Origin of the sequence: Brevundimonas vesicularis, from assembly GCF_014204545.1 — a bacterium.
GTDB lineage: Bacteria > Pseudomonadota > Alphaproteobacteria > Caulobacterales > Caulobacteraceae > Brevundimonas > Brevundimonas vesicularis_B.
The window spans coordinates 1-54,625 of the sequence record NZ_JACHLJ010000003.1; the positions used below are offsets into that span (position 1 = coordinate 1).

General features: G+C 66.9%; 56 protein-coding genes and 1 tRNA gene (1 of these 57 cut by a window edge). 30 read left to right on the top strand and 27 right to left on the bottom strand.

Features of this window, described 5'->3' with window-relative positions; translation table 11 throughout:
* Positions 1-372: DUF6538 domain-containing protein (locus tag HNP47_RS16590; RefSeq protein WP_409360160.1), on the bottom strand; the 372-nt coding region annotated here is incomplete at its 3' end.
* Positions 334-409 (bottom strand) — tRNA-Ala (locus tag HNP47_RS11815). The genes HNP47_RS16590 and HNP47_RS11815, both read right to left, overlap by 39 nt.
* A 163-nt stretch (positions 410-572) precedes the next feature.
* On the opposite strand from HNP47_RS11815, the gene HNP47_RS11820 reads away from it, so the two are divergent.
* From HNP47_RS11820 to HNP47_RS11845, 6 genes are all read left to right on the top strand, one after another.
* Positions 573-878: a YggT family protein gene (locus HNP47_RS11820; protein ID WP_017504977.1), complete on the top strand. Its 306-nt coding sequence runs from the start codon at positions 573-575 to the stop codon at positions 876-878.
* 104 nt (positions 879-982) lie between these two features.
* Positions 983-1,864: a 3-hydroxybutyryl-CoA dehydrogenase gene (locus HNP47_RS11825; RefSeq protein WP_184279754.1), complete on the top strand. Its 882-nt coding sequence runs from the start codon at positions 983-985 to the stop codon at positions 1,862-1,864.
* Entirely contained in the window at positions 1,861-2,418 is a 558-nt protein-coding gene (locus HNP47_RS11830) for a phthalate transporter (protein WP_184279755.1), read from the top strand. Before HNP47_RS11825 ends, HNP47_RS11830 begins: the two co-directional genes overlap by 4 nt.
* 56 nt (positions 2,419-2,474) lie before the next feature.
* Entirely contained in the window at positions 2,475-3,719 is a 1,245-nt protein-coding gene (locus HNP47_RS11835; protein WP_184279756.1) for a DUF418 domain-containing protein, read from the top strand.
* 41 nt (positions 3,720-3,760) lie between these two features.
* Positions 3,761-5,644, top strand: a complete 1,884-nt coding sequence (cobT, locus tag HNP47_RS11840; protein ID WP_184279757.1) for a cobaltochelatase subunit CobT — start codon at positions 3,761-3,763, stop codon at positions 5,642-5,644.
* Positions 5,641-6,615, top strand: coding sequence for an esterase-like activity of phytase family protein (locus HNP47_RS11845; protein ID WP_184279758.1), 975 nt, complete (start codon positions 5,641-5,643; stop codon positions 6,613-6,615). Before cobT ends, HNP47_RS11845 begins: the two co-directional genes overlap by 4 nt.
* A gap of 3 nt (positions 6,616-6,618) precedes the next feature.
* Here HNP47_RS11845 and HNP47_RS11850 read toward each other — a convergent pair whose 3' ends face one another.
* From HNP47_RS11850 to otsB, 3 genes are read right to left on the bottom strand one after another with little or no spacing between them, the layout of a single operon-like run.
* The gene (locus tag HNP47_RS11850; protein WP_184279759.1) at positions 6,619-8,031 is read right to left on the bottom strand and encodes a trehalose-6-phosphate synthase; all 1,413 of its coding nucleotides are present in this window, start codon (positions 8,029-8,031) and stop codon (positions 6,619-6,621) included.
* A gap of 42 nt (positions 8,032-8,073) precedes the next feature.
* A complete protein-coding gene (locus HNP47_RS11855) occupies positions 8,074-9,858 on the bottom strand; it encodes a glycoside hydrolase family 15 protein (protein ID WP_184279760.1) in 1,785 nt (594 codons plus the stop codon).
* 4 nt (positions 9,859-9,862) lie between these two features.
* Positions 9,863-10,621 carry a trehalose-phosphatase gene (gene otsB, locus HNP47_RS11860; protein WP_260394832.1) on the bottom strand — a complete coding sequence of 253 codons (759 nt, stop codon included), beginning with the start codon at positions 10,619-10,621 and terminating at the stop codon, positions 9,863-9,865.
* Positions 10,622-10,789: 168 nt separating this feature from the next.
* Here otsB and HNP47_RS11865 point away from each other — a divergent pair, with 168 nt between their 5' ends.
* The 9 genes from HNP47_RS11865 (at position 10,790) to truA (ending at position 17,962) form a co-directional block, all read left to right on the top strand.
* On the top strand, positions 10,790-11,782 hold the full coding sequence (locus tag HNP47_RS11865; protein ID WP_184279761.1) for an SIS domain-containing protein: 993 nt from the start codon (positions 10,790-10,792) through the stop codon (positions 11,780-11,782).
* Position 11,783: 1 nt separating this feature from the next.
* Complete coding sequence (locus HNP47_RS11870; RefSeq protein WP_184279762.1) at positions 11,784-13,067, top strand: glycosyltransferase family 1 protein; 1,284 nt, start codon at positions 11,784-11,786, stop codon at positions 13,065-13,067.
* A 30-nt stretch (positions 13,068-13,097) separates the two neighbouring features.
* Complete coding sequence (locus tag HNP47_RS11875) at positions 13,098-14,270, top strand: polysaccharide biosynthesis/export family protein (protein WP_184279763.1); 1,173 nt, start codon at positions 13,098-13,100, stop codon at positions 14,268-14,270.
* 4 nt (positions 14,271-14,274) lie between these two features.
* Positions 14,275-14,853: a hypothetical protein gene (locus HNP47_RS11880; RefSeq protein ID WP_184279764.1), complete on the top strand. Its 579-nt coding sequence runs from the start codon at positions 14,275-14,277 to the stop codon at positions 14,851-14,853.
* A 33-nt stretch (positions 14,854-14,886) separates the two neighbouring features.
* Entirely contained in the window at positions 14,887-15,288 is a 402-nt protein-coding gene (locus HNP47_RS11885) for an acyl-CoA thioesterase (RefSeq protein WP_184279765.1), read from the top strand.
* Positions 15,289-15,345: 57 nt separating this feature from the next.
* Positions 15,346-15,921 (top strand): peptide deformylase, encoded by a 576-nt coding sequence (def, locus tag HNP47_RS11890; RefSeq protein WP_039243916.1) that lies wholly within the window; start codon positions 15,346-15,348, stop codon positions 15,919-15,921.
* The gene (locus HNP47_RS11895) at positions 15,921-16,199 is read left to right on the top strand and encodes a hypothetical protein (protein WP_082854149.1); all 279 of its coding nucleotides are present in this window, start codon (positions 15,921-15,923) and stop codon (positions 16,197-16,199) included. Before def ends, HNP47_RS11895 begins: the two co-directional genes overlap by 1 nt.
* Before the next feature lie 96 nt (positions 16,200-16,295).
* Complete coding sequence (fmt, locus tag HNP47_RS11900; RefSeq protein ID WP_184279766.1) at positions 16,296-17,219, top strand: methionyl-tRNA formyltransferase; 924 nt, start codon at positions 16,296-16,298, stop codon at positions 17,217-17,219.
* Positions 17,219-17,962, top strand: a complete 744-nt coding sequence (gene truA, locus HNP47_RS11905; protein ID WP_184279767.1) for a tRNA pseudouridine(38-40) synthase TruA — start codon at positions 17,219-17,221, stop codon at positions 17,960-17,962. Before fmt ends, truA begins: the two co-directional genes overlap by 1 nt.
* Positions 17,963-17,980: 18 nt before the next feature.
* Here the strand turns inward: truA and HNP47_RS11910 are convergent, their stop codons facing one another.
* From HNP47_RS11910 to HNP47_RS11925, 4 genes are all read right to left on the bottom strand, one after another.
* The gene (locus HNP47_RS11910; protein ID WP_184279768.1) at positions 17,981-19,024 is read right to left on the bottom strand and encodes an aspartate-semialdehyde dehydrogenase; all 1,044 of its coding nucleotides are present in this window, start codon (positions 19,022-19,024) and stop codon (positions 17,981-17,983) included.
* Between the two features lie 331 nt (positions 19,025-19,355).
* Positions 19,356-20,573: a beta-ketoacyl-ACP synthase I gene (gene fabB, locus HNP47_RS11915; protein ID WP_017504958.1), complete on the bottom strand. Its 1,218-nt coding sequence runs from the start codon at positions 20,571-20,573 to the stop codon at positions 19,356-19,358.
* A 66-nt stretch (positions 20,574-20,639) separates the two neighbouring features.
* Complete coding sequence (fabA, locus tag HNP47_RS11920) at positions 20,640-21,173, bottom strand: 3-hydroxyacyl-[acyl-carrier-protein] dehydratase FabA (RefSeq protein ID WP_055754351.1); 534 nt, start codon at positions 21,171-21,173, stop codon at positions 20,640-20,642.
* Between the two features lie 69 nt (positions 21,174-21,242).
* Positions 21,243-21,815, bottom strand: a complete 573-nt coding sequence (locus HNP47_RS11925; RefSeq protein WP_231868706.1) for an SH3 domain-containing protein — start codon at positions 21,813-21,815, stop codon at positions 21,243-21,245.
* A gap of 67 nt (positions 21,816-21,882) precedes the next feature.
* Between HNP47_RS11925 and HNP47_RS11930 the strand changes: the two genes are divergently transcribed.
* Positions 21,883-22,869 (top strand): D-glycerate dehydrogenase, encoded by a 987-nt coding sequence (locus HNP47_RS11930; protein ID WP_184279769.1) that lies wholly within the window; start codon positions 21,883-21,885, stop codon positions 22,867-22,869.
* Positions 22,870-22,881: 12 nt separating this feature from the next.
* On the opposite strand, the gene HNP47_RS11935 is transcribed toward HNP47_RS11930, so the two are convergent.
* Complete coding sequence (locus tag HNP47_RS11935; RefSeq protein ID WP_184279770.1) at positions 22,882-24,090, bottom strand: DUF6880 family protein; 1,209 nt, start codon at positions 24,088-24,090, stop codon at positions 22,882-22,884.
* A 119-nt stretch (positions 24,091-24,209) separates the two neighbouring features.
* Between HNP47_RS11935 and HNP47_RS11940 the strand changes: the two genes are divergently transcribed.
* Positions 24,210-24,476, top strand: coding sequence for a hypothetical protein (locus HNP47_RS11940; RefSeq protein ID WP_184279771.1), 267 nt, complete (start codon positions 24,210-24,212; stop codon positions 24,474-24,476).
* A 3-nt stretch (positions 24,477-24,479) separates the two neighbouring features.
* Here the strand turns inward: HNP47_RS11940 and HNP47_RS11945 are convergent, their stop codons facing one another.
* A complete protein-coding gene (locus tag HNP47_RS11945; protein WP_184279772.1) occupies positions 24,480-25,217 on the bottom strand; it encodes a molybdopterin-synthase adenylyltransferase MoeB in 738 nt (245 codons plus the stop codon).
* Positions 25,218-25,271: 54 nt separating this feature from the next.
* Positions 25,272-25,739 (bottom strand): BLUF domain-containing protein, encoded by a 468-nt coding sequence (locus HNP47_RS11950; protein WP_311770075.1) that lies wholly within the window; start codon positions 25,737-25,739, stop codon positions 25,272-25,274.
* A 68-nt stretch (positions 25,740-25,807) separates the two neighbouring features.
* On the opposite strand from HNP47_RS11950, the gene hslV reads away from it, so the two are divergent.
* Positions 25,808-26,368, top strand: a complete 561-nt coding sequence (gene hslV / locus HNP47_RS11955) for an ATP-dependent protease subunit HslV (RefSeq protein WP_184279774.1) — start codon at positions 25,808-25,810, stop codon at positions 26,366-26,368.
* A gap of 13 nt (positions 26,369-26,381) precedes the next feature.
* On the opposite strand, the gene HNP47_RS11960 is transcribed toward hslV, so the two are convergent.
* Together HNP47_RS11960 and HNP47_RS11965 are read right to left on the bottom strand one after the other, a co-directional pair.
* Complete coding sequence (locus tag HNP47_RS11960) at positions 26,382-26,963, bottom strand: ClpP family protease (protein ID WP_184279775.1); 582 nt, start codon at positions 26,961-26,963, stop codon at positions 26,382-26,384.
* Positions 26,963-27,169, bottom strand: coding sequence for a hypothetical protein (locus tag HNP47_RS11965; RefSeq protein WP_055807478.1), 207 nt, complete (start codon positions 27,167-27,169; stop codon positions 26,963-26,965). The genes HNP47_RS11960 and HNP47_RS11965 overlap by 1 nt, the downstream gene beginning before the upstream one ends.
* Positions 27,170-27,321: 152 nt before the next feature.
* On the opposite strand from HNP47_RS11965, the gene hisS reads away from it, so the two are divergent.
* Entirely contained in the window at positions 27,322-28,812 is a 1,491-nt protein-coding gene (hisS, locus tag HNP47_RS11970; RefSeq protein ID WP_184279776.1) for a histidine--tRNA ligase, read from the top strand.
* A gap of 364 nt (positions 28,813-29,176) precedes the next feature.
* On the opposite strand, the gene HNP47_RS11975 is transcribed toward hisS, so the two are convergent.
* Positions 29,177-31,300: a M13 family metallopeptidase gene (locus HNP47_RS11975; RefSeq protein WP_184279777.1), complete on the bottom strand. Its 2,124-nt coding sequence runs from the start codon at positions 31,298-31,300 to the stop codon at positions 29,177-29,179.
* A gap of 156 nt (positions 31,301-31,456) precedes the next feature.
* Between HNP47_RS11975 and HNP47_RS11980 the strand changes: the two genes are divergently transcribed.
* Complete coding sequence (locus HNP47_RS11980) at positions 31,457-33,292, top strand: cation:proton antiporter (RefSeq protein WP_184279778.1); 1,836 nt, start codon at positions 31,457-31,459, stop codon at positions 33,290-33,292.
* A gap of 191 nt (positions 33,293-33,483) precedes the next feature.
* Entirely contained in the window at positions 33,484-34,125 is a 642-nt protein-coding gene (locus tag HNP47_RS11985) for a TetR/AcrR family transcriptional regulator (protein WP_039243898.1), read from the top strand.
* 66 nt (positions 34,126-34,191) lie between these two features.
* Here HNP47_RS11985 and HNP47_RS11990 read toward each other — a convergent pair whose 3' ends face one another.
* From HNP47_RS11990 to HNP47_RS12000, 3 genes are read right to left on the bottom strand one after another with little or no spacing between them, the layout of a single operon-like run.
* On the bottom strand, positions 34,192-34,773 hold the full coding sequence (locus tag HNP47_RS11990) for a Smr/MutS family protein (protein ID WP_184279779.1): 582 nt from the start codon (positions 34,771-34,773) through the stop codon (positions 34,192-34,194).
* The gene (locus HNP47_RS11995; protein WP_017504942.1) at positions 34,770-35,009 is read right to left on the bottom strand and encodes a helix-turn-helix transcriptional regulator; all 240 of its coding nucleotides are present in this window, start codon (positions 35,007-35,009) and stop codon (positions 34,770-34,772) included. The genes HNP47_RS11990 and HNP47_RS11995 overlap by 4 nt, the downstream gene beginning before the upstream one ends.
* A 24-nt stretch (positions 35,010-35,033) precedes the next feature.
* Positions 35,034-35,651 carry a DUF2975 domain-containing protein gene (locus tag HNP47_RS12000; protein WP_184279780.1) on the bottom strand — a complete coding sequence of 206 codons (618 nt, stop codon included), beginning with the start codon at positions 35,649-35,651 and terminating at the stop codon, positions 35,034-35,036.
* Between the two features lie 453 nt (positions 35,652-36,104).
* Here HNP47_RS12000 and rdgB point away from each other — a divergent pair, with 453 nt between their 5' ends.
* Together rdgB and hemW are read left to right on the top strand one after the other, a co-directional pair.
* Positions 36,105-36,707 carry an RdgB/HAM1 family non-canonical purine NTP pyrophosphatase gene (gene rdgB / locus HNP47_RS12005; protein ID WP_153922820.1) on the top strand — a complete coding sequence of 201 codons (603 nt, stop codon included), beginning with the start codon at positions 36,105-36,107 and terminating at the stop codon, positions 36,705-36,707.
* Complete coding sequence (gene hemW / locus HNP47_RS12010) at positions 36,700-37,860, top strand: radical SAM family heme chaperone HemW (RefSeq protein WP_184279781.1); 1,161 nt, start codon at positions 36,700-36,702, stop codon at positions 37,858-37,860. The genes rdgB and hemW overlap by 8 nt, the downstream gene beginning before the upstream one ends.
* Here hemW and HNP47_RS12015 read toward each other — a convergent pair.
* A complete protein-coding gene (locus HNP47_RS12015; protein WP_184279782.1) occupies positions 37,857-39,512 on the bottom strand; it encodes a GNAT family N-acetyltransferase in 1,656 nt (551 codons plus the stop codon). The two genes, hemW and HNP47_RS12015, sit on opposite strands and share 4 nt — an antisense overlap.
* Before the next feature lie 153 nt (positions 39,513-39,665).
* On the opposite strand from HNP47_RS12015, the gene HNP47_RS12020 reads away from it, so the two are divergent.
* Positions 39,666-40,181, top strand: a complete 516-nt coding sequence (locus tag HNP47_RS12020; RefSeq protein ID WP_184279783.1) for a hypothetical protein — start codon at positions 39,666-39,668, stop codon at positions 40,179-40,181.
* A gap of 143 nt (positions 40,182-40,324) precedes the next feature.
* On the opposite strand, the gene HNP47_RS12025 is transcribed toward HNP47_RS12020, so the two are convergent.
* A complete protein-coding gene (locus HNP47_RS12025; protein WP_039243891.1) occupies positions 40,325-40,579 on the bottom strand; it encodes a GlsB/YeaQ/YmgE family stress response membrane protein in 255 nt (84 codons plus the stop codon).
* A gap of 188 nt (positions 40,580-40,767) precedes the next feature.
* On the opposite strand from HNP47_RS12025, the gene HNP47_RS12030 reads away from it, so the two are divergent.
* From HNP47_RS12030 to HNP47_RS12040, 3 genes are all read left to right on the top strand, one after another.
* Positions 40,768-41,148, top strand: a complete 381-nt coding sequence (locus HNP47_RS12030; RefSeq protein ID WP_055754334.1) for a helix-turn-helix domain-containing protein — start codon at positions 40,768-40,770, stop codon at positions 41,146-41,148.
* 71 nt (positions 41,149-41,219) lie between these two features.
* Positions 41,220-42,005 carry a histidinol-phosphatase gene (hisN, locus tag HNP47_RS12035; protein WP_184279784.1) on the top strand — a complete coding sequence of 262 codons (786 nt, stop codon included), beginning with the start codon at positions 41,220-41,222 and terminating at the stop codon, positions 42,003-42,005.
* Positions 42,006-42,080: 75 nt separating this feature from the next.
* On the top strand, positions 42,081-42,650 hold the full coding sequence (locus tag HNP47_RS12040) for a hypothetical protein (protein WP_184279785.1): 570 nt from the start codon (positions 42,081-42,083) through the stop codon (positions 42,648-42,650).
* A 4-nt stretch (positions 42,651-42,654) separates the two neighbouring features.
* Here the strand turns inward: HNP47_RS12040 and HNP47_RS12045 are convergent, their stop codons facing one another.
* The 3 genes from HNP47_RS12045 to HNP47_RS12055 form a co-directional block, all read right to left on the bottom strand.
* Positions 42,655-43,689 carry an alpha/beta fold hydrolase gene (locus HNP47_RS12045; protein WP_184279786.1) on the bottom strand — a complete coding sequence of 345 codons (1,035 nt, stop codon included), beginning with the start codon at positions 43,687-43,689 and terminating at the stop codon, positions 42,655-42,657.
* The gene (locus HNP47_RS12050; RefSeq protein WP_184279787.1) at positions 43,686-44,606 is read right to left on the bottom strand and encodes a class I SAM-dependent methyltransferase; all 921 of its coding nucleotides are present in this window, start codon (positions 44,604-44,606) and stop codon (positions 43,686-43,688) included. The genes HNP47_RS12045 and HNP47_RS12050 overlap by 4 nt, the downstream gene beginning before the upstream one ends.
* A gap of 95 nt (positions 44,607-44,701) precedes the next feature.
* Positions 44,702-45,508 carry a class I SAM-dependent methyltransferase gene (locus HNP47_RS12055; protein WP_221415118.1) on the bottom strand — a complete coding sequence of 269 codons (807 nt, stop codon included), beginning with the start codon at positions 45,506-45,508 and terminating at the stop codon, positions 44,702-44,704.
* A 271-nt stretch (positions 45,509-45,779) separates the two neighbouring features.
* Between HNP47_RS12055 and HNP47_RS12060 the strand changes: the two genes are divergently transcribed.
* The gene (locus tag HNP47_RS12060; protein ID WP_026108379.1) at positions 45,780-46,259 is read left to right on the top strand and encodes an Hsp20 family protein; all 480 of its coding nucleotides are present in this window, start codon (positions 45,780-45,782) and stop codon (positions 46,257-46,259) included.
* A 49-nt stretch (positions 46,260-46,308) separates the two neighbouring features.
* Here the strand turns inward: HNP47_RS12060 and HNP47_RS12065 are convergent, their stop codons facing one another.
* Positions 46,309-46,785: an RNA pyrophosphohydrolase gene (locus tag HNP47_RS12065; protein WP_184279789.1), complete on the bottom strand. Its 477-nt coding sequence runs from the start codon at positions 46,783-46,785 to the stop codon at positions 46,309-46,311.
* Positions 46,785-47,975 (bottom strand): divergent polysaccharide deacetylase family protein, encoded by a 1,191-nt coding sequence (locus HNP47_RS12070; protein ID WP_184280017.1) that lies wholly within the window; start codon positions 47,973-47,975, stop codon positions 46,785-46,787. Before HNP47_RS12070 ends, HNP47_RS12065 begins: the two co-directional genes overlap by 1 nt.
* A gap of 202 nt (positions 47,976-48,177) precedes the next feature.
* On the opposite strand from HNP47_RS12070, the gene ppc reads away from it, so the two are divergent.
* The gene (ppc, locus tag HNP47_RS12075; RefSeq protein ID WP_184279790.1) at positions 48,178-50,877 is read left to right on the top strand and encodes a phosphoenolpyruvate carboxylase; all 2,700 of its coding nucleotides are present in this window, start codon (positions 48,178-48,180) and stop codon (positions 50,875-50,877) included.
* On the opposite strand, the gene HNP47_RS12080 is transcribed toward ppc, so the two are convergent.
* Both HNP47_RS12080 and HNP47_RS12085 read right to left on the bottom strand, forming a co-directional pair.
* Complete coding sequence (locus tag HNP47_RS12080; RefSeq protein ID WP_184279791.1) at positions 50,878-51,843, bottom strand: magnesium and cobalt transport protein CorA; 966 nt, start codon at positions 51,841-51,843, stop codon at positions 50,878-50,880.
* 138 nt (positions 51,844-51,981) lie between these two features.
* Positions 51,982-54,168: a M3 family metallopeptidase gene (locus HNP47_RS12085; RefSeq protein WP_184279792.1), complete on the bottom strand. Its 2,187-nt coding sequence runs from the start codon at positions 54,166-54,168 to the stop codon at positions 51,982-51,984.
* Positions 54,169-54,297: 129 nt separating this feature from the next.
* On the opposite strand from HNP47_RS12085, the gene HNP47_RS12090 reads away from it, so the two are divergent.
* A protein-coding gene (locus HNP47_RS12090) for a glutamate racemase (protein WP_066628116.1) crosses the window boundary here: on the top strand, positions 54,298-54,625 show its 5' portion. Its footprint extends 530 nt past the window's final position; only the first 328 of its 858 coding nucleotides appear in the window; the start codon lies at positions 54,298-54,300; its stop codon lies off the right edge, out of view.

The following is a 54,625-nucleotide window of genomic DNA, read 5'->3' on the forward strand; positions in this document are numbered from 1 at the left end:
GACAGCATCCGCCCGATATCCCGTGCCCAGAGACTTCATGACGTGCGTCTTGCCGATGATCCCGGCCAACGGTCGAGGGACACGAAGACGAAGGTAGTAGGTCGATCCCCGGACGATCAGGCCAGACGATTGCCGCCGCCCAGCATTATGTGACCGTGGAGAGGGTCTGGGAGGCCGTTTGGACGGTGTGTGCGACGAGGTGGTGCTACAGCCTCGGGACGGTGAACTAACTGTAGAGGAACGCTTTTTCGACGGTCTCTTGGAGGCCGTGTGTAGCAGCGTGGTGTCAGTTTTTTCGCCTGTTTCCGACCAAACCCTTGTGGAACAAGGATTTGGTGGAGCCGAGGGGAGTCGAACCCCTGACCTCGTCATTGCGAACGACGCGCTCTACCAACTGAGCTACGGCCCCGTTTCCAGCGTGGGATCGGGTTTCACAGGCGTGGCGGACATAGAAGGCGGGCGGGCGTGGTGTCAACGGGCTTGTGCGCGCAAAGCGCGCAGGTCGGATACGGCCGTTGTCGGAGCAGGGGCGAACAGGCTAGAAGCGCCGATCCAAGCAGGAGTTACCGTTCATGGGCTATGCGCTCGTCTGGTTGATCAACACCATCATCAGTCTGATGATCTGGTTCATCATCGCCCAGGCCATTCTGAGCTGGTTGGTGGCGTTCGACGTCGTCAACTATCGCAACCGCTTCGTCTATTCGGTCGGGACCTTCCTGGACCGGGTCACCGCGCCGTTGCTGGAGCCGTTCCGCCGCATCATTCCGAACCTGGGCGGCATCGACATCTCGCCCATCGTGGTCATCCTGCTGCTGCAGTTCATCAGCGTGCTGTTCAACCGCACGGCGGCGCCGGCCCTGATCCAGTTGCTCGGCTGAGGCGACACGGCGGGCCGAAATCTGATGCAAGAGGGTTGATCCGCTCTTGCGCCGCGCGCCTTCCTTTCTAAAGGTGCCCGCCCGACCACTTTCGACCACGGTTCATGACCTCGATCACCACAGTCGCCATTCTGGGCGCCGGACAGATGGGCGCAGGCATCGCGCAGGCGGTCGCGCTCGGGGGCTATTCGGTTCGCCTTTATGACGTCGTCCCCGACCGGCTGCCGCTGGCGCAGGGCGAGATCGCGGCCAGCCTGGCGCGTCACGTCGGACGCGGACTGGTCGACCAGGCCGCGGCCGACGCAGCCCTGACCCGCATCACGACAAGCGACGTGATGGCCGAGGCCGTCGCCGGCGCCGATCTGGTCATCGAAGCGGCGCTGGAAGATGAGGCCGTCAAGAAGGCCATCTATGCTCAGGTGGTGCCGCACCTGGGGCCTCAGACGCTGCTGGCGTCCAACACCTCGTCGATCTCGATCACCCGCCTGGCGTCTTCGACGGACCGGCCGGACCGGTTCGTCGGCCTTCACTTCATGAAGCCGGCGCCGGTGATGAAGCTGGTGGAGATCATCCGCGGTATCGCCACCTCGGCCGAGACCCATTCCGCCGCCGTCGCCTTCGCCGAAAGCCTGGGCAAGACCACGACGGACGCCGAGGATTTTCCCGCCTTCATCGTCAACCGCATCCTGGTGCCGATGATGAACGAGGCCATCTTCGCCCTGTATGAAGGGGTCGGCAATGTCGCCTCGATCGACAAGGCGCTGCGCCTGGGCGCCAATCATCCGATGGGCCCGCTGGAACTGGCGGACTTCATGGGTCTGGACGTCGTCCTGGCCATTATGAACGTGCTGTATGACGGCCTGGCCGACAGCAAGTACCGCCCCTGCCCGCTGCTGGTGAAATATGTCGAGGCCGGCTGGCTGGGCAGGAAGAGCGGCCGCGGCTTCTATGACTATTCCGGCGCGGCGCCGGCGCCGACGCGATGAGACGGTTCGAGAGCTATTCCGATCTGCCGGGTCAGGCGACCATCGCCGCGCGGCCTGGGCGGACGCCTCGGATTCTGGCCTGTTTGGCCGGCGCGGCCTGGCCGCCCCTGTGGTTGACCCTCCCCTTCTGGCGGCCCCACGCCTATCTGCCGGGCCGCGACATGGACTGGCGGCTGGTGGTGATGCTGATCGGCCTGATCACCGTGCCGCTGGCGCTGTATCGCGTGCTGAGCGAGCGCAAGCGCGACGGCCGGCCCGGCACGCGGTTGGGCGTCGTCTGGCGCTTCATGATGTACGGCGGCCTGGCGGCGGCCCTGGTTCAGATTGTCGTCGCCCTGGGCATGAGCGTGATGGGATGGTTCGAGGCCGGCGATGTCATGCAGGCCCTGGGCGCCACCGAGACGACGCTGCTGATCTTCGGCGTCGGCGGCCTGCCCATCGCCATGATCGTGGGCGTCAGTTACGCCCTGTGGGCCGGATTGTGCGCCGCCTTCATCGCCTTCGAGGCGCGGCCGGCGGTCAAGGACAGACTGGGCCTGATGCCCAAAAGGTGAGACGCAGGGTTGGCGTCCGCGCCTGACGCCTAGTTCGAGGATTAGGGGATCCGAGAATGACCATGGACGACACGGACAAGGCTGCGGCGGAGATCCTGTCGCCCGTCGCGGCGACCTCGCGCATCGCCAGCCTGGACGTCATGCGGGGCCTGGCGGTGCTGGGCATCCTGGCCGTCAATGTCGTCTCGTTTGGCCTGCCGGTCATGGTCTATCAGGATGCGAGCCTGAGCCCGTTTCCGGTGATCGGCGCCAACGCCGTGGCGCGCTGGACTATGGATGTCTTCTTCCACCAGAAGTTCATCACCCTGTTTTCGATGCTGTTCGGGGCCTCGATCTATCTGGTCGGGGGCGAGCGGGGCGATGCGGCGCGTGGCAAACTGCTGCGACGCCGCCTGTTATGGCTGGCCGTCATCGCCCTGATCCACGGCCTGGCCTTCTGGTATGGCGACGTGCTTCTGCTCTACGCCTGGTCGGGCCTGTTCGTGATGCTGATGCGGTCGATGCGGGCCGGGACGTTGATCGGGATCGGCCTGGGCGTGACCCTGTTGCTGGGCGCGATGCAGGCGGGCGCGACCTGGCTGATGGTCGCCGGGCCGCCGGCGATCACCGAGGCGATGAACCAGGGCGGGCCGCATTACACCGCCGCCATGGTGACGGAGTCGATCGCCGCCTATCGCAGCGGCTGGGCCGGGGCGATGGGCCAGAACCTGCAGAACTGGCTGCTGCTGCAGGGCGCAAGCCTGACGATGTTCGTCTTCTCGACCGTGGCCCTGATGATGTTGGGACTCGGTCTGTTCAAGGCCGGCGTGTTCAGCGGCCGGGCGCCCAATGGGGTCTATGTCGCCTTGATCGCTGTCGGCGGGGGCTTGCTGGCCCTGCTGGGCGTGCTGGAATGGCGCGAGGCCATGGCCCCGGCCGGAACCCACCCGACGCGCGGCCTGGCGGAGGTCGTCGCCTCCTTCCCCATCTTCGTCACCCTGGCCTATGTCAGCCTGATCGTGCTGGCGACGACGCGAGGGGCGGCGTGGATCACGGCGGCGCTGCGGCCGGCGGGGCAGATGGCCTTCACCAACTATCTGACCCAGACCCTGATCATGACGTCGATCTTCTACATGCCGTGGGGGCCGCGCCTGTTCGGACGCGCCGACTATGTGCAGATGTGGGGCCTGGTTCTGGCGATCTGGGCGCTGCAACTGATCTGGTCGCCGCTGTGGTTGTCGCGGTTCAGCATGGGGCCGCTGGAGTGGGTTTGGCGCTGTCTGACCTACGGCCGTCGCGTACCGATTTCAAAAGGCGCCTGACGGCGCTTTTATCGCAGGCGCGAAGCGATTAACTGAGGGCCATGGCCGCCCCGGATACTCCCGCCGAAACCTTCAAGCGCGCGCTGGGTCATGCCGCGCGGGCGCTGGCCGAACAGCCCGAGTTGGAGGTGGTGTTCGGGTCGGACGGGCCCAAACTGTCGAACGGCGTCCTGACCCTGCCCCATCCGCCGCGCGATCCGTCCGGGCCCGAGAGCGCGTCCCTGCGCGGCCAGGCCGACCGGCTGGCGCTGCGTCTGGCCAATCACGATGCGGCGGTGAATAGCCGGATGCGGCCGGCGGACGCCAAGGCGGCCGAGGTCTTCGACGCGGTCGAACAGGCGCGGGTTGAGGCCTTCGGATCGGAACATCTGGCCGGGGTGCGCGACAATCTGGGCGCCGCCCTGATCACGCGACTGGAAAAGACCGGCGCCCTGCGCATCAGCGACGCCGACCGCGTGCCCGTGTCCGAGGCCGTGGCCCTCCTTGTCCGCGAGCGGCTGACCGGACGCTCCGTCCCCGATGGCGCCAAAGCCATGCTGGATCTGGTGCGCGCCAACATCGAGGCCAAGGCCGGCGCCAAGCTGGACGCCCTGGCCGGCACGGCGGGCGATCAGGAAGGCTTTGCGCTGAAGATGCGCGAGGTGCTGCGCGCCCTGGACCTCGACCCCGGCGATGGGCGCGGCGAAGATACGTCCGAAGAGGCCGGCGACGAAGAGCCCGATCCTCAGGACCCCGCGGCTGACGACGATCAGGACGAGCAGGAAGAGCAGGACGGCGGCGAAGGCTCCCAGTCGATGGAGGGCGACGCCGATGATCAGTCTTCCGAGCAAGAACGTGAAAGCCGCCCCGAAGGCGCGCCCGCCGATCCTGACGGCGAAGGCGCCGACGATGGCCCTGAACTCCAGGAAGGCCAGCAGCCGAACCGTCAGCAGACGGCCGACGACGGCCGCGCGGTTGATTTCTACCGCGTCTTCACCACCGCCTTCGACGAGGTTGTGGACGCCGCCGACCTGTGCGACCCGGTCGAGCTGGACCGGCTGCGCGCCCTGCTGGACGGCCAGCTGGCCATCCTGTCCAGCGTCGTGTCGCGCCTGGCCAACAAGCTGCAACGCCGGCTGCTGGCGCAGCAGAACCGCTCCTGGGTCTTTGATCTGGAAGAGGGGATGCTGGACACGGCGCGGCTGACCCGGATCGTCACCGATCCGACCGCACCCCTGTCCTTTAAGGCCGAGAGCGAGAGCCCGTTCCGTGATACGGTCGTAACCCTGTTGCTGGACAACTCCGGCTCGATGCGCGGGCGGCCGATCATGGTGGCGGCGGTCTGCGCCGACATCCTGGCGCGGACGCTGGAACGCTGCGGCGTCAAGGTCGAGATCCTGGGCTTCACCACGCGCGCCTGGAAGGGCGGACAAAGCCGCGAGGCCTGGATCACCGCCGGCAAGCCGCAAAATCCGGGCCGCCTGAACGACCTGCGCCACATCATCTACAAGGCCGCCGACGCGCCTTGGCGCCGGGCCAAGAAGAACCTGGGCCTGATGATGCGCGAAGGTCTGCTGAAGGAGAATATCGACGGCGAGGCCCTGCAATGGGCGCACGGCCGCCTGTTGGCCCGCACCGAACAGCGCCGCATCCTGATGGTCATTTCCGACGGGTCTCCGGTCGACGATTCGACCCAGTCGGCGAATGCGGCGCTCTATCTGGACAAGCACCTGCGCCAGGTCATCGCCGAGATCGAGGATCGCTCGCCGGTCGAACTGTTGGCCATCGGCATCGGCCATGACGTGACCCGCTGGTATCGCAAGGCCCTGACCATCGTGGATGTGGAACAGCTGGCGGGGGCCATGACAGAAAAGCTGGCCGAACTGTTCGAGAACGAGGGGGCGGCGGGTCCCACCCGTCGCACCAAGCGAAAGCTGGCGGCATGAGCCGTTTCGGCCGGCTGGCCAGTGTCTGGATCGCCCTGTCGCTGTCGGCCTGCGCCGCCTCGCTGGGCGCGCCGCGTCCTTATCCGTTGTCGTCGGACGGCTGGACGCCCCAGGTCGCGGAACTGCGAAGCGTCAGCCTGGGCCTACCCGGCGGCACGCAGCTGGCCGACGGCGTGACGTTCGCCGGCGGCCTGCAGATTAGCGCCGCGCCGACCTCCCCGCTGCACAGCATGTCGGACCTGAAGCTGACCGGCGACGGCGGCTTCGTCACGGTATCAGACACCGGCGATCTGGTGTGCGGCGACATTCGCCTTGACGCCCGGGGGCGGCTGGTCGGCCTGGATCACTTCCGCTCACGTCGGCTGACGCTTCAGGACGGCGCCGCGATTTCCGACAAGTCGGACGGCGACGCCGAGGGCCTGGCCATCACCCCCTCCGGCGATCTGCTGGTCAGTTTCGAGCGGCGTCACCGCATCTGGAACTACGGCCCGTTGTCGGCGCTGAAGACCCAGCCGACGCCGGTGCGGTCACCCGACTTCGCCTTCACCGAGAACGACGGCATGGAGGGGTTGGCGACGGCGTCGGGCGGCTGGCGCGTCTCTGGCGAGGCCGGCGGCGTCTGGGACTGCGCGGCGGCGAGATGCACGGTCGTGACCGCGCCACCGGCAACCCCCATCCCCGACAGCGAATACCGCATCACCGGTCTGGATCGCGATCCGTCCGGCGCCGGATGGTTCGTGATCCAACGCCTCTACCGGGCGCCCATCGACATGCGCGCACGCGTACGCCGCATGGCTCCTGACGGAACGCTGGGGCCGGTGTTGATCGAGCTGAAACTGCCCGGCACGACCGACAATTTCGAAGGGATCGCCGCAGAGACGCGCAACGGCGGGACGCGCCTCTACATCCTGTCCGACGACAACTTCAATCCAGCCCAGCGCACCCTGATGATGGCCTTCGACCTGCGCTAGGCGTCAGGCCGCGCCGGCCCACTGCGTCGGTTGCGAGCTCGATTCATCGGCTTGCAGGGCGCGCACGAAATCATCGCGCCATATGCCGACGTCGGTGGCGCGAACCACATCCATCAGGGCTTCCCATTTCCGGATACGCTCGGCCAGCGGCATGGTCAGCGCTTTCTGGATGGCGTCCGACAGTTCCTCACGACTGTAGGGATTGACCAGCAGCGCTTCGCCCATCTGTTCGGCTGCACCAGCGAAGCGCGACAGGATCAGCACGCCGGGATCGTCCGGGTTCTGGGCGCAGACATATTCCTTGGCCACCAGATTCATGCCGTCACGCAACGGCGTCACCAGACCGACCCGCGCCGCGCGGTAGATGCCCGCCAGCTGATCCCGGCGATAGGTGCGGTTCAGATAACGGATCGGTTGCCAGTCCATGTCGGCGAAGGCGCCGTTGATCCGTCCCGCCAGGGCGTCCAGCCGCGAACGAATGTCTTGATAACTGTCCACGTCGTCGCGCGAGATCGGCGTGACCTGCAACAGGAAGACCTCGCCCCGCATGGAGGCGTTGTCGTGCAGGAACTGTTCGTAACCCAGCAGCCGCTCTTCCAACCCCTTGGAATAGTCCAGTCGGTCCACGCCCACGATCATCGAGCGGAAGGCCGACGACGCCGCCATCCGGTCATAGGTTCGCGCCCCAAGCGCAGAGTTTCGCGCCGCCAGGAAACCGTCGACATCGATGCCGATGGGGAAGACGCCGGTCTGGACCATGCGCCCGAAACACTCCAGCCCGCCGGTTCCGTCCAGCTCACCCTGAGCCTCTGACACCACATAGTCGGTGAACAGATCGCTCCATTCCTGGGTGTGGAAACCGATCAGGTCGAAGTCGAACATCGACTCCACCAGCCGCCGGTGATGCGGCAGCGTCACCAGCAACTGCCGCGCCGGCCAGGGCGTGTGCAGGAAGAAGCCGATCCGGTTGCGAACGCCCAGGCGGCGCAGATCCCGCGCCATCGGGATCATGTGATAGTCGTGGATCCAGATCATGTCGTCCGGCTGGATCAACGGCGCCAGCGCCTCGGCGAAGCGCCGGTTCACCCGCTCATAGCCCTCGCCATAGGACCGCTCATATTGGGCCAGGTCGATGCGGTGGTGGAATAGCGGCCACAGCGTCTTGTTGGCGTAGCCGTTGTAGTATTCGTCGACGTCCTGCCCCTCCAGATCGACCAGCCCCACGGTGACGCCGGCCCGATCCTCGATTTTCACCTCGCCGGTGTAGTGATCCACCCGCTCGCCCGACCAACCGAACCACAGGCCGTCGTATTTTCTGAGGGCGGCGGACAGGGCCATGGCTAGGCCGCCGGCAGACCCGGCGGCGGGGTCGGTCGGGGCCGAAACCCGGTTCGAAACAACGATCAGGCGGCTCATGACTTCACTTCACACGGCGACCCCAGCCCCGGGGTCCAGACATTAACGCACATCGGTCCAGGAACGGCTCAACAGCACGGCGCAATTGATGATGCCGACTAGGGAATAGGTCTGCGGATAGTTGCCCCACAGCTCGCCATCGTCGATCGAGATGTCTTCGCTCAACAGCCCTGCCGCCGTCCGCCGGCTCAGCATCTCCTGGAAGATGGTGCGCGCTTCCTCGATGCGGCCGTTCTGGTGCAGGGCTTCGATGAACCAGAAGGTGCAGAAGTTGAAGGCGGTCTCCGGCTCCCCGAAGTCGTCCGGCTCGACATAGCGGAACAGGTGGCTGCCCTTCTTCAGGTCGCGCTCGATGGCGTCGAAGGTGGCGACCTGACGCGGATCGTGCGCCTCCAGGAAGCCCAGATCGGTCATCTGCAGCAGGGAGGCATCCAACTCGCGGCCGCCAAAGCTGGCGGCGAATCGACCCTCATCAGGCAGATAGGCCTCGGCTTCGATCCGCTGACGGATGATCTGCGACCGCTCACGCCAGAAGGCGGCACGATCCGGCAGGTTCAAATGGTCGGCCGCCTTGGCCAGACGGTCGCAGGCGGCCCAGCACATGACGGACGAATAGGTGTGGACCCGCGCAATGGTGCGGAACTCCCACAGGCCCGCGTCGGTCTGATCGTGCATGGCGAAGGCGCGCTCGCCGATCGCCTCCAGCGCGTGGAAATCCTCCAGCGTACCCGGACGCAGGAGCCGTGCGTCATAGAAGGCCTGGACCAGAGGCAGCACGATCTGTCCGTAGACGTCGTGTTGCAGATGTTCGTGCGCCTGATTGCCGATCCGCACCGGCTTCATGCCGCGGTAGCCCTCGACGCTGTCGATGATGCTCTCGCCGATTCCAGGCTCCAGGCCCACGCCATAGACCGGCTGGACATGACCGCCGGCGGAATCGTCGACCAGATTCCTCAGATAGACGAGGTAGTTCTCGAGGATGTCGACCGCACCCAACCGGTTCAGCGCCCGCACCGTGTAATAGGCGTCGCGGATCCAGCAGTAGCGATAGTCCCAGTTGCGCCCGCTTTCCTTGAACTCGGGCACCGAGGTCGTCATGGCGGCGACGATGGCGCCGGTCTCTTCATAGGCGCACAGCTTCAGCGTGATCGCCGCTCGGATCACAGCCTCCTGATAATCGAGCGGCAGATAGAGTTTGCGCACCCAGTCCTGCCAATAGGCGACCGTGCGATCCAGCGCGCCCTGAACGCCGTGTCCGACATCCTGGTCGTAGCCCTCGTCCGGGCCCAGGAAGAAGGCGTGCGATCGCTCCAGCCGGAACACGCGCTCCTCCAGCACATGCGACACGGAGCAATCGGTCGTCAGGCGGAAGGTGACGTCGGCGCACATGTAGCGGATGTGGTTGGATCCGGAGGTGTGCGGCGCCGGGCGCGCGCCCCAGTCTGTCGAGGGCCGCAACCGCACACGGATGCGCGGCGTGCCCGACAGCGGCCGGATGATGCGGGCGAAAGCCAGCGGCCGATAGGTGCGCGAGTGCTTCGGATGGCGTGGGGCGAAGTCGATGATCTCGGCTGACGATCCGTCCTCGGCCGTCATCACCGTGCGCAGAACCGGCGTGTTGCGGACATAGGCCTGATCGATCGACTTCACGTCCTCCATCTCGACGGCCCAGAAGCCGTGCTCGGGCACCATGCCGTCCATCAGGGCGGAAAAGACCGGGTCGCCGTCCACGCGCGGCGCGCAGGCCCACACAAAGCGTCCCTGACGGTCGATCAGGGCGCTGACGCCGCAGTTGCCGATGGGAAACAGATCCAGATTGGGCTTCATCGGTTCAGGCCTTCGCTACGGCTTCAAGCCAGGTGAGCACAGCATCCACATCGTCCAGCCGGTAACGCGCTGCCGTCTCGCGCTCGGGGCCGACCAGCACGCCGTATCCGCCCAGCGCCGCCGCAGCCTCGAACCCATATTCGTCGGTCAGATCGTCGCCCAGCATGACCGGGACCGCGCCCTTGAACGGGGCCTCCTGCATGAAGGCCGTGACGGCCGTGCCCTTGTCGGCGCCGGGTGTCTTCAGCTCCAGCACCATATGGCCGGGTTGGAGCGTCAACCCTGTTTCGGCCTGAAGCTCTGCGGCCAGTCCCTTGGCGGCGCCGGCTTCATCCGGCGCCTGGCGATAGTGCAGACCGACGGAGACGCCCTTGTCTTCGACGATCACGCCGGGGCGATCGGCGGCGAACGCCTCGAACGCGTCCAGCGCCTGGGCGACGCCGGCGTCGGGCGTCTTGCGTTCAATGGAGCCGTCCTTCAAACGCCGCTCCAGGCCATGCACGCCCGAGCCCGAGACAAGAGCATGATCCGAAATGCGGTCGATCTCGGCGATGGTGCGACCGCTGACGATGGCGACGCGGCCCGCAAGTCGCGCCTCGACAGCCTTCAACGCCGCCGTACGACGTGCGGTCGGCGCCACCGCATCGGGCGTCGGCGCCATCGGGGCCAACACGCCGTCCATGTCCAGGAACAGCGCGATTCCGTCGGCGACGACAGGCGGTGTCGGAAGCAATAGCGAAGCGGCTCCGGCATGAGACGGCATTGACGATCAAACTCTTTGTTTTAGTTCCCCGGCCGGCGTAACGCGCCAGAGCGGCAAAGGTTGACCAGAAACCGACAAAGTCGTCTGAAAGGGAGGCGGCGCGCGAAACGCACTCACGGCGGATCGCGCTCGTCGAAGAAGGAGAGCCCGGCTGCGGGCCAGGAAACAATGACCGAGATCGCTCACTCGACCCCCGACGACATCGCCGTGATGACAGACCGCGCCCGCGAGGTTGTGCGCCTGAACATCGAAGCGCTGGAGGCGCTGGAACGCTCGATCGACGTTTCGCTGGCCCGCGCGGTGGATGTCATCATGAGCCGGCCGGGCTATGTCGTCGTCACCGGCATGGGCAAGTCGGGCCATATCGGCGGCAAGATCGCCGCCACCCTGGCCTCCACCGGCACCAACGCCTTTTTCGTCCACCCGGCCGAGATGAGCCATGGCGATCTGGGGATGCTGCGGCCTGACGTGACGGTGCTGGCCATCTCCAATTCGGGCGAGAGCCGCGAGCTGCGCGATCCGCTGATCTATTGCCAGCGCAACGGCATTCCCGTGATCGCCATCACGCAGCGGCCGGCCAGCTTCCTCGGCCGCAACGCAGCGGTCTGCCTGACCATGCCCAAGGTCGCCGAGGCCTGCCCCAACGGCTTGGCGCCGACCACCTCGACTTTGATGACCCTGGCCCTGGGCGATGCCTTGGCCATGGTGCTGATGGATCGCCGCGAGTTCACGGCCATGGACTTCGGCCTGCACCACCCCGGTGGGGCCCTGGGCATGAGCCTGCAAAGCGTGCGCGAATGGATGGGCGACAATGCCGCCGTCCCGGCCAGCGTGCCGTTGAACGCCAGCTTCGGCGATGTGGTCTCGGCGATCACCGAGGGCCGAAAGGGTGCAGTGGCTGTCCTGGACGCCGATGGCGCGCTGGCGGGCATCGTCACCGATGGCGACCTGCGGCGGGCCTTCCAGCGCGACACCACCCATCTGACAGCGGCCGATATCATGGGCGCCAACCCCATCACCGTGGATCCGGATGCGCGCATGAGCGACGTCGTCGATCTGTTGACCGCCAACAAGATCGCCAATCTGTTCGTGGTCGAGGACAGCAAGCCTACAGCCATCGTCCATATCGCCGAACTGATGCAGGCCGGCTACGTCGCCTAGTATGCGCATTCTCTACGACGCCAGCCGGCTGATGAGCCGGGCCGAACGGTCGGCGCCGACGGGCGTGGACCGGGTGTGTCTGGCCTATGCCGAATGGCTGCTCGCCTCGCCCGATGTCACGACGATCCCGGTGCGTGGCCGCAAGAACCGCCTGGTCGCCGTCGAGATCGGCTGGTTCCGGCGGTTCGTGGCCGACCTGCGCGCCAAATGGAACGGCGCCGCCAGCACGGCGGCCGACCTGGCGCACGAGCAGCGGCTGCTCGCCGCCCTGACTGCGGAACGACGGCCGGCCGCCTCGGTGCTGTGCCCGGCGCCCGCGCCCGAGAAGGAGAAGCCCGCCGACAAGACGCGCGTGTTCAAACAATTCTTCCGTTCGCGACACGCCGCCCCGCTACCGGCGGCCGATCTGTATCTGACCGTCGGCCACACCACCCTGCATGAGCCGACGGCGCTGGAAGAATTGAAGGCCGCCGGGATCGAACGCGTCGTGCTGCTGCACGACCTGATCCCCGTCACCCATCCTGAGTTCTGCCGACCTGGCGACGGCGACAAACACCATGCGCGGGTCTCAAATACCCTTCGCCTGGCCAGCCGGATCATCGTCAACTCCGCCTATACGGGTGATGAACTCCGCGCCTTCGCCGAGCGCGAGGGCCTGCCCCTGCCGCCAGTCCACGTCGCCCATCTGGGGCTGGAGCCAGCCTTCATCGCCGGCGACGCGATTGAGGCGCCGCGCCCCTATTTCGTCCACGTCGGCACGATCGAGGCGCGCAAGAATTTGGCTCTGCTGTTGACGTTATGGCGGCGACTGGAAGAACGGATGGGCGATCAGACGCCGTCCCTGGTGCTGGTCGGTCGCTACGGCTGGGAGAACGAGGCGGTGCTGGACCACCTGCAGCGCTCGCCTAATCTGCAAGGGGTTGTTCATCAGGCGGCGAACCTGTCCGATGCTGTCTTGGCCAGGCTGATGCGCGGGGCCCGCGCCATACTCGCCCCGTCCTCCGTCGAGGGCTTCGACCTCCCCGCCGTAGAGGCGTGCGCCATGGGCCTGGCGCTGATCGCCTCCGACATCCCGCCCCACCAAGAGCTGACGCCGAACGCCGAACTGATCGATCCGCTCGATGGCCTCGGCTGGCTAACCGCCATCGAGCGTGCGACGCTTGTGGATCCGCCGGCGCCGTCCTCCTATCAGGCGCCGTCCTGGACCGAGCATTTCCGCATCGTCGCCGACGCCATCGGCCTTCCGCCCGTTTCGCCACTGGCGAGCGCGCCCAAAGGCTTGTAATCAATCCGCGAACGAGGGCTATCCAGCTTCATGACGCGCACCATTCTGCCGCTTGCCATTGTCGCCATTCTCGGCGGCTGCTCTACCCTGCCGCGCGACGGACCGTCGGGCGCCTCTGTCAATGCCGGGGCCACGACCGCCTCTGCTCTGGGCAGCTATGCGCTGGTGCCGCTGACGTTCGAAGCGACCGAACGGATGAAGCAGGTTCCGCCGCAGTTCTTCGGCAGTCTCGCCGCAGGATCGAGCGATCAGCCCGCTGACGTGATCGGCGAAGGCGATACCCTGGCGATTTCGATCTTCGATCCGTCGGGCGCGCTGTTCGGCGGAACCCTGGGCGCCGGCTCCGCGTCGGGCCGAAACGCCGCCACCATGTCCGGCGGCAATCAGGCGCTGCCCGGTGCGACGGTCGATCGGTCAGGCTCAGTGACCATACCTTTCGGCGGTCAGGTTCGTGTTCAGGGCCTCACATCCACCCAAGCGGCGGCGGCGATCCGGCGCGCCCTGGTTGGCAAAGTCGCAAACCCGCAGGTGCTGGTATCCATTGCCGGCAACGCTTCCAACACGGTCAACGTGCTGGGCGACGTGCGCCAGCCGGGTCGTGCGCCGCTGGGCGTCAACAGCGACCGCATCCTGGACGTGATCGCCGCGGCCGGCGGCTCCGCCCGCACCACGGACGACCTGACCATCTCGATCCAGCGCGAGGGCCGCACCTACACCGCGCCACTGTCGGCGGTGACCACCGAGTTTGGCGAGAACGTGCGTCTGCAGCGCGGCGACGTGGTCAATGTTCAGTACAAGCCCCGTCGTTTCTCGACCTTCGGCGGCCTGAACGCCGTGGCTCAGGTGGACATGCCGGCCGGTCCCGTGACCCTGACCGGCGCCCTGTCCAAGGTCGGCGGCCTGAACACCAATACGGCCAATGCGCGTCGCGTTCTTATCTTCCGCTTCGAACGTCCCGAAGTCGCGCAGGCGCTGGGCATCAACCAGCCGGCCACCCCGCGCGGCGTGCCCGTCGTATACGAGTTGGACTTCAGCGACGCCGCCAACGTCTTCGCCGCCACCAACATGGAGGTCATGCCCGAGGACGTGATCTATGTGCCCCTGGCCGGCGCCGCCGAGATGCGCAAGTTCTTCGAGGTCGTTCAGAGCCTGACCCGCGTCGTCTATGACGTGTCGGTGACCAGCACGCTCAACAACAACTGACGTCATGGCCAGACGGCGGGCGCTGCTTTCGGGACTGTTTTCACGCAAGTCGCCGGCTGCGCCCGCCGAGGACACGATGAACCCGTTCGAGCGGCCGACCAGGTTGGAGCCGGAAGAACCCGACGCCCTTAGCCTGGCCTTGGCGGAAATCGAAGCCGGGGCGCTGGAAATCTACGCCCAGGCCGGCCTTCCCACCCAGCCGGGCCATTATCGCCGCGATCCCGACACAGGGGACTGGGTTTTCATAGCCCGCCATATTGAGCCATCCGAACGCTTCGCCCTGGCCCTGCGCTATCCGCCCGAACAGGGCTGGCGCTTCGCCCGGCTGGAGGATTTGGGCGCGCGGTCGGACCACGAGGATGTTCAGGCCGCTGCGCGCCTCATGGGCGATGTCGCGACCTTGCGGGCGTCTCGGCGCACCGTTCTCACGCAGGAACATCTGCTGACGGCCATGGAGCTGGGCGCCGCCTGGCGCGCCCTGCGCGATGCGCAGGCTTTTCGCACATCTCGTCTGACCCTGTCCGTACCAGAGCCCGCACGTCCCAAGGCGCTCAAGGGCGACAAGCCGCAAAAGCCGCGCTAGAGAGCCCGCCTCCCCGAACTGCAGGCTCCTCCCATGTCCGACACCCCTGAATATCCGCCCGAAGATCAGCCCGTCGGTCGCATCATCGCCATGCCCGCCGACACCAACCCCGAAGGCGACATCTTCGGCGGCTGGCTGCTGGCGCAGATGGACCTTGCGGGCGCGACCCCGGCCTTCGAACTGGCCTGCGGGCGCTGCGCCACCGTGGCGCTGGACGGCATGGTGTTTCACCAGCCCGTCTCGGTCGGCGACGAGGTCAGCATCTATGCCCACGTCATCGGCTCGGGCCGCACCTCAATCCGCGTTCGGGTCGAGGCCTGGAAGCGGGCGCGGGGCCAGCCCCAGGCCGCTTCGGTGCGCGTGACCCAGGGCGTCTTCACCTATGTCGCCATCGATGAAAACCGCAAACCCCGCACTCTGCCCGGCAAGGCGTAACGCGCGGCAAGAGGCGCAAATCTTGACCTAGCGCCGGGGCGGGCCTACGTCCCGGCCATGGCCATTCGACGCATCCTCACCATCGACAACGCCGCCGACCTGGCGATCCTGAAGCAGGTATCCAAGCCCGTCGCGGCCGTGGACGACGCCGTCCGCGCCCTGATGGATGACATGCTGGAGACGATGTATGACGCGCCGGGCATCGGCCTGGCCGCCGTGCAGATCGGCGCCCTGGACCGCGTGATCGTCATGGACCTGGGCGACAAGGACGGCGTGGTTTGCGAGACCGAGGAAGAGGCGGCCGAGAACGCCGAGGCGCGCAAGAACCCGCGTTTCTTCGCCAACCCGGAAATCCTGTGGACCTCGGACGAGCTCTACACCTACGAGGAAGGCTGCCTGTCGATCCCCGAGTACTTCGACAAGGTGGAACGCCCGGCCCGCGTCCGCATTCGCTATCTGAACCGTGACGGTCAGTCGGTGGAGGAAGAGGCCGAGGGTCTCTACGCCGTCTGCATCCAGCACGAGATGGACCACCTTAACGGCGTGCTTTTCATCGACCATTTGTCGCGTCTTAAGCGAGACCGCGCCGTGACCAAGGTCAAGAAGGCCGCCCGCGACAGGATCGCCGCCTGATGACCAAGATCGTCCGCCCCGAACGTATCGAACGCGCTGCGCGCCGGATCGCGCCGTCGATCCCGCGCGGCCGCTCGCTGATCATCGATTCCTCGGGCCGTCGTCGCCTGACGCGCAGCCAGAAGGTCGGCGTCGCGGGCGTCGCCACCCTGGCCGGCGTGGCCCTGCTGGGCGTTGTCGCGGGCCTGCTGCTGGACCGTCTGCTCGATTTCGACGACGCGCTGGACGCAGGCGGCGAGTGGGACGAGGGCGGCGGCGTCTTCACCCGCTGGCAGTAAGCGGCCTAAACCACTTTCCTGAAGAGCATGATTCACGCTCCAGCCTGATCCGCATTGCGGTTCCGTCCGAAACGATCATGCTCTAAAGGCGTGCCCATGCGCCTTGCCTTCATGGGAACTCCCGACTTCGCCGTGCCGTCCCTGGCCGAGCTGATCGCCTCGGGTCACGAGATCGTCGCTGTCTATTCACAGCCTCCGCGTCCCAAGGGTCGTGGCCAGAAGCTGACGCCGTCGCCTGTCCACGCCTTCGCTGAGACCATGGGCCTGCCCGTCTTCACGCCCGAAAGCATGAAGGACGCCGAGGCGATCGACACCTTCAGAAGCCTGGATCTCGATGCGGCCTGCGTCGTCGCCTACGGCCAGATCCTGAAGACCGAGGTGTTGGAGGCGCCGCGCCTGGGCTGTCTGAACCTGCATGGCTCGCTGCTGCCGCGCTGGCGCGGGGCCGCCCCGATCCAGCGCGCCATCATGGCCGGCGACAAACAGACCGGCGTCCAGATCATGCAGATGAGCCTGGGTCTGGACGAAGGCCCCATCCTGCTAAGCGAACTGATGGACATTCTACCCGACGACACGGCCGCCAGCCTGTCCGAACGAATGGCCCATATCGGCGCGGGCCTTTGGCCCCGCGCGCTGGCGGCCATCGAGCGGGGCGGCGTCACGCCGTCGGAACAGATCGGAACGCCGACCTACGCCAAGAAGATCACCCCGGCCGAGGCCCGGATCGACTGGACCCGCCCCGCCGCCGAGGTGGATGCCCACATCCGCGGCCTGTCGCCCTTCCCCGGCGCTTGGTTCGAAGCGCCGTCCGAGGCTGGCCCGGTGCGGATCAAGGCCCTGCTGTCGGCCTTGGCAGACGGATCGGGCGCGCCTGGAACCGTGCTGGACGACGCCCTGACCGTGGCCTGCGGCGACGCCGCCCTGCGTCTGATCCGTGTCCAGCGTGAGGGCAAGGCGGCGCAATCGGCCGAGGAGATGCTGCGCGGCTTTCCCCTCCCGGCCGGGACCGTTCTCGGCTGATGCCGCGCTACAAGCTGACGATCGAATACGACGGCACGGCCTACAACGGCTTCCAGGCCCAGGACGGCCAGCCGACGGTTCAGGGCGCGCTTGAGGCGGCGATCCACGCCTTTTCCGGCGAGCGGATCCGCATCGCCGCCGCCGGCCGCACCGACACCGGGGTCCATGCGACGGCCCAGGTCATCCATGCCGATCTGGACCGCGACTGGCCCGTCAATACGGTGCTGAACGCAATGAACGCGCATCTGGTGCGCCAGGACGTCTGCGTCCTGTCGGCCGAATATCCACCCGATCCCGACTGGCACGCCCGCTTCTCCGCCACCGGCCGCGGCTATCTCTACCGCATCCTGAACCGCCGCCCCCAGCCCGTGCTGGAGCGAGACCGGGTGTGGCACGTCAAGAAGACCTTGGACGCCGAAGCCATGCATCACGCGGCCCAGGTCCTCGTCGGCCACCACGACTTCACCACCTTCCGCGATGTCGGCTGCCAGTCCAAATCGCCGGTCAAATCGCTGGACGTGGCGCGCGTCACTCGGTTCGGCGAGGAGGTGCATCTGGTGTTTCAGGCGCGCAGCTTCCTGCATCGCCAGGTCCGGTCCATGGCCGGCACCCTGGTCGAGGTGGGGCTGGGTCGCTGGAGCGCCCACGACGTCCAGGCCGCGCTGGAGGCGAAGGACCGCGCGCGGTGCGGCCCCGTCGCCCCCTCGGCAGGGCTCTATCTCAGCGGCGTGCGCTACGACTGAACCCCGCCTGGGGTCTGGTCAGCCGCGCTGCTGGACCAGGACCTCAGCGATCTGGACCGCGTTCAGGGCCGCGCCCTTCCTCAGATTGTCGTTGGAGACGAACAGGGCCAGGCCGTGCTCGACCGTCGGATCGGGGCGCACCCGGCCGACGAAGACCGGGTCCTGACCCGACGCCTCCAGCGGATTTGGCACGGCCGTCACCACCACGCCGGGCGCCTGGGCCAGCAGGTCCAGAGCCTGAGCCGCCGACAGCGGGCGCTCGAACTCGACGTTGATCGACAGCGAATGGCCGGTGAAGACCGGCACCCGCACGCAGGTGCCCGAAACCGGCAGGCCAGGGATTTCCAGGATCTTGCGGCTTTCGTCGCGCAGCTTCAGTTCCTCGTCGGTGTAGCCGTCTTCGCCGAGCGCATAGTTCAGGGCCACGACGTTCGCGGCGATCGGCACGACCCACTTCTCTGGCGCGCCGAAGTCCACGGCCCCGCCGTCGCGCGCCAGGGCCGCGCCCTGCCCCACGGCAGCGCGCGACTGGTCCTCCAGCACGCGAATGCCCTCGATCCCCCCGCCCGAGACGGCCTGATAGGTGGAGACCGTCAGACGCTTCAGCCCCGCCGCGTCGTGCAGGGGCTTCAGCACCGGCATGGCGGCCATGGTGGTGCAGTTGGGGTTGGCGATGATCCCCTTGGGCAGATTGGCCAGGGCGTGGGGGTTCACCTCGGCCACGACCAGCGGCACCTGGGGGTCAGACCGCCAGGCCGAGGAGTTGTCGATCACCACGGCCCCGGCCGCCGCCACCTTGGGCGCCAGAGCCTTGGACGTCTCGCCGCCGGCCGAGAAGAAGACGATGTCCAGCCCGGCGTAATCCGCCGTCGCCGCATCCTCGACCACGATGTCGGTCTCTTCGAAGCGGATGGTCTTGCCCGCCGACCGTGCCGAGGCGAACAGGCGCAGCGAAGCCAGCGGGAAATTCCGCTCAGCCAGCAGGCCGCGCATCATCTCGCCGACGAGGCCGGTGGCGCCGACGATTCCCACGTTGGGCGGGCTGGACGGGGAAAAGGACATTCAGGCGTCTCCTGGAAGGATGGAGGCGCGGGGTTCAGCCAGTTCGACCGCCCCGCGCATCGGCGGGGCTTGGGATCGGGGTTGTCGCTAGACCGCGCGCGCACCCGAAACCGCCCCGCCGAAGCCGGTGGTTTTCGAGGTCATCGCTTTAATCGGGCGCATGGTCACGGCGACGCTCTCTAAGGGTGAGAAACGGTCGTGTAAACGGGCAGTGACGAAGGAATTCGCGCAAAGAGAAGGAGAACGGCCCCGCACACGCAATAAAGCCGCCGCCCCTAAGCCCTCCCACCCGTCATCCTCGGGCTTGACCCGAGGATGACGGGTGAAAGTTTCAGACCTTCGATAGGATCAGCGTGCCGTTGGTGCCGCCGAAGCCGAAGCTGTTGGACATGACGTGGGTCAGTTCGCCGTCGTGGCGCTGGCGCAGGATCGGCATGCCTTCGAACGCCGGATCGAGATTTTCGATATGGGCGCTTTCGGCGGCGAAGCCGTTCTGCATCATCAGCAGGCAGTAGATGGCTTCCTGGGCGCCGGCCGCGCCGAGCGAGTGACCGGTCAGCGACTTGGTCGACGAGATCATCGGCATCTGGTCGCCGAAGACGGCGCGCACGGCCTCCATCTCCTTGGCGTCGCCCACGGGCGTCGAGGTGCCGTGCGGGTTCAGATAGTCGATCTTCGGATTGCCGGCCTGTTCCAGCGCGATCTTCATGCAGCGCTGGGCGCCCTCGCCCGAGGGGGCGACCATGTCGTAGCCGTCGGCGTTGGCGCCATAGCCGGTGACTTCGGCATAGATTGTCGCGCCGCGCGCCTTGGCCCGCTCATACTCTTCCAGCACCACGATGCCGGCGCCGCCGGCGATGACGAAGCCGTCGCGGTTGGCGTCATAGGCTCTGGAGGCGACCGACGGATTGTCATTGAAGTCCGACGACATGGCGCCCATGGCGTCGAACATGTTGGACATGGACCAGTCGATGTCCTCGCAGCCGCCGGCGAAGACCACGTCCTGCTTGCCCCACTGGATCTGTTCGACCCCGGCGCCGATGCAGTGGGCGCTGGTCGCGCAGGCCGAGCTGATCGAATAGTTGATGCCGCGCATCTGGAACCAGGTCGACAGCACCGCCGACGGGCCCGACGCCATCGCCTTGGGCACCGCGAACGGGCCGATGCGCTTGGGCGCGCCCTTTTCGACCGTGGTCGCGGCCGCCTGCAGGATTACCTGGGTCGAGGGACCGCCCTCGCCGACGATCAGGCCGATCCGGTCATCCTTGATCTCGTCCGCCGTCATGCCCGACGACTTCAGCGCCTCTTCGAAGGCGATGTGGCCCCAGGCGGTGCCATTGGCCAGGAAGCGCGCGGCCCGACGGTCGACCAGCTCTTCCCACGGGCCGATCTTGGGCGGCGCCCAGACCTGGCTGCGGAAGCCGTATTTGGCGTGGTCGGGAGCATGGACGACGCCCGAACGGGCTTCACGCAGGGATTGGGTGACCTCCTCGGCGCCGTGGCCGATGGAAGAGACAATGCCCAGGCCGGTGACGACGACACGACGCATGGTGTTTCCTTCTTGATGCTTCCTGGTCCGAGGACCGTCCGCCTTGTTCGCGGTTATATAGGGGCGTTAACCGCCCGCCGCTTCATCCTTGGCGCCGAACAGGCCGACCCGCATGTCGTTGCAGGTGTAGATGACTTGGCCGTCGGCCTCCAGCACGCCGTCGGCGATGCCCATAACCAGCTTGCGGTTGATGACGCGCTTCAGGTTGATCTTATAGACTACCTTCTTGATGTCCGGGGTGACTTGGCCGGTGAACTTGACCTCGCCGACGCCCAGCGCGCGGCCGCGGCCGGGACCGCCGATCCAGCCCAGATAGAAGCCGACTAGCTGCCACATGGCGTCCAGGCCCAGGCAACCCGGCATGACGGGGTCGCCGATGAAGTGGCACTGGAAGAACCAAAGGTCAGGATGGATGTCGAGTTCGGCCTCGACATAGCCCTTGCCGTGCTCTCCGCCGTCCGCATTGATCGTGGTGATGCGGTCGAACATCAGCATCGGCGGGGCGGGCAGCTGGGCGTTGCCGGGACCGAACAGCTCGCCGCGGCCCGAGGCCAGCAGGGCCTCATGATCGAAGGACGAAGGATATTGGGACTGGGTCAAGGCGCTTCCGTTTCTTGATACGTTGCGCGCGGGTTACACGACCGCGCCGCTTCGCTCAACAGCGTGCGGTCAGTTGCGACCCGTGCCCGCGGGGCGATTGGCGTTGCACAGCGCCCGCTCCTGGGTGCCGAACACGGCCCGCTGCGCCACAAAACCCTCCAGTCGGCGCGCCCGGACCTTGCACCAGCCCTCTTCGCATTCGTCCAGCATCACCAGCGCGCGCGGTGACAGACGCGCGCGCACCGACGCCGTCTCGGATCGGCCCGACCGGATCGGCACTTCCTCGGCGGTCGTGTTGAAGACATAGCGACGGCCCGACGACACCGTGCGGTGGATCCAGGCGACGGCGCCGTCCGGGTCGCAGATCTTGCGCCATTCGGTCGTCTCGGCGATCACCTGAACCGGCAGGCCGGCGGCCCGGTATTCCCACAGGATCGGATAATCCAGCCCCGGCCCCTGGCGCGCGCGGACGTGCGAGGACTTCAGCGAAATCCAGCGCGGCACCTCAAGCCCGGTCGGCGTCGGGCGTCCGTCGGGCATGGTCGCGCCGGCGCTGGCCATCACGCCGAGGCCGAGAATGGCTCCAACGAGGGCGATGCGGCGTCGCAGGCTTTGGAAGATGGCGGCGGCTTTGCTAGACACTGATTGGAACGACCCGTCGCGCGGGCTTTGATCCGTCTGAATCGCCGCCCGCTAACCAAGGCCGAGAATGTCCCCCCGCAAGCTTAAGGTCGTATTAACCAGACGCCTGCCCGACGCGGTCGAGACGCGGATGCGCGAGTTGTTCGACGCCGAACTGAACCTGAAGGATCAGCCGATGGACCGCGCCGCGTTGCAGGCCGCCGTCCAGCGGGCCGAGGTTCTGGTGCCCACCATCACAGACGTCATCGACACCGACTTGATCAATGGCGCAGGCGAGCAGTTGAAGATGATCGCCAACTTCGGCGCCGGGGTGGATCATATCGACGTCGATGCGGCCGTGGCGCGCGGCATCATCGTCACCAACACCCCCGGCGTCCTGACCGAGGACACCGCCGACCTGGCCATGAGCCTGATCCTGGCCGTCAGCCGCCGCATCGTCGAAGGCGCCCAGGTGGTGGCCGAAGGCCGGTTCGAGGGCTGGACCCCGACCTGGATGTGCGGACGCAAACTGTGGGGCAAGCGGCTGGGCATCGTCGGCATGGGCCGGATAGGCCAGGCCCTGGCCCGCCGCGCCAAGGCCTTCGGGCTTCAAGTTCACTATCACAATCGCAAGCCCATCCCGGCTCTGATCGAGGAAGAGCTGGGCGCGACCTACTGGGACGATCTGGACCAGATGCTGGCGCGGATGGACATCGTCTCGCTGAACTGTCCGGCGACGAAGGACACCCACCATCTGCTGTCGGCCGAGCGCCTGGCCCGGCTGCAGCCCCACGCCATCCTGATCAACACCGCGCGCGGAGAACTGATCGACGAGGCGGCCCTGGCCCAGGCGGTGGCCATGCGCGCTCTGTCCGGTGTCGGCCTGGATGTGTTCGAGAACGAGCCCGCGATCCATCATGGCCTGTTGGGCCAATCCAATGTCGTGCTGCTGCCCCACCTGGGTTCCGCCACCCTGGAGGCGCGCCAGGACATGGGCGACCGCGTCATCGCCAACGTCATGACCTATCAGAACGGCCACCGGCCGCCTGACCGTGTCATCCCCGCAATGCTCTAGGCCGGCAATGCCCTAACCGGCCGCCAGCAACCGCTCGGCCGCATCGGGATATTTCTGCACCAGCCGCGCCGCCCAGTCGGCCTTGAGCGGCAGCGGCGCGCGCACCTCGCGAATGCGGCGTTCGACCAGGGCGGCGGCCTCGCGGTGTGAGGGCCAGTCCATCAGAAACGCCAGCGCCGTCTCGACATCAGCATAGGTCGCCGCATGGGCCAGGGCGCGGTCCAGCGCCTCCACATCGTCGAAGTCCGGCAGGCGCGCCAGATAGGCCCGCAGCACCGGCGCCGACAGGTCGCGTTCGAACATCGCCCAGCGCAGGTCCTGCGCCTCGTCCTTGCGCCCCTCGGCTTCCAACAGGTCGATCGAGGTCGCCTCCCACGCCGGGGTCAGGACCGGCGGTCCTTCCTGCGGCGATCGCCCGAAGGTCCAGCGCCGGTTGCCCGCCGAGGGTTTCAGCGCCGCCTCCAGCGCCTGACGCGCTTCTGGAATGCGATCGGCGACCAGCAGCCGCTTGGCCATCACCGCAGCGAAATCCGGCGAGCCCCGTTCCTCCGCCGTCGTCATGGACAGCCACAGGTCCAGATCGCCCGCCCGATCCGCCAGCCGCCGCACGACCGTTCGCATGCCGCGCGCGCTGGATGCGGTATCGAGATGACCCAGAAGCCTCTTGGCCAGGTCCCCCGTCAGATCGTCGCCGCCGGCCCCAATCCAGCGAGCATATTCGAGCGGTTGCCGCGCCACCGCCTCCGCCAGTAGACCGACTGTGCTTTCGTCCGTCCGAAGCGCAGCCTCGGCGATCCGCCACAGGTCCGAGGCCGCCGTTTCGAACGCGTCGGCCAGTTCGCCCTTCTGATCCTTGACCCGCGACGCCAGGCCGCGAAACAGATCGAACCAGCCGATTAATCGCTCCAACCCCATCGCCGGCGCGGCCTCGGCCAGATCCTCGACGATTGCAGCTCGCAGAATCTGCAGATCGCGCAGCAGGTCCGGCCGCTTTCGCCATGACACGCGCGCGCGGCTGGCCGCGACGGTCGTCAATCGCTTGTCGATTTCCAGGGCCAGCAGATCCGGCCCCGCCTCGGCCGCCATCACCAGCCTGAGCCGCCGCTTCACGATCGCATCCGCATCCGCCGCCTGCATCAGCAGTTCGCCCAGACGCTCAGCCCCCAAGCCGCTTAGATTTGCGGCGTTCAGCCGTTTGGGCGAGGCGGGACGTCGGGCCATCGGGCCTCCTTTTCACAAGTCTGTCGGACCGAACTCACACGGCTGTCGAAAACCGCTGGCAGGGGAGGAACCGTCGTAAACGCGCTTCGTTTCCGGCGTCCTGATCGAGGAAGTGTGCGTTGGACTCCTACTACTGCATCGTCAACCTACCCGGCGTTCCGGTGCGGGACATCAGCGTCCTCGACGCAACGAACGACACGTCGGCCAATCAGGCGCTGGAGGGGATCGCCCGCAACTGGGTCGGATTCGAAACTTTGTATCTCTATTGCGGCGAGCGTCTGGTGACTGTGCTCAGCAATCCGGCGCTGGGCTTCGCTCCGCCCCTACCCGGCCTGGATTTGGCTGACCTGGATTTGGCCGACATCCGTTTCGCAACGGCCGCCTGAGCGTCAGCCGCCGCAGACCGGGCATTCCGGCTCGGCGGCGACCCGCACGGTCCGCGCCGAGCCCGCGAGTCCGTCATACAGCATCAGCCGTCCGGTCAGGGCCTCGCCCGCGCCGGTGATCAGCTTGATGACCTCCAGCGCCGCCATCGACCCGATCACGCCGGTCAGGGCGCCCACCACGCCGACGCGCGCGCAGGTCTCCGCATCCGGCGGGATTTCGGACACCAGGCATTGATAGCAAGGCCTGCCCGCAAACACCCCGATCTGCCCGTTCCACCGACCAAGCGCCCCCGACACCAGCGGCTTGCCCGCCGCCACGCAGGCCGCATTGACCCACATCCGGGTCTGGAAATCATCGGTCCCATCCAGCACGATGTCGAACGCTGCGATCCGCGCCGCCGCATTCTCGGCGGTGATCCGCTCGGCGAAGGTTTCGACCGCGACATAGGGATTGAGGCCGACCAGCCGTTCCGCCGCCGCCTCGACCTTCGACCGGCCAACCTGCGCCGTCGAAAAGGCGATTTGCCGCTGAAGGTTGGAAAGGCCCACCACATCGTCGTCGATCAGGCCCAGCGTCCCCACGCCCGCCGCCGCGAGATAGAGCGCCGCCGGCGACCCCACGCCGCCCGCGCCGACGATCAGCACCCGCGCGCGCTTCAGCGCCTGCTGCCCCGGTCCGCCCACTTCGGACAGCACCAGATGGCGCGCATAGCGTTCGACTTCGTCTTCGGAAAAGATCACCGCCCTATCTAGCGCCGCAGAGGTTCCGGCGCGAGGGGGCCGTCGCCTATCGCCTCAGGCGACCATCCGCACGTGTTCGCACGACAGCAGCTTTTCCAGATCAGCGCTGGACAGATCTCTCAGGCGTCGTCCGCGCAAGGTGTCGGCGGCCTGCTGGGTGCTGAGGGCGCAAAGCCGTGCGGGTTCGCGCATTCGCCGCTGCATGACGGGCCGATCATCCAGGACGCGGATATTGTGATGACGCGGGTCTTTCCAGAGGCGCGACATCAAGCGGTCCAGGTCGGCACGGGCGCCTTCGATCACCTGGGCCGCCTCGCCTTCGTGGAACAGCAGGGCGCTGCCAATCTCATCACGGCGATTGTTGCGCTCCGACGCGCCGATGATTTCGGCAAGCGATTGGATCGTGTGGTTGGCGCCACCGATCATTTCACTCACGAAAACGACGCGATAAAGCAAAACCTGTCCCTCGATGTCAAAGAACCGCGAAAGCGGATTGCGCCTTCTAGCCAAATTTGGGGTCAAAATAAGACAGCGTCATACCGAGGCGTGACAGACTTGATGCCGGCGCCCGGCCGCGCCATCTGATCGTCATGACCCAGACCGCATCCAACTTCCCCGACTGGCACGGCACCACCATTCTGGCGGTGCGCAAGAACGGACGCACCGTGATCGCCGGCGACGGCCAAGTTTCGATGGGCCCGACCATCGTCAAGGGCGCGGCCCGCAAGGTGCGCACCCTGGCGGGCGGCAAGGTGCTGGCCGGCTTTGCCGGCGCCACGGCCGACGCCTTCACCCTGATCGAGCGGCTTGAGGCCAAGCTGGAGCAGTATCCTGATCAGCTAGCGCGCGCCTGCGTCGACCTCGCCAAGGACTGGCGCACCGACCGCTATCTGCGCCGGCTGGAAGCGATGCTGCTGGTGGCGGACAAGTCGTCCATCTTCACCGTGACGGGCGTCGGCGATGTGCTGGAGCCGGAGTATGGCGTCGCCGCCGTGGGTTCGGGCGGCAACTACGCCCTGTCAGCCGCCCGCGCCCTGATCGAGGAAACCGATCTCGACGCCGAAGAGGTGGCCCGCAAGGCCATGAAGATCGCCGCCGAAATCTGTGTCTACACCAACGGCAATCTGACCGTGGAAACGCTTCAGGCCTGATCCGGCGGTTTGGTCAGATCACTTCGGCGATCAGGCCCAACGCCTTGGCCTCCTGGGCCTCGATATACCAGTTGGCGGGGGCGCGTTTCAGCACCTCCTCCATCGTCACCGACGATCCGCGCACCAGGTTCTCGAAACCCTCGTTCTGGATGGCGATGGAGTGTTCCAGCTCGTTCAGCATGGCGCGAACCGAGGCGATGCAGGTCGTCAGCGGCCCGCTGACATGCAGTTGTTGGTCCATCTTGCGCTCGTGGATCATCACCCGGGCGCCGCGCGTCAGATAGCGGTTCTCCACCGCGAAGAAGCTCATGAAGGTGGCGCCGGCGGAATAGATCGCCGCCTTGCCCAGAAAGACCAGCCGGCGGGACGGATTGATGTCGCTTTGAAAGCGCACATCCTCGCCCATCATGCGCGCCACCTCCGGATCACCGCCCAGGGTCGACAGTTCGATGACGGTCAGCCCGGTGTCGGGCGCCTCCGCCATCTGCTGGCGGAAGCGGTCGTACATGGCGTAATCGACCGCGCCGGCGAGCAGGATACGCGGCGTATCGAAAGCTTCGGCAGTCAGAATGCCGCTCGGCGCAGCGTCGGACATTAAAGCTCAGCCGCAGAGGCGGCGTCATCACTGACCGGATAGCCTTGAGCCGACGCCCAGGACCGGGCTTCACGGATCGAGAAGAAGGCCTGGTTCTGCAAGCGGCGCGATCCGGCGTCGTCGATCAGTTCGCACTCCCACCACCGGATCGTGCGGCGATCGGAGGTGTTGCAGGTGCGCGGAACGAGAAGGGCGTGGGGCGTCATGCGCCATCAACGAAAAATCCGCACAGCGGTTCCGCCGAGATCAGGATTTCGTCTTTAGGAACAGACCATTGCATGGCGCCGACGGACGCTGTCTTTACGTCAGCCGCCGTGCAGAATTTGCGATCAAGGGCGCCTTGCCTTAAGCGCGCGCAATGACCGACGCCGCGCCTCCCCGCCCCCTCGCCCGCAACCCGCGCGGCTTCGCCGACAAGCGCGGCCGTGACCTGACCGCCGAACGGCGCATCGTCGCGCGCGTGTCCGAGGTTTATGAGCGTTGGGGCTTCGAGCCGCTTGAGACGCCGGCCTTTGAATATGCCGATGCGCTGGGCAAGTTCCTGCCCGACGCCGACCGCCCGAACGAGGGGGTCTTCGCGCTACAGGACGACGCCGGATCGGACGAGCCGGGCGAATGGATGGCCTTGCGCTACGACCACACCGCGCCCCTGGCCCGGTTTGCGGCTCAGACTTGGGAGACCCTGCCCAAGCCGTTCCGCCGCTATGCCTATGGTCCGGTCTGGCGCAATGAAAAGCCCGGTCCCGGTCGCTTCCGCGAGTTCTGGCAATGCGACGCCGACACCGTTGGCTCCGACCGCCCCGAGGCCGACGCCGAAATCATCGCCATGGGCTGCGAAGGCCTGCGCGCCGCCGGGCTGGACGCCGGCCAGGCCCAGATCCGCGTTTCGAACCGCAAGCTGTTCGACGGCCTGTTCGACGCCGGCGACGTGAGCGAAGCCGGTCAGCGACTGACGGCGCTTCGCGCCATCGACAAGTTCGACCGCCTGGGCTGGGAGGGCGTGGTCCAACTGCTGGGCGAAGGGCGTCTGGACGACTCCGGCGACTACACCAAGGGCGCCCAGCTGCCGGCCAAGGTCACGGCCGCCATCGAGGCCTTCCTGGCCTCGGCCAATACCCCCGACCTGTCGCGGGCCGAGACGCTGGACGCCGTCGCGCGCTCCGGCGACCTTGGCGCAGCGGGCGAGGCGGCGCTGAACGAGCTGGCCGCCATCGACCGGGCTCTTGCCGCCATGTCGGTCGGTCAGGACGCCGTGAAGTTCGATCCGACCATCGTGCGCGGCCTGGAATATTACACCGGCGCCGTGTTCGAGGCCGAGCTGCTGCTGGACACGGTTGACGACAAGGGTCGTCCCGTCCGCTTCGGCTCCATCGGCGGCGGCGGTCGCTATGACGATCTGGTCGCCCGCTTCACCGGTCAGCGCACGCCGGCGACCGGCTTCTCCTTCGGCGTCTCGCGCCTGGCCTCGGCCCTGCGCGCGGCGGGACGGGGCGCCGAGGACGCCGTGCGCGGGCCCGTGGTCGTCATCGTCTTCTCCGAGGACGACATGTCTCATTATCTGACCGCCGTCGCCGAACTGCGCGCCGCCGGGATCGCCGCCGAGCTTTATCTGGGTCGCGCCGGCATGAAGGCGCAGATGAAATACGCCGACCGGCGCGGCGCCCCGGCTGTCGTCATTCTAGGCGGAGACGAGATCGCCGCCGGCGAGGTCACGATCAAGGATCTGGACGCCGGCCGCGCCGCCGCTGCCGCTATCACGGACAACGACGCCTGGAAGGCCGAACGCCCCGGCCAGATGAAGATCGCCCGCGAAGGCTTGGTCGCCGCCATCAAGGTCATTATCGAATAAGCTTCGATAATGACCTGCCTCTAAAATGGGTTATCAGTGATAAGTCGAAGAAAGTTCGACTCTTGTGAAACGGGTCGTTGACGACCCACCGGCCCTTGCGTCAAATGATCTCACTCGAGGGCAAGCGTTGCTCAAGCGCGCAGCACTCGAAGGCGTTTCGGGGAGGAAACGTCCGCTCTTTAAAGAGCGCGAAAGCCCGCTGCGATGTATCCCCCGCAGCGGGCTTTTTCGCGTCTGGCGCCCAGACAAACGCCCATGAAACCTCGACAAATTCTCGATGCGGCCTCGAAATCGAGCAGCCCGGTCTCGATATGAAAAAGGCCGGGGCGAACCCCGGCCTTTCCATTCTCGAACAAGCGTCGCCTTACCAGAGGCGGACGCGTTCCTCGGGCGTTAGATAGTATTTCGTGCCCGGCTGAACGTCGAAGGCGTCGTACCAGGCGTCGACGTTGCGCAGCGGGCCGATGACGCGGAACTGGGCGGCCGAATGCGGGTCGGTGGCGACCTGCTGCTTCAGCGCCTCGTCGCGGTACTTCGACTGCCAGACCTGAGCCCAGCCATAGAAGAAGCGCTGGTCGCCGGTCGTGCCGTCGATCACGGGCGCCGGCTGGCCGTTCAGCGACAGGTGATAGGCTTCAAGACCGACGGCCACGCCAGACGCGTCGCCGATGTTCTCGCCCATCGTCAGGCCTGGGTTGATGTGATAGCCGGCGATCGGCTCGTAGGTCGCATATTGCGCGCCCAGACGCGCCGTCAGAGCCTCAAAGTTCGCCTTGTCTTCCGGCGTCCACCAGTTACGCAGCACGCCGTCGCCATCGGACTTGGAGCCCTGGTCGTCGAAGCCGTGGCCGATCTCGTGACCGATCACGCCGCCGATGCCGCCGTAGTTGACCGCCGCATCGCCATTCGGATCGAAGAAGGGCGGCTGCAGGATCGCGGCCGGGAAGACGATCTCGTTGTTGGCCGAGTTGTAGTACGCGTTGACGGTCTGCGGGGTCATGCCCCACTCCGACTTGTCGACCGGCTCGTTCAGACGGGCCAGATCATAGTTCCACTCGAACAGGCCGCGGCGCTCGGCGTTGCCGACCAGGTCGTTCGCGCGGATGTCCAGACCGGAGTAGTCGCGCCACTTGTCGGGATAGCCGATCTTGACGGTGAACTTGCGCAGCTTTTCTTGCGCCGCCGCCTTGGTCTCGGTCCCCATCCAGGTCAGGTTCTCGATCCGGTGCGACAGGGCGGTGCGCAGATTGGCGACCAGCTCTTCCATCTTGGCCTTGGATTCGGCCGGGAAATACTGGGCGACGTAGAGCCGGCCCGTGGCCTCGCCCAGCGAGCCTTCGGCGAAGGAGATGGCGCGCTTTTCGCGGGTGCGCTGCTCAGGCTGACCCGACAGATCGCGCGAACGGAACTCCCACTGAGCGTCGGCGAAGCGTTTGGACATCAGCGGCGCCATGTCGTCGGCGGTGTGGAAGGCCTGCCAGGCCTGCAGCAGTTCGACCGGCGTCTCGGCGTAGACGGCCGCGATCTTGGGCATGGCCGTGTCCTGACGCACGATCAGGCGAGGCACGCCGCCCAGCTTGGCCGCATCGTAGTAGGCCTGCCAGGCGAAGCCCGGCGCGTCCTCGGCCAGTTTGGCGATGGTGAACTCGTTGTAGGTCCGGTCGCGGTTGCGGTTCTCGACCGGGGTCCAGTGGGCCTCGGCGATCTTGGTTTCCAGCGCGACGATCTGGGCGGCGGTCTCGGTCGGGTTGGTCCAGCCGATCATCTCCAGCATCCGGCCGACGTAGGCCTGATACTTCTCTTTCTTGTCGGCGAAACGGGCGTCCAGATAATAGTCGCGGTTCGGCAGGCCGATGCCCGACTGGCCCGTCGAGACGACGTAGCGGGTCGGTTGCTTGGAATCGATCGTGATGCCGGTGCCGAAGAAGGACGAGCCGAAGCGGCCGGCCGTCTGGCCCATATAGACGGCCATCTTGTCGTGGCTGTCGGCGGCGCGGATCGCGGACAGATAGGGTTGCAGCGGCTGGGCGTCCAATTGCTCGATGCGCGCCTCGTCGATGTAGGAGCGATAGGCGTCAGCGACCTTGGCCTCGTCCGAACCGGGTGCCAGATCGGTGCGGTTGGCCAGGCCCAGCACCATTTCCTTCATGCGGTTGTCCGACAGTTCGCGCAGCAGGGCAAACGAGCCATAGCTGGTGCGGTCCGACGGAATGACCAGCTTTTCCAGCGCCTTGCCGTTGGCGTATTGGAAGAAGTCGTCGCCTGGCTTCACCGAGGCGTCGCGGCCGGCCATGTCGAAGCCCCAGGTCCCATAGCGGGGCGCGTCGACGCCCTGCCAACCCGCAACCGTCTCTTCGCCCGAGAACAGCGAAACGATGGTGCAGGCGTCGTCGATGCAGGCGTGGTCGTGACCGATATCCTGAGCCAGAACCGAGCTGGCGGGGAGAAGAAGGGCGCCGACGGCGGCCCCGATAAGCAGACGTTTCATCACTATGTCCCTGTTCCCACCCGGCATTTGGATGGTTCGGCGCAGACCCTAGTCCGGCGAGGGGGGGTGTCGCCTTAAAAAAAGTTCATGATTCCGATGCGGCCTCTCGCCACAGCGCCGGGATCAGGGTCAGATACACCGACGCGAGGAGGGCGGATGCACGGTCAGGGCGGAGACTATAAGGATCTGGTGGTCTTTCTGGCGGCCGCCGGCGTCATCGTGCCCCTGGTCAATCGGCTGAAGGTCAGCCCCGTTCTGGGCTTCCTTGCAGCGGGCGTTTTGCTGGGCCCGGACGGCCTGGGCCGGTTCGCGCAAAGCCTGCCCTGGCTGTCGTGGCTGACCATCGGCGATCCGGGCCAGCTGGCGCAGCTGTCGGAGCTAGGCGTCGCCTTCCTGTTGTTCATGATCGGTCTGGAGCTGTCGTGGGAGCGGCTGCGCGCCATGCGCCGGCTGGTGTTCGGCCTGGGCTTGATGCAGGTCGTCGTCTGCACCGCCGTGCTGGCGGGCGGCTTCATGCTGATGGGCCAGACCCTGGCCAGCGCCGTGGTGCTGGGCATGGGCCTCGCCCTGTCCTCGACGGCCGTGGTCATGCCCGTACTGGCCGAGCGGGGGCGGCTGAAGGGGACGGTCGGCCGTTCGACCTTCGCCATCCTGCTGGCCCAGGATTTGTCGGTCGCCCCGATCCTGATCACCGTAACCGTCCTGGCGGCGCTGGCCCAGCAGGGCGGTGCGCTGGATCCCGCCGTGCTGGGTCGCGCCCTATTCACCCTGGTTCCGGCCGCCATCGGCCTGGGGCTGATGGTGCTGCTAGGACGGGTCGTGCTGCGGCCGATGTTCCGGTCGGTGGCCAAGGCGCGCAAGGCCGACCAGGGCGGCGAACTGTTCGTCGCCGCCTCGCTTCTGGTGGTGGTCGGCGCCGGTCTCGCCGCCCAGGCCAGCGGCCTGTCGATGAGCATCGGCGCGCTTCTGGCCGGCGTGCTGCTGGCCGAGACCGAATTTCGGCGCGAGGTCGAGATTTCCATCGAACCGTTCAAGGGGCTTTTGCTAGGCGTCTTCTTCGTCGGCGTCGGCCTGGGCCTGGATCTGGACGCCATCGCCGCCGATCCGGTCGGCGTCTTCGGCCTGGCCCTGGCCCTGACGATCGTGAAGACCGGCGTCATCTTCAGCCTCGCCCGCTTCTGGGGCCTGGGCGCCCGCCCGGCGCTGGAGACGGCGCTCGTTCTCGCGCCGGCGGGCGAGTTCGCCTTCGTGGTCTTCGCCACCGGCCTGGTCGAGGGTCTTGCGCCGCCGCAGCTGACCAACACCGTGGCCCTGTCGGCGACCGTCAGCATCTTTTCGATCCCCCTCCTCGCCCTGCTGGGTCAGAAGCTGGCGCGCAAGTCGGCAGCCGCAGGCCAGCCCGTCGAGCTTCCAAAGCTGGAGGCGGCCGACGGCGCGGTCATCATCGTCGGGTTCGGGCGTGTCGGCCGGTTGATCGGGGAAATGCTGAAAGCGCACGATCAGCCCTTCATCGCCCTGGACACCGATGCGGGCGCCGTCGCCGCGGGCCGTCGTGACGGATTCGATGTCTTCTATGGCGATGCGGGGCGGCGCGAGATGCTCCAGCACTGCGGCGTCCAGTCCACCCGCGCCCTAATCGTCACCATGGACGCGCCGACCAAGGTGGACGAGGTGGTCACCACGGCGCGGTCCATGCGCGACGACCTGATCCTGATCGCGCGCGCCCGTGACGACCAGCACGCCATTCGGCTGTATGGACTGGGCGTCACCGACGCCGTGCCGGAGACGACCGAGGCCAGTCTCCAGCTCGCCGAAAACACCCTGGTCGATCTGGGCGTGCCCATGGGTCTGGTGCTCGCCTCGGTCCACGAACGTCGCGATCAGTTTCGCAAGGCCTTTCAGTCGGCCATCCCGATCGAGCGTCGCAATCGCCCCAGTCGCGCGCTGCGCCGCACGCTGCGCCCGGCTCGCGTCGACCCCGCGCCGGAGTAAGGGAAGCCCCTTACAGACGGTCGCCGGACCCATTTTCGTCATGGTTCCGTGATGCAAGCGCGCCTCTCCATGACTGCATCTGCGGAGCAGACGCGCCCTTCAGGTCCGACCCAAGGGCTCAGACATTCATTCGAGGTCGCTGCCGGGCACGCCCCGACCAGAGATCGAAAGTAGAGTAAAAGCCTGATTATATGACAGATACCGTCGCCTCCCTCGCTGTCGAGCCCCGCTTGAACCGCCGCCAGGCCGCCAAGATCCGCACGCGACAAAAGGTTCTGGACGCCGCCCGCTCGCTCTTCGCCGAGCGCGGCTATGAGCCCGCCACGATCCGCGACATCGCCAAGGGCGCGGGCATGTCCACCGGCGCCGTCTTCGCCAACTTCCAGGACAAGGCCGAACTGTTCGAGGCGGTCCTGACCGAGGACATGACGCGTCTGGCCGAGGTGGTCGAGGCCGCAGCGCCCGAAGGCGAACCCGTCCGCCAGCGCCTCGTCAGCGCGCTGAGCGCCGGCTACCACTCGTCGCTGGACCAACTGCCTCTGTTCCAGGCCATCGTGGCCCGCTCGTGGTTCCAGCCCCTGGCCGCTGAAATGCGCGCCCGCGCCGCGACCAAGAACCTGCTGCTCGCCATCAGCAACATCCTTCAGGATGCAGTGGCCAAGGGCGAGCTGTCCAAGGACGCCGACAGCCGTCTGCTGGTCGAGCTGATCTGGGACGCCTATCTGTCGAACTACCGCCGCGCCGCCTATGACGAATGGGACGCGCAGGCCCTGTCGGACCATATGGGCAAGCAGATCGACGTGATCCTGGCCGGCGCCATCGCCGCCAAATAAGCCAGAGCAAAGCCGCTTTTCGAAAGGCCGGGTCCGCCAGCGCGGGCCCGGCCTTTTTCGTGAGCGTCAGGTTCGGCGTTTCAGGGTGACGTAAAAGGCGCCGTTTCCGCCATGCTTCTGGTGGGCGATCGTGAAGCCCGACACCACGCCGCGCAGTGCGGGCGAATGCATCCATTCGGCAAAGGCCGAACGGATCACCCCGCCGCCCATCCGACCCTGACCGGTGATGACCAGCACCGCACGCATTCCACGCGCCTGGCACGATGTCAGGAAGCCTCGAAGCTGATCCTCGGCCTCGAACCGGCCAAAGCCATGCAGGTCGATGCGCGCCTCGATGGGATCGCGTTCGCGCGACAGCCGCTGCTTGCGGCGTGGCTCCAGATCCTCAGGCGCGGGCTTGGGCTTGCTCGGCGAAGATCGCTTTTCCGCCAGCGGCGCGACAGCGGTGCGTTTGGGAGACGCCTTGACCAAGGGGCGCGGCCGCTCGACCGGCGTCACCACGATCTCGGGCGGCGTTTCGGCGCCGGGCGTGACGCGGGCGGCCTTGCGCGTCCTCGGCGTCACGACCGATCCGGCCACACGGGTCCAGATGCGCCGGTCTTCGGGCGTCAGTCCGTTTTCGTCACGGCTCGGGCCCTTTCGCCTCATGCCTCGCCGTCGTCCTCGATCGTGTCGCCGGGACCAGGCTCGTGCGCCAGCAGGTCGCCGGGCTGGCAGTCCAATTCGCGGCACAGGGCGTCCAGGGTCGAGAACCGGACCGCGCGCGCCTTGCCCGTCTTCAGGATCGACAGGTTCGCCACCGTCACCCCGACCCGATCGGCGAGTTCGGTCAACGACATGCGGCGTTCCACGAGGACGCGGTCGAGCTGGACGCGAATGGCCATGCAGAAATCCTACTTCGAAACGGCTCAGATCGTCAGTTCGGATTCGCGACGCAGGCGCGCGCCCTCGCGGAACACCTCCGCCAGCACGAAGACGATAAGCACGGAAAAGATGGGGGTCAGCAGTTCGCCGAAGCCCTGCGGATCCATGACGCCAGGCGCCAGCCGCTTGGCGACGAAGCCTTGGGCCACCCAGACGCCGCCGGTCACGACCGCCAGGGTCAGACCGATCTGGCGCAGACGGCGCACGTTATCGGGCTGGAACGGGTCGCCCATGGTCAGGGTGCGGATGATGCGGCGCAGGCTGCGCAGGATCAGCATGAACCCGCCGAAATAGGCGGTCGCGGCGCCCAGGCCGAACAGCAGCAAGGTGCGCGTCAGCGGCAGTTGCTTGCCGCCGGAATCCCCGCTGACGGTGATGTTCACATTGTCCAGGGGAATGAAGATCGCGGCGATGACCAGCAGCAGCAGCACGCCGGTGATCAGCCAGAGAAGGATGTAGGCTACGTCCAGAACCACCTTCAACACGCTGGACACCGAACCTGGGCCCAAGGCTCTGAACGGGGCGTTGATCGGCGCGCCCAGCCAGTTCGGAACGCTTGCCTCGCCTCGCTTCAGCGGATTGGGCGGCAGGGGCAGGCGCATGGTCTTTTTGATCTCAAGCCGGGGAAGGCGGGGCGATGGCCACGCGGGGTCCGGCGAACCCGCGCGCGGCTCTATACATCGCGGTCTTCATGCAGGTCGTCAAAGCTCCAGTGATCGAAAAGAGAGGGATCAAAGGGCTTGGAACAGGGTGACGACCAGGGCGGTGGGCAGGGCGGCGATCAGAACGGTGCTGACAAAAGCAGCGCCGACCTTGTCGAGCCACATCGAGGTGTTCATCGTATGCATTGTGGTTCTCCGTCTTTCTTGTTTAGGCGATTATCGCCGTTTGGATTTGTTAGTCGCATGATCGTTCCCGGTTTTCCGGAAGTCCTGAACGCTGCGACCTCGTTCCTGACGATCAATAGATAGGCCGTGCAGGCGAAAAAGGCACGTTACATATCGTTTAACGATATTAAACTTTGGCAATAGACTGTTTCAGGAGCGTGATCGACGATGAATCTCAAGCTTATCAAGGGGATGCGGATCGTCGTGGCGACGCACAACGCCGGCAAGGTTCCCGAAATCTCGGCGCTGCTCGGCGGAAATTACGAACTCGTCACCGCAGGCCAGCTGAAACTGCCCGAACCCGACGAAACGGAGAGCACCTTCACCGGCAACGCCATGCTGAAGGCGCGTCACGCGGCCGAACTGTCGGGCGAGGTTTCGCTGGCCGACGATTCCGGCCTGTCGGTCGCGGCGCTGGATGGCGCGCCGGGCATCTTCTCTGCGCGCTGGGCCGGACCGGGCAAGGATTTCGCCGTCGCCATGAAAAAGGTCGAGGAGCGGCTGGAAGAGATCGGCGCGACGGACCGCACCGCCTGGTTCACCTCGGCCCTGGCGGTCGCCTGGCCGGACGGCCCCTGTGTGGTGGTCCAGGGCGAGGTTCACGGCCAGCTGACCTTCCCGCCGCGCGGCGATCGGGGGTTCGGCTACGACCCGCTCTTCATTCCGACTGGCGGCGACCGGACCTTCGGCGAGATGGAGCCGGCGGCCAAGGACGCCATCAGCCACCGAACCGTCGCCTTCGCCAAGCTGAGAGCCGCCCTGATTGACTGATCCGCTTGATCCGGGATCGGACGTCGGCCTCTACGTCCACTGGCCCTATTGCGCGCGCATCTGCCCCTACTGCGACTTCAACGTCGTGCGCGACCGCGGGCGCACCGAGGAACAGGCCGGTCTGGTCGAGGCGATCCTGGCCGATCTGCGCGCCCAGAGAGATCTGACAGGCCCGCGACGGCTGGCCTCGATCTTCTTCGGCGGCGGCACCCCGTCGCTGATGCCGCCCGACGCCGTCGCGCGCATCGTGGCGGCGGCCCGCGACCTGTTCCCGCCCGCCGGCGACATCGAGATCACGCTGGAGGCCAATCCCACCGACGCCGAGGCCGGCCGGTTCGCCGCCCTGGCCGACGCCGGGATCAATCGCCTGTCGATGGGGGTTCAGGCGCTGGACGACGCCGCCCTGCGTTTTCTGGGTCGCGACCATTCGGCGGCCGAGGCCCTGCGCGCGGTCGATCTGGCCCGCCGCGCCTTCAACCGTCTGTCCATCGACCTGATCTACGCCCGCCCGGACCAGACGCCTGAAGATTGGGCCGCCGAACTGAAGGCGGCGCTGGCGCTCGGGTTCGAACACGTCTCGCCCTATCAGCTGACCATAGAGCCGAAGACCGCCTTTGGTCGGGCCTTCGCACGCGGAACCCTGACCCCGCCGGACGAGGACCGGGCCGCATCCCTCTACGAAACCACCCAGGATGTCCTCTCGGCCGCCGGTTTCGACGCCTATGAGGTGTCCAACCATGCGCGCGGTCCCGCCGCCCGGTCGTCGCACAATCTGCATGTCTGGCGCGGCGGCGACTATCTGGGACTTGGCCCCGGCGCCCATGGCCGGCTGACGCTGGACGGCGTCAGGACCGCGACCGTCGCCCACCGTCGCATCGCCGACTATGTGGCGGGCGTCTCTGGCCTCACGCCCTGGTCTGAGCGCGACGCCCAGACCCCGTCCGACGCCGCCGAAGAACGACTGCTGCTGGCCCTGCGCACCACCGAAGGCGCGCCTGCGGCCCTGCTGCCAACGCTCGGCCTGTCGCCTGAAGGCGCGCCGGTCGCGGACCTGATCGCCGACGGGTTCCTGATGCTGAAGGCCGAGCGACTGATCGCAACTGAGCGGGGGCGTCCGGTGCTGGACGGCGTGCTGAAGGCGCTGCTGACCTAGGCCTTCTTCAGCCCCAGCATTCCCAGCCAGCCGCCGCTGGTCAGCAGAGCGACATCCAGCAGGGCCAATGGCAGGGGCGTGGATACGGGCGCGGCGATGAAGCGCGAACGCCAGTCCGGCCCGAACTTGGCCTTGTAGCTACGCAGACCCTGGAAGCCGTAGAGCGCCCCGCCCTCTTCAAACACCAGGGCGCCGACGCGGGCGAAGACCGGGGCGATGCGTCGATCCTCCAGTCCGGCCAGCGGCGCCATGCCCAGGTCGAAACTGGCCAAGCCTTCCGCCTTGGCCCATTGGGCGCAGCGGATGAACAGATAGTCCATCACCCCATGCGGCGCGTCCGGCCGATGCCGCATCAGATCCACCGCCGCCTCGTCCGGCGAGGTCAGCAGATTGGCGAAAGCGACGATCCGACCGCCCTCCTTGACCACCGCCAACGGCGTCAGGTCCAGATAGTCGACGTCGAAGCGCCCCAGGGAGAAGGATTTCTCCGAGCCCTCGTGCATGGCCAACCAGGCGTCCGAAATCTCGCGCAGCTCGTCCGCGATCGCTGCGGCCGAACCGGGCGGCAGAACCTCGAATGAGGAGCCTTCACGCTCGGCGCGATTGATGGCCGTGCGAAGGTTCTGCTTGCCCTTGCCCTCTAGCGAGAAGCGATGGGTGTCGATCACGGCCGTCTCGCCGACCTTGCGCACCGCCAGCCCCATGGTCGCCAGGTCGCCCAGCACCTCTTCGCTGACCGAATAGAAGACCGCCGCTCCGCCATAGCTGTCGGCCATCTCGGCGAAGGACCACAGCAACTCCAGCCGTTCGCTCTTGAGCCCCGCCGGTTCGCCCATGGCGATCCAGCGCCGCCCCCGCACGCGATAGGCCAGGAAGCTGGACCCCGACGGACTGAACATCAGCGCCTTGTCGCCCAACATGGCCAGCCAGGCCTCGGGCGTGGCCGTATCGGCTGTCTGCAGCGCTTGGAGCGCGCGATCAATGTCGGCCTTGCTGGCCGGGCCGTGACTATGGGCGCCGGGTGAGCTCAACAGCGAGCGGCCGGCCACCACCAGCGTCAGGATCGCCAGAACCAGTCCCGCCCGCAGGAAGCCGGACGCCTGACGATCACTCAGGAAGCGCCACCACAGCTCGTCATTATAGGCCACGTCGCGATAGGCGAAGAAGCCCAGCCACAACATGGCCGCCACGACCGCCGTCAGCAGCAGCAGCCAGCTGGGCCGCAACGGCTCGCTGAGCCGCGAGCGCCGATTGAAGGCCGTGCGACAAGGCGCCAGCAGGGCGGCGACGACCAGCAAATCCGTCGCCTGCTGCCAGTCCAGACCCTTCAGCACCGAAAACACCGCCCCGGCCGCTAGGACCAGCAGGGCGGCCCAATAGGCGCCGCGCCGGCGCCGCCACAGACCGGCCGACAAGAGCAGAAGCAGAAAACCGGCAATGCTGCCGACAAAGTGCGACAGGTCGATCAGAATGGGAGAGACGACGCCTGTCAGCTGGCGCAGCCGACTGTCAAACTCGGGCGTCACCGCAGAAGCCAGCATCAGCGCGCCTGCGCCAAAGGCCAGCACCGCAAAAATCTGGGGCGTCAGCTCGAAGGCCAGTCCCGCTAGTCGGCGGATCAGACCGGATGTGTGCCGGGGGCGGCTGGACAAGCGTGGCCTCTCGAATCGCGGATCGCCCGAACATAGACCAAGAATCGTCCAACCGGGGCGCTGCCAAGGTCATTTCGGGGCACACGAAACAATCCGTAACAGAGCGAGTATATAGAGGTGCGGGCGTCGGGTCCGCGTAACTGGGGATGACCCATGAATATCAAGACCGCTCTTCTGGCTGGCGCTGCCGCCGCCTTCATGACCGCCGCGCCGGCTCTGGCGCAAGAAACCACGCCCGCTCCCGCAGCCGCGCCTGCCGCAGCCGCCTCCTCGCAGCAATCGCTGTCGCTGAACCCCGGATCGAGCGTTTCCGGTCCTGATGGCGAGCTGGGCAAGCTTGAAGGCGTTCAGATCAATGCCGAAGGCAAGCAGGAGCTTACCGTTCGCGGCGCCGACGGCCAGCTTCGCGCCGTGCCGCTGAGCGGCATCCGTCAGGAAGGAACCGGCGTCGTTGTGGCCTACACCAAGGCCGAGTTCGACGCCGCCGCTCCGATCGCCGGCGCTCCTGCGGCTCCCGCCGCTGACCCGGCCGCTGACCCGGCTGCCGCTCCCGCGCGGACTTCGGAACCGATGGCCGAACCGGCTGCTGAACCGACCGACCCGGCGACGACCGAACCGGCGACCCCGGCTCCGGACAGCGCCGCTCCGGCTCCGACCGAGCCGCAATAAGACAGTCTTCCAAGGCTGAATGATCAAGGGCGGTCGGGTTTCCCGACCGCCCTTTCGTCTGTCCGCAACTCAGCGGCGACAGTGGCGCAGAAAAAAGGGCGGCTCGTGAGAGCCGCCCTTTTCCTTATCGACCTACCGTCGGATCAAGCGCGACGCTTGACCAGTCCCAAAAGGAACAGCAGCAGGCAGGCGCCCAGGAACGCCACGATCAGGGTGACGAAGTTGAAGCCGCCAACCGGCGTGCCGAAGACGTTGTTCGAGATGAAGCCGCCGAGCAGAGCGCCGATGACGCCGACGATCAGGTTCGTCAGCAGGCCGTGATTGCGACCCATGACCTTTTCAGCCAGCCAGCCGGCGACGATGCCGATGACGAGCCAACCAATGATTCCGAGACCCATGCTGTGGTTCCTTCCTTTAAAAGCCAAGCTGTTGCAGTAAATGCGGCTCGGGCCATACGGTTGCGTCCTTGTTTCAACCTCGCCGCAATAAGGTCGAATTCGCGTCATGCGCGATCCGGCACGGCGATTGCCGTGATTGACGTGTGTCGTCCCGCATCGGGACAGACGTTGAGACGAGGATCACCGTCATGGCCGACGACATCGACCTTCATCTGGGCCGCCGCCTGCGCCGTCGCCGCCGCCTGCTGGGCCTGACCCAGCAGCAGTTGGCCGTTCAGGTCGGCATCCGCTTTCAGCAGATCCAGAAATACGAATGTGGCGCCAACCGCATCTCCGCCGCGCGCTTGTGGCAGTTGGCCGAGGCGCTGGAAACGCCCGTCGCTTATTTCTACGACGGCCTGGCCGAGGCGATGGAGGCTGACGCGCCGACGCCCAAGGGCGGCGAAGTCTTTTCGCGCAAGGAAACGCTGGATCTGATCCAGGCCTACTATCAGCTGGACGAACGGCCCCGGCGGCGTTTGCTGGATCTGGCCAAGTCCCTGCATGCGGGCGACGCGGCCGCCGCCTGATCTGCGCGTCTCCCTGATCTGCACGTCTCAAGGGGCGCCCATGCCGGCGAAAGCGCGGTAAGGGAACGCCCATGACCGAATACGAAGCCTTCGCCATCGAACTGGCGCGCGAAGCCGCGCGCGTGACCCTGCCTTTTTTCCGCTCGGACATCGGGCATGAGGACAAGGGCGGCGCGGCCGGCTTCGATCCGGTCACAGAGGCCGACAAACAGGCCGAGGCCGCCATCCGCCGCCTGATCGCCGCCCGCTATCCCGACCACGGCGTCATCGGCGAGGAGTATGGCGAGGATCGACCGGACGCCGAGCACGTCTGGGTGCTGGATCCCATCGACGGCACGCGCGCCTTCATCTCGGGCCTGCCGCTGTGGACCACGCTGATCGCCCTTCGCACGGCCGGCAAGCCGACCGTCGGCGTCATCGCCCAACCCTATCTGGATGAAATCTTCATCGGCGGCCCGACCGGCGCGCGCCTGTTGCGCGGCGATGTCGAGACGCCGCTGGCCGTGCGGTCCTGCGAGACGCTGACCGACGCCGTCATCTCGACCACGGACCCCGACATCTTCAACGGCGCCGAGCTGGGCGCCTGGACCCAGGTGCGTGCGACCGCCCGCCTGGCACGCCTGGGCTGCGACGCCTACGCCTACGCCATGGTGGCGGCGGGCAAGATGGATCTGGTCGCCGAGACCAGCCTCAAGCCCTGGGACTGGTCCGCCCTCGTGCCCGTCATCGAGGCGGCGGGCGGCAAGGTCGTCAACTGGCGCGGCGCAGCGCCGGACGACGGGGGCCAGGTCCTCGCCGTCGGCGACGCGCGCCTGATCGACCAGGCGCTGGTGACGCTGAAACGCGCGGCCGCCTGAGCCTACGAACTGTCGTATATTGACGCAGGTCGAGAGACGGCGTCAGGGTGCGAACGGTTGAGGGGACGGATTTCGATGCCTGGGCAGTCCAAACTGGTTGTCGGCGTCGACGTGCCCTGGGTCACGAGTTGGAGCGGCGAAGAGCTTACGGGCGCCGCGCCGTGCCGAACCGTCGGCGGTCGTCTCGCCCTGATGCAGGCCAGCACGCCCGGCGCCGGCAAGCCGCAATATTCGAAGAACCATTTGGTCCGACAGCGCCTCACCGTCGCGCGCATGCTTTGCCCGATGTGCGGCGAGCCGACTGAGGAGGGCGATCGCTGGACCCAGATCGCCGCGCGACGTTGCGCCGGTCAGCTTAGGGGCCGCGGCGGTCAAGTTCGCGCCGACATCGCCGACGACCGCGTGATGATCGACGCCGGCTCGATCGCGCCCCTGCACCGCCGCTGCGTCGACCGGTCGATGAAATATTGCCCGCACCTGCGCGCCAGCGACGACGTGATGGTCATGCGCTTCCCGCGCGAGTGGATCGTTCTGCCGCTGCTGATCAAGGCCGAGACCGGCCCCGGCGTCGCCGTCGCCTTCCTGCAGCTATGCGGTGTCACCCAGACGATCGACCGACGCTGGCGCGCCGAAACCGCCGCTTGAACGATCAGCCCGCCGTCACGTCCGCCGTTCTCGCCGACGGATCGGTGAGCGCGTCCGCCGCAGGCGCAACCATGTCGGACATGGCGTCGAATTCGTTCAGGAAAACAGCGCGCAGGTCGTCGGCCTCCATGATGACCTCGTGCTTGGCGCCGGCGACCTCGACGTAGCGGCCGCGCGGGATGCGTTTGGCGGCCCATTGGTTAGTCTGCTTCCACACCACGTCGTCGGCGCTGGCTTGGACGATCACGACCGGCGCCTTGACCGCCTTCAGGGCCTTGGGCTTCAGCGCGCGCTCGCCGGCGTCCAGCGCAAAGGCCAGCCAGCCATAGGTGGGACCGCCGATCGCCAGGTGCGGACAGGCGTAGAGCTGCTGACGCCACATCTCATAGCGGGTCTCGTCCGACGTCAGGGCGTCTTCGGCGAAGTTGTGGTCGAACGGATCGTCGGGGTCGCCCAGGATATAGTCGCCCGCCTGGCCGTGGCGGATGTTCCAGCGCACCACCAGCTTGACCGACCACATTGATCGTTTGCCAGTCTTGATGCGCAGCATGGGGCTAGACAGCACCGCGCCGGCGAACCGGTCCTCGCCGCTTTCCAGCGACAACAGGTTCAGGCACGCGCCCATCGAATGACCGACCATGATCCACGGCTTGGGGCACTGATCCTCATAGGCGTTCAGTAGGCGGTGGTAGTCGTCCAGAAACTCCTCGACCGCACGGGCGTGACCCTTCAGCCGGTCGGGCAGCAGGCGAGCCGACAGCCCCTGGCCACGCCAGTCGTGGGTCAGCACGCACCAGCCGCGCGCCAAAAAGTTGCCGATCACCTCATAGTATTTCTCGATCGGCTCGGTGCGGCCGGGGCTGAGCACGACGGTGCCGCGCACCTTCTCCGCTGCGAGATGCGACGGCTTCCACAGCCCGGCGCGCAGGCGCATTCCGCCCGCGCCGCGAAACCAGTCGCCCTTACCGCCGGGCGGCGGGGCGGCGCCGGGAACTCCCATCAGCGGGGCGTTGGCGGCGAAGGCTTGGGCGCGGTTCACTCGGGTTTCCTGAACTTCAAGGTCATGCGATCGCTCTCGCCGATCGCGTCATATTTGGATCGATCGAAAGCGGGGTCCGCCGGTTCGCCGCGCGGCGCCGTCAGACGCGTGGGCGCCAGGGTGTCGACGCCGAACGGGTGATCCTTGGTGTCTTCCGGATTGGCGTTGATCTCGGACGCCTCGACAAACACGAAGCCCGCCTCGGCCGCCAACTGGCGCACGAAGGCTTCCTGCACATAGCCGTTGGCGGCCACCGGGTCCTGATCCTGCGCAGGCGCAAGCCGGTGCTGTTCGATGCCCAAAATGCCGCCGGGGCGAAGGGCGGCGAAGGCGTCAGCGAAAGCCTTTTCCGCAATGCCCGCCGCCATCCAGCCATGCAGGGTCCGCATGAACAGGCACATCTCGGCCGTGCCCGCCGCGATCACCGGACCAGACCCCGCGCCGAAGACCGAAAACTGAGGCTCCCCATAAAGCTTCTTGTCGCTGGAGAACCGGGTGCGGAAGGCGGTGTTCAGCACGGCCTGGGCCGGATCGGCGGTCGGCCCCTCGGGAAACAGGGCGGCGACATAGGTTCCCGCCCCCTTGGCCAGATAGGGCGCCAGGATTTCGGTGTACCAGCCGCTGCCGGGCCAGAACTCCACCACCGTCATCTTGGGTTGAAGACCAAAGAACCGCAGCGTCTCCATCGGGTGACGGAAGGCGTCGCGCGCCTTGTCCTGGGCCGAGCGCCACGATCCCTGGACTGCCCACTCCAGCGAGCCTTCAGGCGGACCGGCCGGCGTGGGCGGCGCGGCAGGCGCCTTTGCGGCCTCGTCCTTGCGCCCGCAAGCCGCCACGCCGGTCAGCCCCAGCGCCGCAGCGCCGCTCAGCAGAAACCGACGCGACAATCCGCTCGCGCTCGCCAGACGATCAGCCATTCAAAACCTCCGCAGGACGCCGGGACCCGCGTCCGACGCACCCTGACGCCTTGGGCTTAATCGGGTTCGCAGGTCCGGTCAAAACGCAAGACAGCCTATTCGGGCTTGCGGAAACGCAGGGTCATCCGGTCGCTCTCGCCGATGGCGTCGAAGGCGGCGCGTTCCTCGGGCGTCAAGGTGCGGCCGGACGGATCGTTGCGCGCGGCCGACTGGCGGATGGGCGGCAGGGTCCAGACGCCGAACGGATGATCGTGATCGTCCTTGGGATTGGCGTTCAGCTCGCTGCGCGCCTCCAGCACGAAGCCGGCGTTGCGCGCCTCATGGATCACATAGCTTTCAGGCACATAGCCGGTGGAGGCGACGTCAGCGACATTCAGCCCCTCCGCGCTGCGGTGCTGTTCGACGGCCAGCACGCCGCCGGGCTTCAAGGCCTTGAAGAAGGCCTGCAGATACGGCTGGGTCCGGTCGTTACGCGACCAGTTGTGGAAGGCGCGAGCTACCAGAATGAAGTCGGCGGTTCCGTCCGCCACGCCCATGCTTTCCAGCGGGCGATTGACCGGCACATAACGCCCGCCGGTCGCCGCCGCATAGGGTTCAAGGATGTGCCGCCACCAGCTGGCGCCGCCCGGCTCGATCTCCACCACCGTCATGCCCGGCGTCAGGCCCCAGAAGGTCAGGGATTCATACGGATGACGATAGACGTCGCGCGCCCGGTCGGCGGCGGGCCGGGTCTCGGCCGCGATGGCGGTCTGCAAGGCCGTGTCGTCGGAGAACGTCGGCATGGCGCTGGACAGGGCCGAACGCGGCGGCGTCCACGCGCCCTGGGTCTGGGGCGACTGTTGGGCCAAGGCGGGGGCGGCGGACAGCAGGACGGCGGCGAGGCCATAGACGGCAAGGCGCATGATCGAGGGCTCCAGGTTCAGGTCGTTCTCCATAGGCAGGCGGGCCGCCCGCGCAAATGAACTTCGCGAGACACAGGCGGATTTGACGCAAGCAAAATCGTCGTGGCGGCGCCCTTGACGCCGTTTCGCCGGTGCCCATCTTTGCTTCCGAGGACGCCGATTTCGGGTTCTCCAGACTGACGGCGCCGGTTTCGGGTCGTCGATCTGATCTCCTACCGTCCGGGCCAAAACGCCGGGCGGCTCAACCTTGCTGATCCTCAGGAGGATGCTGATGCGTACCTATGATTTCACCCCGCTGTACCGTTCGGCCGTCGGCTTCGACCGTCTGGCCAATCTGCTGGAAAACGCCTCGCGCGCGACCAGCCAGGACACGGGCTATCCCCCCTATAACATCGAGACCACGGGCGAGAACGCCTATCGCATCGAGATCGCCGTCGCCGGCTTCAGCCCCGACGAGCTGAACATCGAGGTGAAGGAAAACCTGCTCACCGTGACCGGCCGCAAGACCGCCAACGACGATACGGCGACGCAGAAGACCTATCTGCATCGCGGCCTGGCCGAGCGCGATTTCGAGCGCCGGTTCCAGCTGGCCGACTATGTCGTCGTCAACGACGCCAACCTGGTCAACGGTCTGCTGTCGATCTCGTTGAAGCGCGAGCTGCCCGAGGCGCTGAAGCCCCGCCGTATCGAAATCGGCGCCGGCCAGCCGCTGATCGAAGGCCAGGCTGAGAAGAAGGCTGAAGCGGCCTAAGCCGTTTCAAGGCCAACTATGAAAGGGCGGCGTTCGCGTCGCCCTTTTTCTATGCCGCCAGGTGCGAGAAGGCGGCGACGACCTGTTCATACGCCGGGCGTTTGAACGGCACGATCAGGTCGCAGGCGTCCGACAGCGGCCCCCAGCGCCAGGCGTCGAACTCGACCTCGTCGTCGGCCGCCAGATCGATCTCGGCCTCGTCGCCGGTGAAGCGGAAGGCGAACCACTGCTGCTTTTGCCCCTTGAAACCGCGCCAGGCCTTGGCGTTGTTCATGGCTTCGGGCGTGAAGTCGTACAGGATCCAGTCGTCCGTCCGCGCCAGCAGTTCGATCGAGGTGACGCCGGTCTCCTCATGCAGTTCGCGGCGGGCGGCGGCTTCCAGATCCTCGCCCGCATCGACCCCGCCCTGCGGGAACTGCCAGTTATGCGGACCGGGCGTGGCGTGCCGCTGGCCGTACCAGACCAGGCCCTCGCGATTGAACAGCACGACCCCGACATTGGGGCGGTAGGCGTCGAGATCGGACATTAGCGCCCCGGCCGCATCGACAGGGACGAGGCTGGCGCCAGTTGCAGGCCACGCTGTTCCAGACCGGCGGTCCAGCGGGCGGCGGCCTCGACCGTCACCGGATAGCTGAAGCCGGCCCCAAGGGCCGAGCCGCGCAGCTTGGCCTGGGCTTCCAGGCCGTTCAGGGCGGCGACGATGGCGGCGGGCGACTGGGTCCGGTCGATGACGCGGTCCGCGCTGGCCCGCGCCCAGGCGCCCGGCCGACGCTGGAACGAGCCGTCGTCCAGGAAAGCGACGCCGCGCTGGCGAAGGACGCTCAGGAAGGCGTTCATGCCCGTATCCGAGCCGGCGAACCGGTCGCCCAGATAGTTGGTCACGCCGAAATAGCCGGTGGCGCGGCTCAGCAGCCAGTCCATCTTGGCGGTCACGTCGTCTGCGCCGCCGTCGGCCAGCAGCGTATAGGGGCCGGGGTCGTTGTCAGGATAGCCGGTCGGCTCCATCGGCATTTCCAGCATGACCTCATGGCCCTGCGCGCGCGCCTGGTCGATCCAGCCCTGCAGATTGTCGGCATAGGGCACGAAGCTAAGCGTAACCTCCGGCGGCAGGCGTTCGATGGCCGCGCGGGTGGTGACGGCGTTCAGGCCCAGGCCGCCGACGATCAGCGACACCCGCGGCTTGCCGTTCGGTCGGAACGGGCGGGCGTAGGCCTGGGCCGGCACGCGGCCGTCGGGCGCGATCATCGGCAGGGGACCGTTCGATCCAGGCTGCGACAGCCCGGCGATCGGGGCCTTAGCCAACGGAGAGGCAGCGTGGACCGGCGCCGTGATGGGCGCGCCCTGACCCGAGACGCTGCCGCCGTCCGGCAGGGTGATGACGGCGTCGCCGCCTGCGGTCGGATCGGCGCCGCCCGCGAGATTCTGATATAGCCCCATCGCGCCCATGGAGAAGGCTTCGAAACCCGTCGGGGCCGGCGCTTGCGGTGCGGGCGCATCGCGTTCCAGCGCGACATGGGCCGACGGTGTTCCCGCCTTGGGATCACCCAGCACCGTCAGGAACAGGGCGCTGGCGCCGAGCAGCAGCAAGCCAGCCAGACCCGCCGCGACCGGCGGCTTCTTCAGAGCGTCGACGACAGGTTTCAGACTCGGACCGTCCTTGGCGCGCGGGGCGGTCCCGGCGGTGGCGGCGAGTGCGGATTGGCGTTTGGCGAACATGGGCAAGAGTGGAACCGATCTGGAATCCTACGCCCGCATCATCGGGCGCCGTCGGTTAAGAAACCCTAACGGGCGGTTCACCATGATCGACGCGGTGATTTCCGGGGGCGGCTGTCACGGATCGTGCGTTGACGTGGGCGACTTCGCCCTTCCAGATGCCGACCTCCCCGCGCCGACCCCAAGCCGTCCCAGGATATTTCAGATGATGAGTCCCGCCGCCGACGACGCCCTGCGTGACGAAGTTCGACTGCTGGGCGGCATTTTGGGCGACATCATCCGCGACGAGGGCGGTCAGGCCCTGTTCGACCATGTCGAGGCGGTGCGACAGGCTTCGATCGCCTATCATCGCGACCCGGCCTCGCACCCCGCCAAGCGGCTGGAGAAGCTGCTGACCGCCATGTCGGTGGATCAGGCGGCCGGTCTGGCGCACGGCTTCGCCTTGTTCTCTCTGCTGGCCAATATCGCCGAGGATCGCTCGACCCGCCGCCGCGCCCAGAGCCAGGCCGAGGCCGGCGCCCGGCCCGACACGCCGGAAGGCGCGCTGAAGCGTCTGGCCGATCAGGGCGTGGACCGCGAGGCCGTGCACGCCCTGCTGGATCAGTCGCTGATCTCGCCCGTCCTGACCGCCCACCCGTCCGAGGTCCGGCGCAAGAGCGTCATCGACCGCATCGCCGCCATCACCGACCTGCTGGACGCCTGCGACAAGGCTGGCGACGCCTGCACCCTGGACGCCATCGCCGAACCGCTGCGCCGCCAGATCGTCATCCTGTGGGCCACGCGTCTGGTTCGCACCCAGGGGCTGGTGGTGCAGGACGAGATCGACACGGTGGTCTCCTTCCTGGACCGCATCTTCCTGCACGTGGCGCCCAAGCAGTTGTCGGCTTGGCGGCGGCTGCTGGAGGCGCCCGAGCTGAAGCCCTTCATGCGCGTCGGCACCTGGGTCGGCGGCGACCGCGACGGCAATCCGAACGTGGACGCCACGGTGATGGCCGCCGCCTTCCGCACCCAGGCGCGGGCCGTGCTGACCTTCTATCTGGACGAGGTCCACGCCTTGGGCGCCGAACTCAGCCTTGCGGCCGAACTGGCCCAGGTGTCGCCCGAGCTTCAGGCCCTGGCCGACGCCGCCCACGATCCCTCCCCCCACCGCGCGGACGAGCCCTATCGCCGCGCCCTGACCGGCGTCTACGCCCGCCTGGCCGCCACGCACGAGAAGCTGGGCGACGCCCCCCCGCCCCGTCGCCCGGCGGTTCAGGCCGAACCCTATCCCGGCCCCGACGCTTTCGAGGCTGATCTGAAAACGCTTCACGACAGCCTGGTGTCGCACCACGGCGGCGTCTTCGCCGACGACCGGCTCAGCGACCTGATCACGGCGGTCGAGGTGTTCGGCTTCCATATGGCGACCCTGGACATGCGCCAGAACGCCGACGTCCACGAGCGCGTCGTCGCCGACCTGCTGAAGGTCGCAGGCGTCCAGTCCGACTATCTGGCGCTGGACGAAGAAGGCCGGCTGCAGGTGCTGGGCGCCGAACTGGCCTCGTCGCGCCTGCTGTTCAGCCCCTATGCCGACTATGAGCCGGAAACACTGAAGGAGCGCGCCATACTTCAGGCGGCCGCGACCGCGCTCGCCGCCTTCGGCGCCCAGTCGATCCGCACCCATATCGTGTCCAAGACGGATGCGGCTTCCGACCTGCTGGAAGTCTATCTGCTGCTGAAGGAGGTCGGTCTCTACCGACCCGAAGACCCCGCCGCCTGTCCTATCCAGGCCGCGCCTCTGTTCGAGACCATCGAAGACCTTCGCGCCGCGCGCCCTACCCTGGAGCGGCTGTTGCAGGAGCCGTCGGCCCTCGCCGTCGCCAAGGCGCGCGGGGTGCAGGAGGTGATGATCGGCTATTCGGACTCCAACAAAGACGGCTCCTACCTGACCTCGGGCTGGGAGCTGCACGAGGCTTCGCGCGCCCTGGTCGAGGTGACGCAGAAGCATGGGCTGAAGCTGCAACTGTTCCACGGGCGCGGCGGCACGGTCGGGCGTGGCGGCGGCTCGTCCTTCGCCGGCGTCCTGGCCCAACCCGAAGGCACGGTCCAGGGCCGCATTCGCACCACCGAACAGGGCGAGGTCATCGCCAACAAATACGGCGAGCCGGAAATCGCGCTTCGCAATCTGGACGCCCTGACCTGCGGCGCCATGCTGGCCTCGCTGGGCAAGGGGACGGATCACGCCTTTACCGCCGAACACGGCGCGACCCTGTCGGACCTGTCGGCCCGGTCGATGGCCGCCTATCGCAAGCTGGTCTATGAGACCGACGGCTTCGTGGACTATTACCGCGCCGCCACCCCCATCGCCGAGATCGCCGATCTGAAGATCGGCTCGCGCCCGTCGTCGCGCACCGCCTCGACCCGGATCGAGGATCTGCGGGCCATTCCCTGGGTGTTCAGCTGGTCGCAGAGCCGGGTCATGCTGCCCGGCTGGTTCGGCTTCGGCTCGGCCGTGCAGGGCAAGGACATGGGCGAGCTGAAGGCGATGGCCGAGGCCTGGCCCTTCTTCAAGACCTTGGTCCAGAACATGGAGATGGTCATGGCCAAGTCCGACATGACCATCGCCCGCCGCTACGCCACCCTGGTGCCCGATGCGTCGCTGGCGTCGCGCATCTATGGCGAAATCCGCGAGGAGTGGCAGCGCACCCACGACGCCATCCTGGCCATCACCGGCCATGACGCCCTGCTGGGTGGTCAGCCCGAGCTGGACCGGCTGATCCGGCTACGCATGCCCTATGTCGAGCCGCTGAACCACGTCCAGATCGAACTGATCCGCCGCCGCCGCGCAGGCGACAGCGACCCCCGCGTCCGCGAGGGCATCCTTCTGGCCATCAATGGCGTGGCGGCAGGCTTGCGAAACAGCGGCTGACTACAGCCACTTCGTCCGTTTGAACGTCACATACAGCGCCGCGCAGATGGCCGCGATCACGCACAAGACCGCATAGTATCCGTATTCCCAGCGCAGCTCGGGCATGTGCTCGAAGTTCATGCCGTAGATGCCGGCGATGGCGGTCGGCACGGCCAGGATGGCGGCCCACGCGGCCAGCTTGCGCGTGATCAGGCCCTGACGTTGCTGCTCCAGCAGGTTGGCGACCTCGAACACCGACGACAGGATGTCGTTCAAGCCGCCCAGCCGGCTGTTCACCCGCCGCACATGGTCCCCCACGTCGCGGAAATAGGGCCGCACGTCCGGATCGATACAGGGCAGGTCCAGAGACTGGAGCCGTCCCAGGACCTCTTCCATCGGCCCCAAAATGCGACGGAACTTCAATAGTTCGCGGCGCAGGGTGAACAGCCGGCGAATTTCCAGGCGTGAAAGGAAGGCGTCCAGGGTCCGCTGCTCCATCTCCAGAACGCTGTCCTCGACATCGTCGACGATGGGGGCATAGGCGTCGACGATGAAGTCCAGGATGCCGTGCAGGACGAAATCGGGACCCTTCTTGAGCTGCAGGGGCGAGGCTTCCAGCTGTGTGCGCAAATGGTTGTGGGCGCGGGCCGAGCCGTGACGGATGCTGACCACATGGTCGTCGCCGACGAAGACGTGCGTTTCGCCATAGGCCAGCCGGTCGTCGATCTTCATCGCCGTGCGCGCCACGACGAACAGCTCATGCCCATAGACCTCGACCTTGGGCATCTGGTGCGCCGCCAGGGCGTCCTCGACCGCCAGCGGATGCAGGCTGAAACGATCGACCAGGATCTCGATCTCGGCGTCCGTCGGATCGTAGAGGCCGATCCAGACGAACTCGCCGGGCTCCAGCGCCAACCCCTCAGGCGTCAGCGGCGCCTCTCGCACGCGCTGGCCGTCGCAATAAACATAGGAGGCGACGACGGTCATGCGGATTTCCAAAGTCTGCGCGGGTCTCGACCTGCTCTAGGCCAGGTTCTCGCCAAACGAAACGGCCGGCGGATCGCTCCGCCGGCCGTCAGATTTGCGATTGCGCTCAAGCAGCGCGAAGCGCGGTAGCGCCCTTTATCAAGAAACAGGGAAGCCCCGGACCTTCAGCAGAGCCGCCACGTCCGGGTCGCGACCGCGGAAGGCGCGATAGGCTTCGGCGCGATCGGTGGTGTTGCCCGGCGCCAGCATGATCGACTTGAACCGGCCGGCGATGTCCGGATTGAACACGTCGCCCGACTCTTCGAAATAGGCCCAGGTGTCGGCGTCCATCGTCTCGGACCACAGATAGCTGTAGTAGCCCGCCGAATAGGCGTCCGACGTGAACAGGTGATTGAACTGCGGCAGGCGGTGCCGCATCACGATCTCCTTGGGCATGCCGATCCGCGCCAGGCTGGCCTTTTCGAACGCGTCGATGTTGGTCGGCGGCGCGGCCTGGGTATGCAGGTCCATGTCGACGATGGCCGAAGACAGATAGCTAACCGTCGCATAGCCCTGGTTGAAGGTGGCGGCGGCTTCGATCTTGTTGACCAGTTCGGCCGGCATGGCCGCACCCGTCTGATAGTGCTTCAGATAGCCGTCCAAGATCGGGCGGCTCAGCACCCAGTGCTCGTGCACCTGCGACGGATATTCGACGAAGTCGCGCGGCGTGTTGCCGTACGACGGATAGGTCACCACCGACGACAGATAGTGCAGGGCGTGGCCGAACTCGTGGAACAGGGTCTCGGCGTCGTCCAGCGAGATCAGAACGGGCTCGCCTGGCTCCGGCTTGGTGAAGTTGTTGTTGTTCGAGGCCAGGATGACCTTGGAGCCGTCGAGCTGCGAGAACGACCGATAGGTGGTCATCCAGGCGCCCGAACGCTTGCCCGGACGGGCGTAGTCGTCGGTGTAGTACAAACCGATCAGTCGGCCGTCCCGGCTCTTGTCATAGACCTCGTAGGCCTCGACGTCGGGCTCGAAGGTCGGCACCGATCCCTTGGGCAGCTTCTTGAACTGGAAGCCGTACAGGCGCTCGGCCATGGCGAAGGAGCCGGCGCGGACCGCGTTCAGCTCAAAGTAGGGCTTCAGCTGGTTCTGATCCAGGTCGTACTTGGCCTTGCGCACCTTCTCGGCGAAGTAGAGGTAGTCCCACGGCTCGATGTCGAAACCGGCGATCGCCTTCATGTCGGCGACCTCTTCGGCGACGCGGGCCTTGGCCGGCGCCCAGACGCGATCCATCAGGGCCTGAGCATTGGCCGGGGTCTTGGCCATCGTGTCCTGCATGCGCAGTTCGGCGTGGTTGCGATAGCCCAAGAGCTTGGCGCGTTGGTCGCGCAGCTTCACGATCTCGGCGATGGTGGCGTTGGTGTCGTTGGCGTCGCCGTTGTCGCCGCGATTGACGAACTTCTTCCAGACCTGCTCGCGCAGGGCCCGGTCGTCGGCGAAGGTCAGGAAGGGATCGACCGCCGAACGCGTGTTCAGGATCGCCCAGCCCTGCAGGTTGCGGCTGCGCGCAGCGCTGGCGGCGGCCGCCTTGTTGGAGTCGGGCAGGCCCCGCACGCCGGCCTCGTTGGGGATCAGCGTCCAGGCATTCTCATCGGCGACGACCTTCTGGCCGAAGCGAGTGAAGGCGTTGGACAGGGCGGTGTTGATCCGGCCCAGTTCGGCCTTGCCGGCCGCGTCCAGATTGGCGCCCGAACGGATGAAGGCGTCGCGGCGACGCTCGGCCAGACGCTTCTGCTGGGCGCTGAGGCCCGCCGCATCCGCGGTGTCGGCGACGGTCTTGACCCGCTGGAACAGCTTGTCGTTGAAGGTGATCTCGTCCGAAGCAGCCGACAGCAGCGGCGACAGCTCGGTGTCGACCGCGTCATAGGCTTCGCCGCCGATGTTGGAGGTCATCACGCCATAGACGTTGGACGCCCGGTCCAGCGGCTCGCCGGCCAGCTCCAGCGCCGCCATGGTGTTGGCGAACGTCGGGGCCTCGGGGTTGTTGGCGATGGCGGCGATGTCGGCGCGCTGCAGTTCGATGCCTTCCAGCATGGCTTCGCGCAGCTTGGCCGGCGTCACCTTGTCGAAGGGCGGAACGCCATCATACTTCCCGGTCCAGGCCTGCAGCAGCTCGGCGCGCGGCGCCTGGCTGGGCAGGACGGCGCGGGCGATGCGCGCTTCTTCCGCGACGCTGGCGGCGGACGGCGCCGCAGCGGACCCGCCCGAGGTCGCGCCCGTGGAAGCGCAGGCCGACAGGGCCATCAGGCTGCCGCCCGCGATGAGAAGCTGGCGTCTATGCATGGAATGCTCCGAAACAAGATCATGGTTGCGATACACTTAGGCGCACGGATCGCCCCCGTCACCTGACGCGGGCATAAACTTGTCGCCAATCCGGTTGGATACGTCGTCGCACTGTTCTAAAGCCGGGCCATGGCTATTGGCGTTTTCGACTCCGGCGTGGGCGGCCTGACCGTCCACCGCGAACTGACCCGACGCTTCCCCCAGCGGGACTTCGTCTATCTGGCCGACCAGGCCCACGCCCCCTATGGCGGGCGCGGCGGCGAAGACATCGTCGAACTGACGAAAACCGGTTGCGAGCGTCTGTTCGCGGCCGGCGCCTCCGTCGTCGTCCTGGCCTGCAACACCGCCAGCGCCATTGCGCTTCGCCGCCTGCAACAGACCTGGCTGCCGGGTCTGCGCGAACGTCTGGGCCGCCCGGTCAACATCCTGGGCATCATCGTCCCGACCATCGAGGCGG

What these genes read in the sequence shown, in the direction of transcription:
- HNP47_RS11820 (WP_017504977.1), top strand. Translation starts at nt 573, where the DNA reads ATGGGCTATGCGCTCGTCTGGTTGATCAACACCATCATCAGTCTGATG.
- HNP47_RS11825 (WP_184279754.1), top strand. Translation starts at nt 983, where the DNA reads ATGACCTCGATCACCACAGTCGCCATTCTGGGCGCCGGACAGATGGGC.
- HNP47_RS11830 (WP_184279755.1), top strand. Translation starts at nt 1,861, where the DNA reads ATGAGACGGTTCGAGAGCTATTCCGATCTGCCGGGTCAGGCGACCATC.
- HNP47_RS11835 (WP_184279756.1), top strand. Translation starts at nt 2,475, where the DNA reads ATGACCATGGACGACACGGACAAGGCTGCGGCGGAGATCCTGTCGCCC.
- cobT (WP_184279757.1), top strand. Translation starts at nt 3,761, where the DNA reads ATGGCCGCCCCGGATACTCCCGCCGAAACCTTCAAGCGCGCGCTGGGT.
- HNP47_RS11845 (WP_184279758.1), top strand. Translation starts at nt 5,641, where the DNA reads ATGAGCCGTTTCGGCCGGCTGGCCAGTGTCTGGATCGCCCTGTCGCTG.
- HNP47_RS11850 (WP_184279759.1), bottom strand. Translation starts at nt 8,031, where the DNA reads ATGAGCCGCCTGATCGTTGTTTCGAACCGGGTTTCGGCCCCGACCGAC.
- HNP47_RS11855 (WP_184279760.1), bottom strand. Translation starts at nt 9,858, where the DNA reads ATGAAGCCCAATCTGGATCTGTTTCCCATCGGCAACTGCGGCGTCAGC.
- otsB (WP_260394832.1), bottom strand. Translation starts at nt 10,621, where the DNA reads ATGCCGTCTCATGCCGGAGCCGCTTCGCTATTGCTTCCGACACCGCCT.
- HNP47_RS11865 (WP_184279761.1), top strand. Translation starts at nt 10,790, where the DNA reads ATGACCGAGATCGCTCACTCGACCCCCGACGACATCGCCGTGATGACA.
- HNP47_RS11870 (WP_184279762.1), top strand. Translation starts at nt 11,784, where the DNA reads ATGCGCATTCTCTACGACGCCAGCCGGCTGATGAGCCGGGCCGAACGG.
- HNP47_RS11875 (WP_184279763.1), top strand. Translation starts at nt 13,098, where the DNA reads ATGACGCGCACCATTCTGCCGCTTGCCATTGTCGCCATTCTCGGCGGC.
- HNP47_RS11880 (WP_184279764.1), top strand. Translation starts at nt 14,275, where the DNA reads ATGGCCAGACGGCGGGCGCTGCTTTCGGGACTGTTTTCACGCAAGTCG.
- HNP47_RS11885 (WP_184279765.1), top strand. Translation starts at nt 14,887, where the DNA reads ATGTCCGACACCCCTGAATATCCGCCCGAAGATCAGCCCGTCGGTCGC.
- def (WP_039243916.1), top strand. Translation starts at nt 15,346, where the DNA reads ATGGCCATTCGACGCATCCTCACCATCGACAACGCCGCCGACCTGGCG.
- HNP47_RS11895 (WP_082854149.1), top strand. Translation starts at nt 15,921, where the DNA reads ATGACCAAGATCGTCCGCCCCGAACGTATCGAACGCGCTGCGCGCCGG.
- fmt (WP_184279766.1), top strand. Translation starts at nt 16,296, where the DNA reads ATGCGCCTTGCCTTCATGGGAACTCCCGACTTCGCCGTGCCGTCCCTG.
- truA (WP_184279767.1), top strand. Translation starts at nt 17,219, where the DNA reads ATGCCGCGCTACAAGCTGACGATCGAATACGACGGCACGGCCTACAAC.
- HNP47_RS11910 (WP_184279768.1), bottom strand. Translation starts at nt 19,024, where the DNA reads ATGTCCTTTTCCCCGTCCAGCCCGCCCAACGTGGGAATCGTCGGCGCC.
- fabB (WP_017504958.1), bottom strand. Translation starts at nt 20,573, where the DNA reads ATGCGTCGTGTCGTCGTCACCGGCCTGGGCATTGTCTCTTCCATCGGC.
- HNP47_RS11930 (WP_184279769.1), top strand. Translation starts at nt 21,883, where the DNA reads ATGTCCCCCCGCAAGCTTAAGGTCGTATTAACCAGACGCCTGCCCGAC.
- HNP47_RS11935 (WP_184279770.1), bottom strand. Translation starts at nt 24,090, where the DNA reads ATGGCCCGACGTCCCGCCTCGCCCAAACGGCTGAACGCCGCAAATCTA.
- hslV (WP_184279774.1), top strand. Translation starts at nt 25,808, where the DNA reads ATGACCCAGACCGCATCCAACTTCCCCGACTGGCACGGCACCACCATT.
- HNP47_RS11960 (WP_184279775.1), bottom strand. Translation starts at nt 26,963, where the DNA reads ATGTCCGACGCTGCGCCGAGCGGCATTCTGACTGCCGAAGCTTTCGAT.
- HNP47_RS11965 (WP_055807478.1), bottom strand. Translation starts at nt 27,169, where the DNA reads ATGACGCCCCACGCCCTTCTCGTTCCGCGCACCTGCAACACCTCCGAT.
- hisS (WP_184279776.1), top strand. Translation starts at nt 27,322, where the DNA reads ATGACCGACGCCGCGCCTCCCCGCCCCCTCGCCCGCAACCCGCGCGGC.
- HNP47_RS11975 (WP_184279777.1), bottom strand. Translation starts at nt 31,300, where the DNA reads ATGAAACGTCTGCTTATCGGGGCCGCCGTCGGCGCCCTTCTTCTCCCC.
- HNP47_RS11980 (WP_184279778.1), top strand. Translation starts at nt 31,457, where the DNA reads ATGCACGGTCAGGGCGGAGACTATAAGGATCTGGTGGTCTTTCTGGCG.
- HNP47_RS11985 (WP_039243898.1), top strand. Translation starts at nt 33,484, where the DNA reads ATGACAGATACCGTCGCCTCCCTCGCTGTCGAGCCCCGCTTGAACCGC.
- HNP47_RS11990 (WP_184279779.1), bottom strand. Translation starts at nt 34,773, where the DNA reads ATGAGGCGAAAGGGCCCGAGCCGTGACGAAAACGGACTGACGCCCGAA.
- HNP47_RS11995 (WP_017504942.1), bottom strand. Translation starts at nt 35,009, where the DNA reads ATGGCCATTCGCGTCCAGCTCGACCGCGTCCTCGTGGAACGCCGCATG.
- HNP47_RS12000 (WP_184279780.1), bottom strand. Translation starts at nt 35,651, where the DNA reads ATGCGCCTGCCCCTGCCGCCCAATCCGCTGAAGCGAGGCGAGGCAAGC.
- rdgB (WP_153922820.1), top strand. Translation starts at nt 36,105, where the DNA reads ATGAATCTCAAGCTTATCAAGGGGATGCGGATCGTCGTGGCGACGCAC.
- HNP47_RS12020 (WP_184279783.1), top strand. Translation starts at nt 39,666, where the DNA reads ATGAATATCAAGACCGCTCTTCTGGCTGGCGCTGCCGCCGCCTTCATG.
- HNP47_RS12025 (WP_039243891.1), bottom strand. Translation starts at nt 40,579, where the DNA reads ATGGGTCTCGGAATCATTGGTTGGCTCGTCATCGGCATCGTCGCCGGC.
- HNP47_RS12030 (WP_055754334.1), top strand. Translation starts at nt 40,768, where the DNA reads ATGGCCGACGACATCGACCTTCATCTGGGCCGCCGCCTGCGCCGTCGC.
- hisN (WP_184279784.1), top strand. Translation starts at nt 41,220, where the DNA reads ATGACCGAATACGAAGCCTTCGCCATCGAACTGGCGCGCGAAGCCGCG.
- HNP47_RS12040 (WP_184279785.1), top strand. Translation starts at nt 42,081, where the DNA reads ATGCCTGGGCAGTCCAAACTGGTTGTCGGCGTCGACGTGCCCTGGGTC.
- HNP47_RS12050 (WP_184279787.1), bottom strand. Translation starts at nt 44,606, where the DNA reads ATGGCTGATCGTCTGGCGAGCGCGAGCGGATTGTCGCGTCGGTTTCTG.
- HNP47_RS12055 (WP_221415118.1), bottom strand. Translation starts at nt 45,508, where the DNA reads ATGCGCCTTGCCGTCTATGGCCTCGCCGCCGTCCTGCTGTCCGCCGCC.
- HNP47_RS12060 (WP_026108379.1), top strand. Translation starts at nt 45,780, where the DNA reads ATGCGTACCTATGATTTCACCCCGCTGTACCGTTCGGCCGTCGGCTTC.
- HNP47_RS12065 (WP_184279789.1), bottom strand. Translation starts at nt 46,785, where the DNA reads ATGTCCGATCTCGACGCCTACCGCCCCAATGTCGGGGTCGTGCTGTTC.
- HNP47_RS12070 (WP_184280017.1), bottom strand. Translation starts at nt 47,975, where the DNA reads ATGTTCGCCAAACGCCAATCCGCACTCGCCGCCACCGCCGGGACCGCC.
- ppc (WP_184279790.1), top strand. Translation starts at nt 48,178, where the DNA reads ATGATGAGTCCCGCCGCCGACGACGCCCTGCGTGACGAAGTTCGACTG.
- HNP47_RS12080 (WP_184279791.1), bottom strand. Translation starts at nt 51,843, where the DNA reads ATGACCGTCGTCGCCTCCTATGTTTATTGCGACGGCCAGCGCGTGCGA.
- HNP47_RS12085 (WP_184279792.1), bottom strand. Translation starts at nt 54,168, where the DNA reads ATGCATAGACGCCAGCTTCTCATCGCGGGCGGCAGCCTGATGGCCCTG.